The sequence below is a fragment of the Clostridium grantii DSM 8605 genome (genome assembly GCF_900129965.1).
In the GTDB taxonomy this organism is placed as follows: domain Bacteria; phylum Bacillota; class Clostridia; order Clostridiales; family Clostridiaceae; genus Clostridium_AF; species Clostridium_AF grantii.
The window spans coordinates 1-50,182 of the sequence record NZ_FQXM01000027.1; the positions used below are offsets into that span (position 1 = coordinate 1).

The following is a 50,182-nucleotide window of genomic DNA, read 5'->3' on the forward strand; positions in this document are numbered from 1 at the left end:
ATAGTACAAGCACAAGATAATTATGATACTCTGAAAAAAGCTTACGATGAATACCAAAATTCATTAAAGGTAGAAGCAGAAGAAAATGCTGAAACTTCAGCTACCACCACTAGTACAAGTGCCACAGCTGAAGCTCCAACTGAGAAACAGTTAGAAACAGCCTTAAAAGCTATAGATTCAGCAAAAGTAGATTTAGCTAATTATAAAAATGGCTTTATTTTAAGCATAAAAACCTCTTTAGCTGAAAGTAAAACTGCTTTAAATTCTGTAAATAATAATATAAATACATTAGATAATACAAATTCATTATCTGAGGATAAAACAAAGATTGCTTATGTGGTTCAAATAAATGATCAAATAAATAGCTGTGAAGATAGTTTGAAACAATTAAGGGACAATTTAGATAGTGCAAATCAAAAAATAGAAAGTTGTACTATAAAAGCAGAATGTACTGGAACTATAAATACTTTATCAGAAGTAAACAAAGGAGATATATTGCAAGCAGCAACACAGGTAGCAACAATTCTACCTAATGAATCAAACCATAAAGTTATGTTATATATTACAAATAAAGATATTGCTAATATAAAATTAAATCAAGAAATAAAATATAATTTTTTAGCTTTACCTTATAAAGAATACGGGTATGTAACAGGAAAGATTGTAAAAATCAGTGCTGATGCCACTATGGATAACGAATCAGGAAATAGCTACTATATAGCAGAAGGTTTAGTGGATAAAAATATTCTAGAAAACCATAAAAATGAAAAGTCTGAATTGAAAACTGGAATGTTATGTAATGCTGAGGTGATAACTAGAGATGAAAAACTATTGTATTATTTGCTTGAAAAGATAAATTTAAAAGACTAATAAGTATTGAGAATGCAGATAGATTTTAGAAATTGAAATTTATCTGTATTTTTATGTAAAAGTACTATTTATGAGTATTTTTTAAGGCTAAAGAAAATAATAAAAAAGAGAAAAAAATTGATACAAACTATTGATTTTTAAAAGTAATATTTGTATAATTATTTAGTCAAAAGTTTAGTAGTCGTAAACTTTGAGTTTAGTGTTACCTTATTTTAAATGTTCTTGGAGGTATAGTATAATGAATCAAAACAGTACACCGCTTTTTACAGCGCTTAAGAATTATAATAAATTAAAAGTTTTACCTTTTGATGTTCCAGGACATAAAAGAGGTAAAGGAATTCCAGAATTCAGTGAATTTTTAGGAAAAAAAGTTTTAGAAGTAGATGTTAATTCTATGAAAGAACTTGATAATATAGGTAATCCAATAGGAGTTATAAAGGAAGCAGAGCAATTGTTAGCAGAAGCTTATTCAGCTGACCATGGTTTCTTTTTAGTGAATGGGACTACTAGTGGAGTACAGTGTATGATAATGAGTGTTTGCCACCCTGGAGATAAAATCATAATGCCAAGAAATGCTCATAAATCTGCAACAAATGGACTTATATTAAGTGGAGCTCTACCCGTTTATATTCAACCAGAAACAAGCAAAAAATTAGGAATAGCAATGGGGATTACATTAGAAAGTGTTAAAAAAGCTGTAGAGTTAAATCACGATGTAAAAGCAATCTTTATAATAAATCCAACTTATTATGGTGCTGTATCTGAATTAAAAGCAATAATAGATTTTGCACATGAAAGAGAAATAAGAGTTTTAGTTGACGAAGCTCATGGAGCTCACTTTAATTTTCATCCTGAATTTCCAAGTGAAGCTATGACTTTAGGAGCTGATATGGCAGCGGTTAGTTTACATAAAACAGGTGGAAGCTTGACTCAAAGTTCAGCTTTGTTGTTAAATGAAGGTTTAGTGGATAGACATAAAGTTAAGACAATTTTAAATTTAACTCAATCCACAAGTGCTTCTTATCTTTTAATGTCTAGTTTAGATGTGGCAAGAAAGAATTTGGCTATAAATGGAGAAGAAATCTTTTCAGAGTTATTAATACACTTAAGAGAAGCAAGAGAAGAAATAAATAAAACTAAAGGTTTGTATGCTTTTGGAAAAGAATTAATTGGAACACCAGGAGTTTATGATTTTGATGAAACAAAACTAGGCATTAATGTTGCAGGAATAGGTCTAACAGGTTTTGAAGTATATGATATACTTAGAGAAGAGTATGAAATTCAAGTAGAACTTGCTGATGTATATAATATTATGGCTATAGTTAGTATTGGAGATAGTAAATATTCAATAAACACTTTAGTAGAAGCTTTAAAAGATATTAGTAAAAAATACGATAAAGGGAATCCTTTAGAGTATGGTGGTCATAGTTTGAAAAATCCGGATATTGTAGTTTCACCTAGGAATGCTTTTTATGCTAGAAAGAAAAGTGTTTTATTAGAGGAAGCTGATGGACAAATCAGTGGCGAATCTATAATGGCATATCCACCAGGAATTCCAATAGTAACGCCAGGTGAAAGAATTACAAGAGATATGATTGACTATATAAATTTCTTGAAAGATCAACATAGTATGTTGACAGATATAGAGGATTCAAAGGCTAATTATATAAAAGTATTAGGAATTTAAATGACTAATTAGTTCACAGTAGTTTTTAAAAGCATAGAAAATTAAAAATATACAATAAAATATTAGGAGGGTAACAAAATGGAATTTTGGTATACAGAAGAACAAACAGAAAATGTAAGATTATCAATGAAGATAAAGGAACAATTGTATTCTAGAAAAAGTCCTTTTCAGCAAATAGACGTATTTCAAACTGAAGAGTTTGGTAAATTGCTTACTATTGATGGATTAGTTATGGTAACAGAAAAAGATGAATTTGTTTATCATGATATGATAACTCACGTAGCTATGGCTACAAATCCAGAAATAAAAAGAGTGTTAGTTATTGGTGGCGGAGATGGTGGTACTGTAAGAGAGCTAACAAGATATAGTACTATAGAAAAAATAGATATGGTAGAAATTGATGAAGTTGTTGTAATAGCTTGCAGAGAACACCTTCAACAAACAGCATGCAAACTTGATGATCCAAGAGTAAGTTTATACTTTGAAGATGGACTTAAGTTTGTAGAAAACAAAAAGGATGTTTATGATTTAATACTTGTAGATTCAACTGATCCTATTGGACCAGGGGAAGGCTTATTCACTAATGAGTTCTACACAAATTGTTTCAATTGTTTATCTGAAAATGGAATACTTATCAATCAAAATGAGAGTCCATTCTATGAGCATAATGCAAGAGAAATGAAAAGAGCAAATACTAAAATCAAAAATATATTCCCAATATGCAGACCATATCAATATTGCATACCAACATATCCATCAGGTTTCTGGTTATTTGGATTTGCTTCAAAGAAATTAGATCCTATTAAAGACTTAGATGCAGACAGATGGAATAGCTTAGGATTAAAGACTAAATACTACAATACAGATTTACACGTGGGAGCGTTTGCTCTTCCTAGCTATGTTAAGGAAATGTTAGATAGCGAGTAATATAAATGAATAAAGAGTAATAATTTTGGGGATGCTTTTTTTAGAAGGCATCCTTATTGTTGTAGGGCATAATTGAGAAAAATTGCGAACTAACTCGTAGGGGGCGGTTTCCATGCCGCCCCGATATACCTATAAATTACATATATAATATTGATAAAAAATACAAAATACAGAAAGTAGTATAATATTTTCATTACGATTTTACTGTAATTGTAATTTTATTGGGAAACAGCAGGCGGGCATGGAAACCCGCCCCTACAAATAATCACTTCGCCTTCTAACTCTATTCTACATTAAAATGGGAAAATGAGCACAAAACAGTTTGCGCACAAATGTGCAAAAAAATCAAATGGCATAGACAAATGTTATACACGATGATATAATTTACTCATCTAGTGGGAAACGTTTACCCTAGAAAACGTAATCATAAAAAATTATATAAAATGGGGGTTGTCAAATGTTAGTTACTTTATTCCAAGAATTTGTAAGCAAATTTTTAGGTCAACCAGCACTTTTGCTTGGTACAGTAGCATTTATCGGTTATTTGCTATTAGGCAGGAAGCCTTATGAAGCAGCAGCAGGATTTATTAAAACTTTTGTAGGTTTTAAAATTTTACAAGTAGGTACTGGTGGATTGGTTAGTACATTTAAACCAATAATTACTTCGTTGAGTACTAAATTTGGTATTGAAGCATTTGTTATTGATCCATATTTTGGTCAAACATCTGCAACAGAAGTGTTGAACTCAGTAGACTCTCTTCAATATGTAGGATATGTAATGTTAATAGCTTTTGCTTGGAATATTTTCTTAGTTGCTTTTAGAAAAATTTCTAAGATCAGAACATTATTTATTACAGGTCACATTATGTATCAACAATCAGCAGTATTATTATGGGCTTTATATTGGGTATTAGAAGGTACAGGACAACCTGTTACAATGTTTACAGTTATAGTAACTGGATTCTTAATGGGAACTTACTGGTCTGTAATGTCTAACTTAATTATCGAAGCAACTCAAGAAGTAACAGATGGAGCAGGATTTACAGTTGGTCATCAACAAATGTTTGGTGCTTGGGTAGCTTATAAATTAGCAGGAAAAATAGGTAATAAAGATGAATCAGTTGATAATATTAATTTCCCGGGTTGGTTATCAATATTCAATGATAACATAGTTGCTAATGTTATATTAATGACAGCGTTTGTAGGAACTATAATGATTATCCTTGGAAAAGGAGCTTTCATAGCAAGTGAAGCAGTTCCAGGTGGATATAACCCAAATAACTATTGGTTTGGAACATATATATTTGAAACATGTGCAATGTTTGCAGTTTATATCACAGTTCTTTTAACAGGCGTTAGAATGTTCGTAGCTGAATTATCAGAATCTTTCCAAGGTATATCTGATAAATTACTTCAAGGTTCAGTTCCAGCAGTTGACTGTGCAGTAACATTTGGTTTCTCGCCAAACTCTCCAACTTTCGGATTTATATTTGGATTCTTTGGTCAATTATTAGCTATATTCGTACTTATAGCTATGAAATCTCCAGTATTAATAATTGCAGGATTTATATGCTTGTTCTTTGATAATGGTACATTAGCTGTATTTGCTAACAAAAATGGTGGTCGTAGAGCTGCAGCAATTATCCCATTCTTAGCTGGTTTAATTCAAGTTTTCGGATCAGCATTAGTATTAACAGTATTAAAAGGAGACCCAAATGTTATCGGTTGGATGGGAATGTTTGACTGGGCAACATTATTTATGGGAACTACTTTATTAACTAAAGCATTAGGTATCATTGTACCAATCGCTTTAATACCATTATTAATGATAATCCCTCAATTACAATACAAACGTCATAAGGAAACTTATTTCACAACAATGAGAGATAAATAATATAAATTTACAAATCCCAATTTTAAATTGGGATTTGTTTTATACACAAACATTAAGTAAGTTAATATTTGAAATGCTTTTTGTATAATTTATTAAAAATAATATTTTTCATAAAACAAGACAAATGTGCAAAATCAGTAATGCATATTGACATATGTTCACTATTGAGATATTCTAAGTATATAAAAGGGTAATATTGAGGAGGATAATTAAATGTTAGATGGATTTAAATTAACAAGCGATTTTATACAGATGGTAGATGAAGTTAGTAACTGGGAAGAAGCAATAATTAAATCAGCAAAGCCATTACTAAAAGAAGGATTTATTGAGCAATCTTATGTAGATGCTATGATAGACTCTGTTAAAGAATTTGGTCCATATATTGTTATAGCACCTAATATTGCAATGCCACACGCTAGACCAGAAAAGGGAGCGAATAAAGCTGGTTTTAGTTTAATGAAATTAGAGAAACCTGTTTATTTTTCAGAACAAGAAGAACATAAAGCACAATTATTAATTACATTAGCTTGTGCAGATTCAAATACGCATATTGAAATGATAGAATTTATTGTTACAGTTTTATCTGATGAAGAAAAATATAATGCAGTTCTAGAAGCGAAAACAATTGATGAAATTTTAAATATATTTGTGTAATAGATTATTCAAATTTAAACTAAAAATTAAAACTAAAAACTAAAAACAAATTTAGGAGGTAATAAGAATGAGTACTATTAGTGAAATCACAAGAGAAAAATGGATTTTAAATACATTCCCAGAATGGGGAACTTGGCTAAATGAAGAAATAGAAGAAGAAGTTGTTAAACCAGGAACATTTGCTATGTGGTGGTTAGGCTGTACAGGAGTTTGGATTAAATCTGAAGGAAATGCTAATATCTTAATTGACCTTTGGGTTAAAACAGGTAAGAAATCTGCTAAAAATAAAATGATGACAGATCAACACCAACATCAACGTATGATAGGATGTTTAAAATTACAACCAAACTTGAGAAACGTTCCTTGTGTTATAGATCCATTTGCTATAAAAGAATTAGATGCAGTTTTATCTACTCATGATCATGGTGATCATATTGATGAAAACGTAGCGGCAGCAGTATTACAAAATTGTGCGGACGCAGTTCCTTTTATAGGACCACAAGCTTGTGTTGATCTTTGGATCAAATGGGGAGTTCCTGCTGAAAGATGTATAGTAGTTAAACCAGGAGATACTGTAAAAATTAAAGATACTGAAATTGTAGCTCTTGATTCTTTTGATAGAACTGAATTAGTAACTGCTCCAAAAGGTGTTATATTAAAAGATAAAATGCCTCAAGATATGGATAAATTAGCTGTTAACTACTTAATTAAAACACCAGGTGGTAACATATATCACAGTGGAGATTCACATTACTCAAACTATTTTGCTAAACATGGTAATGATCATAAAATAGATGTTGCATTAGGTTCTTATGGCGAGAATCCAAGAGGAATGACTGACAAAATTACTTCAGTTGATATTTTAAGAATGGCAGAATGTTTAAATACAGAAGTTATTATTCCTTTCCATCATGATATATGGACAAATTTCCAAGCAGACCCAATGGAAATCATGATGTTATGGAACATGAAAAAGAATAGATTACAATATAAATTCAAACCATATATATGGGAAGTGGGATCAAAATTCATTTATCCACAAGATAAAGATAGATTAGAATACCATCACCCAAGAGGATTTGAGGACGCTTTTGCTATTGAGCCAGACCTTCCTTTCAAATCAATGTTATAATAGAAGAAATAATCCACAAACTAGATAGGAATAAAAAGTAATTCATTTAATTCCTAAGGATTATTAAAATCCAAAACAAAATATGGGAGGTATTATTATGTTAAAAGTATTAGCAGCATGTGGAAATGGAATGGGATCAAGTCTTATTATAAAAATGAGAATTGAAAAAGTACTTAAAGAATTAAATATAGAAGCAAAGGTTCATCATGCTTCAGTTGGTCAAGGAAAAAGTGAAGTAAATAACTTTGATTTAGTTATTGTTTCTCAACAACTAGTTAAAGAATTTAAACCAACTGGAGATACAAAAGTAGTAGGTTTAGTAAATTTATTATCAGAAGCAGAAATAAAACAAAAAGTATCTGAAGCGTTAGGCTTATAATAAAAAAACGGTTATTATTACTTAATTGTAAAAAATAACCGTTTCTTACTATGAAATATGACTTTGTATAGAAAGTTTTAGATTTTGATGCTTTAAAGGTTTAACTATATTTTAAAAGGTATTGGAGATAAATAATATGGTAAATTTAAAAAATAATCCTATCGGAATTTATGAAAAGGCTATGCCAAATAATTTTAGCTGGAAGGAAAAAATTGAAGCAGCTAAAAAAGCAGGATTTAATTTTATTGAAATGTCAGTAGATGAGAGTGATGAAAGATTAGCTCGATTGAATTGGTCTAAAGAAGAAAGAAATGAATTAAGAGATATATTGCAGAAAAATGATTTTTACATAAATTCTATGTGCTTAAGTGGACATAGAAAATATCCTTTTGGAAGTAAAAATGTAGAAACAAGGGAAAAGGCTTATGAATTAATGAATAAAGCTATAGACCTTGCTTTGGATTTAGGAATAAAGAATATTCAATTAGCTGGTTATGATGTTTATTATGAAGATGCAGATGAAGAAACAAAAAAAATGTTTATTGAAGGTTTACAATATTCAGCTAAAAAAGCAGCAAGTGCAAGTGTGATGTTATCAATAGAAATAATGGATACAGAGTTTATTGGAACTATAACAAGATGCTTAGAGTATATAGATTTAGTAAAATCACCTTGGTTAAAGATTTATCCAGACTTAGGAAACTTAACACAATGGTGTGAAGAACCTTCAATAGAATTAGAAAAAGGATTTGAACATATAGTTGCAGTTCATTTAAAAGATACTAAACCAGGAATATTTAAGTGTGTTCCTTTTGGAGAAGGTACTGTAGACTTTCCAAAATTATTAACAAAATTAACTGATTTGAATTATACAGGCCCTTTTTTAGTTGAAATGTGGGCAGATAATTCAAAAGATGAAACTATTGAGGAAACTGTTAAGAATATAAAAAGTGCAAAAACATGGTTGCAAAAAAGGATGGGTGAATAAATAGTATGTTAGAGAATTTGAAAAAACAAGTATTTGAAGCCAATTTAGAATTAGTAAAACAAGGATTAGTAATATACACTTGGGGAAATGTAAGTGGCATTGATAGAGAAAAAGGGTATGTAGTAATTAAGCCTAGTGGAGTTAGTTATGATGAAATGAAAGCAGAGGATATGGTGGTAGTAGATTTAGAGGGGAATATAGTTGAAGGTAGTATGAATCCATCTTCTGATACGCCAACTCATTTAGCTTTATACAAAGAATTTTCAGATATTGGCGGGGTAGTACATACTCATTCTGAATGGGCTACATCTTGGGCTCAGGCTGGAAGAGAAATACCTTGTTATGGAACTACTCATGCAGATTATTTTTATGGAAGTGTTCCTTGCACAAGAAAATTAACTGATGAAGAGATAAAAGGTCAGTACGAATTAGAAACTGGAAATGTGATTATAGAAACTATGAAGGCAAAGCAATATAAACCTTTAGAAATGCCAGCAATAATAATATTTAATCATGGACCATTCTCTTGGGGAAAAACTCCAAAAGAAGCTGTTCATAATGCAAAAGTCCTAGAAGAAGTTTCTAAGATGGCGCATAGAACAGAAGCTATAAATAAAGATATTGTGTCTATAGATAAAATATTGTTGGATAAGCATTATTTAAGAAAGCATGGCGCAAATGCTTACTATGGTCAAAAAAAATAATAATAAAAGAAAAGCTAGTAGATATAATAAATCTACTAGCTTTTCTTTTATTAAAAAGTATTGTTAAAATGTATGAATTTCGTTGAAAAAATAAATAACTAGAATAAGTTTAAACACTAAGCACATATATATTTAAAAAGAAACACTTTTTTATCATTTTATAAATGGTATGGAGGAGGTATATCGTGGATTTTAGAAGTATTATTGAGAGAGATAGAGAAAATAATAAAAAAAACTATTTTGAGGGTACTTTTCTCAATTATTTAGAAAAAGTAAAAGAGAACCCTAAGGCAACTGAATTAGCACATGAAAGAATGTATCATATAATAACAAAAGACGGGTTTAGAGTATTGAAACCAGAAGATAACCCTAGAATAAGAAAAATATATGGAAATGAAATTATTAAAAGCTATAGTTTTTTTAAAGATGAATTTTTTGGCATTGATAAAGTAATTATGAAACTAGTGAACTATTTTCATTCAGCTGGAATGAAAGGTGAAGAAGCTAGACAAGTTTTATATTTAGTAGGACCAGTAGGAGCAGGTAAATCTTCCTTAGTTGAAAAATTGAAAAAGTCATTGGAAACTAGTGAGCCTATATATTCATTAAAAGGTTGCCCTATGAGAGAAGAACCTCTTCATTTGGTTCCAAAGCATTTAAGAGCAGAATTTGAAGAGTATTTAGGTGTTAAAATTGAAGGTGATTTATGTCCAGTATGTAGACATAGATTAAAAACAGAATTTAACGGAGAATATGAAAGTTTTCCTATTATAACTTCAGATTTTTCAATTAGGTCAAGAAAAGGTATAGGCGTAGTACCACCGGTAGATCCTAATAACCAAGACACAAGCGTACTTACAGGTAGTGTAGATATCTCTAAAATGGATTTATATGCAGAAGATGATCCTAGGATTCTTTCTTTAAATGGAGCATTTAATGTAGGAAATAGAGGAGTTATCGAATTTATAGAAGTATTTAAGAATGATGTGGAATACTTGCATACTATAATAACTGCTACTCAGGAAAAATCTATACCTTCACCTGGTAAAAATTCTATGATTTATTTTGATGGAGTAATTGTTGCACATTCAAATGAAGCAGAATGGAATAAGTTTAAATCAGATCATACAAATGAAGCAATTCTTGATAGGATAGTTAAGATAGAGGTTCCTTATTGTTTAGAATTGAGCGAGGAAATGAAAATATATAAGAAAATATTAAATAGAAGTAATTTCAAAGCTCATATGGCACCTCATACAATAGAAATTGCATCAATGTTTGCGATACTTTCTAGATTATTGCCATCTACAAAAGTAGATCCTTTAACTAAATTGAAAATTTATAATGGGGAAGAAATTGTTGAAAAAGGTACAACTAAAAAAATGAATATTATGGAATTGAAAGAGGAAGTTTCTTCATTGAGAGAAGGAATGTCTGGCATATCCACAAGATTTATTATTAAGGCTATTGATGACGCTCTTTCAGTATCAGAATATGATTGTATTAATCCTTTAAGTGTAATGGAAACTCTTATAAAATCTGTAAAAGAAGTTGATATTCAAGAGGATACTAAAAAGCAATATTTAGCATTTATTCAGGATACAATTAGAAAAGAATATAATAAAATTCTTGAGAAGGAAATTACAAAAGCCTTTATTCAAAGCTTTAGAGAACAAGCTGAAAGTTTGTTTGACAATTACTTGGATAATGCTGAAGCTTTTGTGAATAAATCTAAGTTAAAAGACAGAGCTACTGGTGAAGAACTTGAACCAGATCTTAAGTTTATGAGATCCATTGAAGAACAAATTGGAGTGCCAGAAAATTCAGCTAAGGGATTTAGAACAGATGTAACTTCATATATGTTTTATTTAATAAGAAATGGAGCTAAATTAGATTATACTGCTTATGAACCATTAAAAGAAGCTATAGAAGGTAAATTAACTTCATCAGTAAAAGAACTATCAAGAATTGTAACTAAATCAAGAGTTAGAGATAAAGAACAATCTAAAAAATATAGCATTATGGTGGAGGAAATGAAAGCTAATGGATATTGTGACCATTGCTGTGACGTAATTTTGAAATATGCAGCTAATAATCTATGGAAGGATTGATTCTATGGCAATATTTAGAGAGTTTAATCCAATAGATCATGATAGAGCGGTAGAAGACAGAAGGCGTCATAAAGAATTGGTAAAAGACACAATAAAAAAAAATCTAGCGGATATTTTGTCAGAGGAAAGTATTATTGGAGAAAGTAAAAATAGAAAAATAAAAATTCCTATAAAAGGACTTAAAGAATATCAGTTTATATATGGCAAAAATAGTTCAGGTGTAGGTAGTGGAGATGGAGAACAAAAAAGAGGAGATAAGGTAGGGTCAGATAAAGAAGGCAAAGAAGGTCAAGGAGATTCAGGTGCTGGCAATGGTGAAGGTGACGATATTTATGAAACAGAAGTTACTATTGAAGATATTATGAACTATTTGTTTGAAGATTTAGAGTTGCCTAATATGAATAAAAAGAAATTTTCGGAAATAGAAACAAATAATTCTCATAAAAAAGCGGGATATCAAATGAAAGGTATCCCTCCGAGATTAGCAAAGAAAAGAACTATGATGGAAAAAATCAAAAGAAAACAGGGATATATAAGGGCGCTTAAAGAACAGGAAATAGATGAACAGGTTGACAGATTTCCTTTTAAAGAAGAAGATTTAAGATATCATAGGATAAAGAAAACAACTAAAAAAGAATGTAATGCTTTAATAGCTTGCATAATGGATGTATCAGGCTCTATGACACAGAATAAAAAATATTTAGCTAGGTCTTTTTTCTTTCTACTACACCAATTTGTAAAAATCAAGTATATGAACGTTGAAGTTATATTTATTTCTCATACCACAACTGGTAAGGAAGTTAACGAACATGACTTTTTTTACAAAGCAGAGTCAGGAGGAACCTATATTTCTAGCGGGTACTATAAAACATTAGAAGTAATTCAAGAACGATATGATCCTAATGTGTGGAATATATATGCTTTTCATGTAAGTGATGGAGATAACTGGGCGGATGATAATGAAAGAGCGGTTGTAGCAGCTAATAGTTTATGTGATATTTCAAATTTATTTGGTTACGTTGAAATAGGAAAACAAAGTTATTATAATACCATAAAAGATAAATTGACCAAAGAAGTAAATCGAAAAAATTTCACTACAGCAGCAATAGAATACAAAGAAGAATTATGGCCAACACTGAAAAAAATATTAGAAAAAGATGTTTTTAGTGAATAAGGAGAACTGGTTGATTGAACCCAATTGAAATTTTGAATGAAAATATCACAAAGAAAGTGGGGTGATTTTTTGAGCTATACTGTAGATGAACTATTAGGGTGGAATGAAAAAATTGAGAAAATTGCTAATGCTATAGGGTTAAATTATTATCCTCAAGAGTTTGAGATAATAAGCTATACTGATATGCTGGCTTATGAAGTTTATGTAGGAATGCCATCGAAATATCCTCATTGGAGTTATGGAAAAGCTTATGAAAGATTAAAAACTCTTTATAAATATAATTTAACAGGACTACCTTATGAAATGGTCATAAACTCTGACCCTTGTTTAGCTTATTTGATGAAGGATAATACATTACTACTTCAAATTTTAACAATGGCCCATGTTTATGGGCATAATGATTTTTTTAAGAATAATAGAATGTTTACCAAAGGTACAAGTGCAGAATATTCTTTAGAAATGTTTAAAAACAATACTAGAAGTATAAGAAATTATATTAATGACCCTAGTATAGGTTATGGAGAAGTTGAAAAAATGCTAGATGCAGCACATGCTATTAAATTTCAAACTTGGAAAGTGGTGGGGGAAAAAAGGATTAGCCATGAGGAAATAATTCAATCTAGAATTGATGCTTATAAAAAAAATAGAGATGAATATGATATTTTAAAGCCTCATGAAGAACCAGAGCCTCCAAAGATAGATAAAGTACCTATAGAGCCAGAGGATGATTTGATTTATTTTATATGTAAGTATGGAGAACTACAACATTGGCAGAACAATACTCTAGAAATTGTTAGAAAGGAAACTCAGTATTTTATTCCTCAAATAGAAACTAAGATTATGAATGAAGGTTGGGCAAGTTATTGGCACTATAATATATTAAAAGAATTGAAGCTACCTCAAAATTTGAATTTTGAGTTTCTTAAAAGGCACAATGATGTTATAGCGCCTGCTATGGGAAGATTAAATCCCTATTATTTGGGATTTAGAATGTTTGAATATTTGGAAAAAACATATGGTAGAGAAAAAATATTTGAAGTTAGGCTTTTAGAGAGGGACTCTTCATTTATTAGAAGATACCTAACTAAAGAATTATGTGAAGATTTAAATTTATTCCAATACGGAAAGCATGGAAGAGATTATTTAGTTGATGAAGTGCCGGATGATATGGGATGGAAAGAGATAAGAAATACTTTAAGTAATTCCTGTGGAATGGGAGGAATACCTCATATTAGAGTATTGGATATGTCAAATCATGATAAAACACTAACTTTAGAACATGTATATGACGGAAGGGAATTAGATACGTCATATGCAGAAAGTACTTTAAAATATATTGTGGATTTGTGGAAACATAAAGTTATATTAAAAACAAAAAGATTAAATAAAGAAGTTAATATAATATGTGATAAGAATAAAGAGATTATAATTAGATAGAAAAAAGGCTGTCTCAAAATAAAAAACTGAGACAGCCTTTTTCTTTTTTATTATACAAGCACTTTATACAAATTATAGTCATAGGATAATATATAATAATAATTTGGAGGAATTAAAGTGGTATACGTTTTAATTTTAGCTGGGGGAAGAGGAACTAGGCTATATCCATTGTCTAGGGAAAAAAAACCAAAGCAGTTTTTAAACGTAATAGATGATAATTCATTTTTAAGGAAAACTGTTGATAGAGTTAAATCAATAGTTCCTATGGATAACATTTACATTGTTACAAATGAGATTTATAAAGAAAATATTTTGAGTGAAATAAGTGAACTTAGAGAAGAAAATATATTTATTGAACCTGCTAATAAAGAGACCGCTACCTGCATAGGATTATCTGCTGTGAAATTATTGAAAAAAGATAAGGATGCTACAATGCTAGTACTTCCATCTGACCATTATATAAAAAATGAAAAATTATTTGGAGATACAATATTAGAAGCCATAGAAGTTGCTCAAAGAAAAAGAGGGTTAGTTACTTTAGGTATTGAGCCAACTAGACCTGAAACAGGCTATGGATATATTAAAATGGGTGAATGTATTATAGCTAAAATGCCTACTTTTAAAGTTGATAGATTTACTGAAAAACCTAACATAGAAGTGGCAAAAGATTTTTTGATAACAGATTCTTATTTGTGGAATAGTGGTATGTTTGTGTGGAGAGCTGATGTATTTTTAAGAGAAATGGAAAAATATTTACCTAAAACCTATAGAAACTTGATGGAAATTTATAAAGTTATTGATACTGATGAGGAAGAAAAAGTTTTAAAACAACAATATGAATTGATAGATGGAATTTCCGTGGATTTTGGAATACTTCAAAAAACTAGAAAAGCTTATGTTATAAAGTGTAGCTTTGACTGGGATGATATTGGTAGTTTTTTAGCTTTAGGTAGATTTTTGAATAATTATAGAGGAAATAATGTTAAAGGAAATGCATTTTTAGAACAAAGCGATAATTGTTATGTTTTTGGGGATAAAAAATTAATAATCGGCTTTGGGATAAATGATCTTATTATTATAGATACGGAAGATGTTGTTTTAGTAATGAAAAAAGAAAAAGATCAAGAAATAAAACATCTAGTAAATAGATTAAAAGAAGAAAGGATGGAAGAATATTTATAGGGACAACCATTATTAGTTAAAAATTATACTTTGTAAAATCTTTACTTTGATTATTGTTTAATATATAATAAGTTAATAGTTAAACTTAAATTCTATAATATAGCTTAGATGGATATTAAAACAATAACAGGAGGATGATACAATGATTAGTGAAAAATTATTTAATGAATTAAATAAGCAAATAACTTATGAATTATTTTCAGCTCATTTTTATTTAGCTATGGCAGCTTATGCAGCATCAGAAGATTTGCCGGGATTTGAAAATTTCTTTAAGGTTCAAGCTGAGGAAGAAAAATTTCATGCTATGAGATTTTTTGATTATATAAATGAAATGGGCGGTAGAGTAAAATTAGAAGCACTAGATACTCCAGAAAATGATTTTGAATCACTAAGAGATGTTTTTGAAAAAGGGTTAGATCATGAAAAATTTGTTACAAGTAGAATTTACTTATTAACAGATATTGCTACTGAAGAAAGAGAACATGCAACTATCAGCTTTTTAAAATGGTTTATAGATGAGCAAGTTGAAGAAGAAGCAAATTTCTCATTAATATTAAGCAAATTAAAGAGAGTAAAAGAAGATAGTAATGGAATATATATGATAGATGCTGAGTTAGCACAAAGGGTGTTTACTCCACCAGTAATTAAATAGAACAAAAAAAGTGGTAGATATACTCTACCACTTTTTTTGTTCCATTATTAATAAATATCAGAAAATTCTATATGAATAGTTTCTATTTTTGAATTTGAAGCATTTTGCTCAGTTTTTTCTTCACAAATATTTTCTGTTGCTTTAATGCTATCTTGAGGAAAAGTTATAAAAAAGTTGCACCCATAACCTTCTTTACTTTCTAAGCTTACTGAACCTCCATGAAGATGTATTAGGGATTCTACTAGGGATAATCCAATTCCAGAGCCCTGAGTATTTCTATATAATGATTCATCAACTTGAATAAATCTTTTGAAAATAGTGTTTTGTAATTCTTTGGATATACCGATCCCAGTATCTTTAATAGAAATAGTAAGATCATCGTTAGAATCCATAATTGTTACAAAAATACTTCCATTTGCATCAGTGAATTTAACTGCATTGGATAATAAATTAAGCATTACTCTTTCTATTTTGTCTGGATCACAAGAAATGGTTTTTTCTTCAATATTGGTATCAAAAACTAGATTTAAGTTTTTCTGTTCCACATAATCTACAACAGATAAAGTGATATCTTCAATTAATTTAACAATATCACAATTGATTTTATGTAAAGAAAGATAACCAGAATCAATTTTGCTGGTATCTATTATATTATTCACAAGTCGGATTAATCTATAAGAATTCTGTTTTATCATTTTAGAGTATTTTAAAATATTTTGATTAATATTTTTATCTTGCGCTAAGAGTAAATCCTGCATTTGTACTGCAGAAAGAATAACATTTAAGGGAGTCTTAAACTCGTGAGATATGTTTGTGAAAAATTCAGTTTTTAAATTGTCATAATGAAGTTTTTCTTCTAGTAATTTATATTTTTGAATTGAATTTTTTCTTTCACTTAAATCTCTTACCACTGTAATAATACTGTTATGACAAAGGTTTAATACATTGGAAGTTACTTCAACATCTATGAGTGTTTTATCTAAAGCTATAATTTTTCTTTGAATAGGAGGTGCGGACTTTTTTTGCGAGTACATTGTTGCTATTCTTTCATCAGTCAAACTGTGGTAGTCGGGAGTTAAAAAGTCTTTAATATTTTTACCAAGTATTTGTTTAAAAGAAGTTGCTTTAAGTAAGCTTAAACCACAGCTATTCATAAAAGTAATAACACCATATTTATGAATAAACACGGAATCAGGTAGTAGGTCTAAAAGTTTTTTATTCTTTTCTTCGGTTTCTCTTAAAGATAGTTCATATTTTTTTCTTAATACTCGCTCGTAGTTAAGAGGAGAAGGTTTTTTATCAGAGCCTTTTTTACTATTTGATTGGGATAAATTTCTATAAGACATTATATTCTACCACCTAAAATAAATATAGTTAATGCAGGTTAAAATTAAATCAAATATATACTTATACATTATAGCATTATTATCCAATAAAGTACAATAATAACTTATTAAATGTTGAATCATATTTTTCTTTTTATATTCATATCTATAAATGAATACAAAAGGAGGAAGGAATATGGGAGTTAAAAGTAATATTGAAAAAAGCATTAAACAAACATTTCTAAAGAAAGCTGTGGATATTATTCATAAAAAACCAGAGGAAAATGTGGATAAATTATTTGAATTAATTAAAAAGGTTACTAAAGACAAAACACAATTGGATAATATAGATACAGCATATAATTACTATAAAACAGATGAAGCTACAAATAAATTAGTTCAGAATATATTGAAAAATACTGATAAAAAGTGTTTAGAAAAATTTTTTATAAATTTTTTAACTAATGCAAATTGGTTTGGGGCTATTGAGCGTGCTAAATATTTAGAAAATGAGGATACAAAAATTCCTTTTACTATATTGCTAAGTCCTACTATGGAATGTAATTTGAGATGCAATGGATGTTATGCAGAGAATATGCTTAATCATTCTAAAATTAATATTGAAGAAGTTGATAGAATAGTAAAAGAAGCTAGAGAACTAGGCATATACTATATAATTATTTTGGGTGGAGAACCATTTTTTTATAAAGAGTTATTAGGTATTTATGAAAAATATAATGATGTAATGTTTTCGCCATTTACAAATGGAACTTTAATAGATGAAATAACAGCTGATAGATTACAAAAGTGTGGAAATGTATTTCCTATGTTATCTGTGGAAGGCAGCGAAAAAGATACTGATGAGCGAAGAGGAAAAGGTGTTTATAAAAAAGTTATGAGAGCAATGGATATATTGAATGAGAAGGGGATTTTATTTGGGGTTTCTACTGCGGTTACTAGTACAAATATTAATTCTGTTTTATCGGATGAGTTTGTTGAAAAACTTATTAACAAAGGGTCTAAAATGAATTGGTATTTCCTTTTTATGCCTGTAGGCGGGGAAACTTCAGATTTTAGTATGATGTTAACAGCAGAGCAAAGAGCTTATTTGGGAAAAAGAACCAAAGAAATCAGGGAAACTAAACCTTATTTCACAATTGATTTCTTTAATGATGCCCCTTATGTAGGGGGATGTATTGCAGGAAAGTATTATTGTCATATAAATGTAAATGAAGATGTAGAACCTTGTGTTTTTGCACATTTTTCTAATAAAAATATTAAAGGAGTTCCTTTAATAGAAGCATTTAGAGATCCTTTCTTTAAAGAAATTAGGCATAGACAACCATATGATAAAAATATGTTAAGACCCTGTATGATGATTGATAATCCACAGGTAGTTAAAGAAATTTGTGAAAAAGTGGGAGCAAAGCCTACAAATAAAGGCGGAGTTAAGATGCTTAAGGATAAAGATTTTAATAAAAAATTAGATAATATAGCTAATGAGTGGAAACCTTATGCAGATAGAGAATGGAAAAAAGTATTTAATGAAAAAGGAAATGATAAATTGTCTAAAGGGTAAGAGAATCCACATAGCCTTTTTTGAGAGTAAATATAATAATGTAGAATATCCACCGTTTTAATGGTACCGGCTTATGCCGGTACTTTTTAGTTTTTGCAAGGATTACTTTTAAATAGTAGAATTAATTTTACAATGTTCGGTTATATATAGATGTGAAAATATTTACTGTGAGATTTTGTGATTTAATTAACTTAGAAGTATTGTTATATAATAGTAGGCTAATGTCAACAGGCGATAGTATTAAATATGCAAAGTGAAATGCTGAAAATTATAATGGTATAGGGTATAATAAAACAAAGTGACTAAGTGGAGACATGCTAAATTGCAAAATTTATTTGAAATTGATTTTGAAGAGATAATTAATTATTCTAGGGCAAAAGATATGGGAGAATGCTTTGAGACAGAAACATTTTTGAGTCTATATGTATCAGGTGTGAGAATAGGAAATTAATTTAAAAAGGTTGATTAAATAAAATGGTAGGTGAGGATTAAGATTATTATGAGTGAGAATACATTCTTTAAAACATATGATATTAGTAATGTTGAAGTAAAAGAATCCCATATTAGATCGAAAAGATATGGAGTAAATAAAAAAAGCAATAACATTTCAACAATAATCAGTGAGAAAAAATTAGAAAGAATTTTAGAAAGTAATAAAGAACTATTAAAAATATGTAAACCCTTTATAGAAGATCTATATAATTATGTAAAAGGTACTGGATTTTTTATAGAACTCTTTGATAAAAATGGAATTATTTTAAGTATTATTGGAGATCAAGATATAATAGATAAATCTACTGAAATGAATATGATTATAGGAACGGATATGAGTGAAAAAAAAGTAGGCACCAATGCCATATCTTTGGCATTAGAAATAGATAAACCAGTACAATTACTTGGAACTGCACATTATTTAGAAATATTTCATCAATTTACTTGTTCTTGCGGAGTTATTCATAATGAGAAAGATGAAATTATTGCTTGTATCAATCTTACAGGTTGGTCTTACAGAGTGCATAAACATACTCTTGCATTAGTAGTGGCAGCTGTAAGATCAATAGAAAATGATATAAAAGTTAATAAACAGCAAAAAGAAATAATAGAAGCTTATAAATATACAAATACTATTATTAACTCCTTGGATATGGGTGTCATAACAGTTGATTTCAATGGGGGTATTAAGCATATAAATTATGAAGCCTGTAAAATGATAGAAATATATATAGAAGATGCAATAGGAAGGGATATTTTTCAGTTATTTGAGCAGGGAGATATATTAAAAGATTCTTTATTTAAACAAAAGACCATTTCTGATACAGAAATATGTACAAACTCAAAAGGGAAGATTAAAAAATTTCTAGCAACTACCTATCAGATATATGATGATGAAAATAATATTTCAGGTAATGTAATTCTATTAAAGGATATAAAGAAAGTTCTTAAATTTGTAAAGCAGTATGTGGGCATGGATGCTAAATATAATTTTAATATGATAATTGGTAATAGTACTCAAATGATTAAGGTAAAGGAATATGCTAAAAAGGTGTCTAGTAGTCCATCTACTATCTTGATTCAAGGGGAAAGTGGTACAGGAAAAGAGTTATTAGCACAAGCTATTCATAATGAAAGCAATAGAAAACATAGAAGCTTTGTTGCTCTGAACTGTGGTGCAATTCCAAATAGTTTAATTGAAAGTGAACTTTTTGGATTTGTTGAGGGAGCATTTACTGGAGCACAAAAAGGTGGATATTCAGGAAAATTAGCTTTAGCTGATAAAGGAACCTTATTTTTAGATGAAATTGGAGAAATGCCAATCCATATGCAAGTTCATCTATTAAGATTTCTGCAGGAAGGTAAAATAACTAGAATTGGAGATAAAAAAAATATAGACTTGGATGTAAAAATAATTGCTGCTACAAACAAAAATCTAAAAGAGGAAGTTGAAAAAGGAAGATTTAGAGAGGATTTATATTATAGATTAAATGTTATACCTATTTACATTGCTCCATTAAGAGAAAGAAACGGTGATATAGAGTTATTAATAGAGTATTTTCTGAAATCTAAAGCAATAAAATTAGGGAAAGATATGCCAGAACTAAGTAACGAAATGTATTCAAAGCTTATTTCTTATACGTGGCCTGGTAATATAAGAGAGTTAGAAAATTGTATAGAAAACATAGTTAATTTTGATGGACAAATGTCATTTGACCTTGAATTAAATAATAATAGAGAAAATATTAAAAAGATTAATAATCAGACAGGTGATTTTCAGTTTGATAAAAATATGACACTGGGTGAATGGGAAGAGAAAGCTATAATAAATACTTTAATTAATTGCCATTATAACTATACAAAAGCTGCTAAAATTTTAGGAATAACTAGAGCAACTTTATATTCTAAGGTAAAAAAATATAATATAAATATAGTTTAATTATTATACAGTGTTTAAAAATTAAACACTGTATAATAATTAACTGTTTAAAAATTAAACAGTTGGATTTTTTTTGTTAGATATTTACCTGGTAAAACAGCCTTAATGCATATATCCACTATTGGCATGATTATTGCTGAACATATATATAGATAGTTAAAAAATAAACAATTTAAAATTAGGAGGATGTTATGCTAGAATCAAGAAGAATGTATTTGCCCGCATTAGCTTTATTAGGACCAGGATGTGTAAAAGAAATTGGTGCTGAAATAAAAAAAATGGGTTTAAAAAAGGCGCTTGTAGTTACTGATAAGGTATTATTAGAGATAGGTGTAGTTGATAAAGCTTTAGAAAGTTTAGTTCAAAATGAAATTGATTACACTGTTTATTCAAATGTAAAACCAAATCCAACAATTGCAAATGTAAATGAAGGCTTTGAATTACTAAAAGCTAACTCTTGTGATTTTTTACTTTCAATTGGGGGAGGGTCGCCTCAAGATTGTGCAAAAGCTATATCAATTTTAGCAACTAATCCAGGTGATATAAAAGAGTATGAAGGCGTTAATAAAACAGCTAATAAGGGGTTGCCAATAATTGCTGTAAATACAACTGCTGGAACAGCTAGTGAAGCTACAATTAATTATGTCATAACTGATGAACAAAGAAAAGTAAAAATGGTTATAGTAGATAGTAATAGTTTGGCAACTATAGCAGTAAATGATCCAGAGCTTATGATTAAAATGCCTAAGGCTTTAACTGCTGCAACAGGTATGGATGCACTAACACATGCTATTGAAGGATATACTACTAAAGGTGCTTCAATTTTAACAGATACTTTAAATTTGGAAGCTATTAAAATAATTTCATCTAGCTTAAGAGAAGCAGTAAATAATGGTGAAAATTTAGAAGCTAGAAGCAAGATGGCATATGGACAGTACATGACAGGGATGGCTTTTAGTAACTGTGGATTAGGAATTGTTCATTCAATGGCTCATCAACTAGGGGGCACTTATGATTTGCCTCATGGAGTATGTAATGCAATATTACTTCCTTATATAGTAGAATATAATGCTGCTACAATTGGTGATAAATTAAAAAACATAGCAATTGCAATGGGTGAAAATGTAGAAGGATTATCAATTGAAGAAGCTAATAAAATAGCTATAAGTGCAATTAAAAAATTATCTGAAGATGTAGGAATACCATCAGGATTAGCTGAATTAGGAGTAAATGAAGAAAAATTAAGTCATATGGCTGATTTAGCAATGATTGATGCTTGTACGCCAGGAAATCCTAAAAACCCTACAAAAGAAGATATGGTTAGTATTTATAAGAAAGCTTTATAAAATCCAAGTCAATTTCAAATACAATAATTGAAAAATAAAAGCTACAAGTATAGTTGAAAAACTTTTTTGTAGTTTTTGTTTTTGAAAATGTACTATAATTATAAATTCTTAAAAAATATTTTTGATAATTAAAGCAAGATAGATATTGATTTTATTTATATAATTTGATACTATATAAATAGAAAAGGTTTTCTATGGGTAAAGCTTATGTGAATTTAATTTGTATTTGTACAAAATCCACATGATTTCGAGAGTTTTGGGCATGTATAAGTTATAATCGAATTAGCTTATCTATATAAATGAGGAGGGTTAATAATGGCAATATTAGTTTGTGGTGGTGCAGGTTATATTGGAAGTCACATGGTGGCTGAATTATTAGAGAATAAGGAAGAAGTTGTTATTCTAGATAATCTTCAAAAAGGACATGAGGATGCAATATTAGGTGGTAAACTTTATGTTGGAGATTTAAGGGATGAAAAAATTTTAGATAAAGTTTTCACAGAAAATAATATAGAAGCAGTAATTGATTTTGCTGCAGATTCATTAGTAGGTGAAAGTGTAGAGAATCCTATAAAATATTTCGAGAATAACGTAGGGTCTACTTTGAGTTTGTTAAAAGCCATGAATAAACATGGAGTTAAAAAAATTGTATTTTCTTCAACAGCAGCTACTTATGGTGAACCGGAAAATATTCCGATTTTAGAAGGGGATAGAACTTTTCCAACAAATCCATATGGAGAATCAAAGCTAACAGTTGAAAAAGTACTTAAATGGTGTGATGCTGCCTACGATATAAAGTATGCAGTACTAAGATATTTTAATGCAGCTGGTGCTCATGTAAGCGGAAAAATAGGAGAAGATCATAGACCAGAATCACATTTGATACCTATAATTCTTCAAGTAGCTCTTGGTAAAAGAGAAAAAATCATGATTTACGGAGATGATTATAATACTGAAGATGGTTCATGCGTAAGAGATTATATACATGTTACAGATTTAGCATCTGCACATTTATTAGCATTAAAGAAACTTATTTCAGGAAGTGAAAGCAAGACTTATAATCTTGGGAATGGAACAGGTTTCTCTGTTAAAGAAGTTATTGAAGTAACAAAAAAAGTGACAGGCAGAGAAATTAAAGCTGAAATTTCAGGTAGAAGAGCAGGAGATCCAGCTACATTAATAGCATCTTCCGATAAAGCAAAAGAAGAACTTGGATGGGAGCCTAGATATAATTCTTTAGAAACTATTATTGAAACAGCATGGGCTTGGCATATGAATCATCCAGAAGGATACAAAAAATAACAAGTGAGTAGGTTGAAAAAATGGCGGTTACCATTAATGATGTAGCAAAAAAAGCAGGAGTTTCTATAACCACAGTTTCAAGAGTTTTAAATAATAATTATCCTGTTAAAAAGGAAACTAGAATTATAGTGGAAAAAGTTATAGAAGAGTTGAATTACAAACCAAATGCAATGGCTAGAAGTCTTATAACCAAAAAAACTTCTATGATAGGAGTGGTAGTTCCGGGGATAACAAATTTATTCTTTCCAACTATTGTAGAAGCATTTGAAAATGAAGTTAGAAATTCTGGTTATTCAATTTCTTTGTGCAATACTTTTGGAGATCCAGAAGAAGAAAAAATGTTAATGGAAAATTTGATTTCCAGGCAAATAGATGGAATGCTGATTATTGACCCTACTTATGAAAATTTAAAAAATAAAACATTAGATTCAATAAGCCAGGAAGTTCCTACTATAATTATCAATGGTTCTGGTGAAGGCGCAGAAAGTAATTTTATATCCTATGATGAAAGAGTCGGTACTAAAGAAGCTTTAGAATATTTATTAAAGTTAAATCATAAAAATATTGTTTTTATTAGGGGTGCTAGAAGTTATTCTTATGATATAAAGCAAAAGGTTTATGATAAAATTATTGAAGACAATAATATAGAATATAGTAATATACTATCTGTAAGTGATGGAAATAGTATAAAAGTAGTGGAAATTGTTGAAGAAGAGGTTACTAAAATTTTTGAAAATGAAATAAAACCTACAGCTTTCTTTGCTTGTAACGAATTAATGGCCTTAGGAGCAATTAATGCTTGTAATAATTTGGGGTTGAAAATACCAGATGATATTTCAATAATAAGTTGTGATAATACGATTTTATCTAAAATAACCAGTCCTAAACTTACTACAATTGATTTGAAAATAAAGGATATAGGACAAAAGGCAGCAACAAATTTAATTCATATTATAGAAACGCAGTTTAAAGGAAAAAGAAAAATTAATTTAGACACTGAGCTTATTATTAGAGATAGTTGCAAAGAAATATAAAAATTATTTAGAAAAGTGGAGGTAATTAAAGTGGAATTAAAGAACTTAATAGATGAGTTTATTGAAATTTATGGAGAGGGGGAATATAGAAAATTTTTCTCTCCAGGAAGAGTTAATTTAATTGGAGAGCATATTGATTACAATGGAGGATACGTTTTCCCATGTGCTTTAGAATATGGCACATATGCAATTGTTAGAGAAAGACAAGATAATATTTTGAATTTGGCCTCAACTAATTTTGATTTAAAAGTAACATCAAATATTGATAACATAGAGTATTTAGAGGAGGATGACTGGGGAAATTACGCAAAAGGTATTGTTAAAATAATGAAGGATAAAGGCTACAATGTTGGTGGACTAGATATTTTAGTTAGTGGTAATATCCCAAATGGAGCAGGATTATCTTCATCAGCATCTTTAGAATTATTAGTTGCTGTTATTGTAAATGAAATATTCAATAACGGAGAAATAGATAGAGTTGAGTTGGTTAAAATTGGTCAAAATTGTGAAAATAATTTTGTGGGCGTCAATTGTGGGATAATGGACCAATTTGCAATTGGAATGGGTAAAGAGAAAAAAGGAATTCTTTTAGATTGTAACACATTACAATATAAATATGCAGATGTTAACTTAAAAGAATATACTCTTGTAATAATGAATTCAAATAAAAGAAGAGCTTTAAATGAATCAAAATACAATGAAAGAAGAGCGGAATGTGAAGAAGCTTTAAGTATTTTGAAGAAATATAAAAACATAGAAAACCTTTGCGATTTGTCAACTGAAGATTTTGTGGAATTACAACATTTTATTGAAAATGAAACAGTTAGAAAAAGAGCAAAACATGCTGTTTTCGAAAACGATAGAGTAAAGGAATCCTTTGAGTACTTAAATAAAGGCAAAGTTGAAGCTTTTGGTGAATTATTAACTCAATCCCATAATTCTTTGAGAGATTTATATGAGGTTACAGGAAAAGAACTTGATACAATAGTTGCAGAATCTTTGAAAGTAGAAGGATGTATTGGTTCAAGAATGACTGGAGCAGGATTTGGTGGTTGTGCAATTGCTTTAGTTTTAACTTCAAAAGTAGAAGAATTTACTGATATAGTTAAGAAAAATTACACTGAATTAATTGGTTATGCACCAGATTTCTATTTTAGTGGAATTGGTGATGGAACACATGAGATGATATAAAAAAAGCTTCCGAGGAATCGGAAGCCTTTTTTTTACTATCAGTTGTTATAAGGTTTTCTATAAAAGATCAATAGTTGTTTTGTAAGCAATTTCTGTAAGGTTACTAGTAGTTTTCCAATTGAATAATTCGGCTCTTTTTAAACCTTCAGTAATATAATTTGCCCTAATATCAGGATTGTTTATCATTGTAACCATGGAACTTTCTAATTGAGAAATACTATAAGGGTCAATAAGTATTCCAGCATTACCAACCACTTCAGGAATTGATGATAGATTTGAGCTTATGACAGCAGTCCCGCAGGACATAGATTCTAGCGGTGGTAATCCAAAGCCCTCGTATAATGAAGGGTAAATGAAAGTAGTAGCGGCATTATACAAATAAGGTAAATCCTCAGAGTGGATATAACCCGTAAAAATAACATTATCATTATGTTTAAATTCTTCATATAGTTGTTTACCTATATCTCTTCTTTCCCCTCCTATTACCAAGCAATACTCATCGTTGAAAGATTTATAAATATTTAAAAAAGCCAAAATAAGTTGGCGGACATTTTTTCTTTCACTAAAGCCCCCAAGATAGAGTAGGAATGGTTTTGAAATTTTATATTTTGTACTTACATAATCTTTGCATAAAGTTTTGTTTAGCGGTTTATATTTTTTATCTGAAGCTAAAGGAGTTACAAAAATTTTATTTGAATCTATATTAAAAAACTTTATTATGTCTTTTTTAGAACATTCCGAAACCGTTAGTATACTATTTGTCAAATCCATAAGTTGAGGCATTTCTTGAAAAAACTTTTTTATATATCCCTTTCCAACAGTTTCCGGCATTATATAAGGAATTAAATCATGTATAGTAATTATTTTTTTGCATGAAATTTTTTCGGATAATCCAATACCGTTTTGAGGAACATGATATAAATCTATATTGGAACGGTTTATATCAGTGGGAATAAAGCTTTCGTTGAAAAATTTTTGTGACTTACTAGATGTAAGAACCAAGTCAACATTATTTTTTATATAATTATTTAATTTATCTTTTGACCAATATAATTTATATTGGTTTTCATTTGAATTAATAAGGTTTAAAACTAAATTTTCAGTATAAGTACCTATGCCTGTACCGGAATACCAATTAATACCTCGTGCATCTAATGCTATTTTCATTTAATCCTCTCCTTGAAAAACCCTATAATATAAAATATTAATGAAACTGTGATTTGGTGAATACATTAATGATAATCACATAGTAAATTTATTCTTCATATAATAAAATGTACTAATTTATTGGAGGCTTAAAAATTGGATGCTGAGGAACTAAAAAAACTCATACAAGAAAAATATGATTTGAGTATAGTATCCATTGAGGAATTTAAGAATATTTATAAAATAATTACTTTTAATGGAGAATACTGCTTAAAAAAAATTAAATACAATTATAATCACTTCAAATTTATACTAGAAGCCATAAAGCATCTTCAGACAAATAATTTTCAATATATTCCACCAATTTTAAAAACTAAGGAAGATAAATATTATATAAATGTAAATCAGTGTTATTGCTATTTGTGTCCATGGATAAGTTCTCATAAAAGCGATTATAGAAAAGAGGATGAATTAAAACTGGTAAGCAGAAAATTAGCAGAACTTCATTTGAAAAGTAGGGGGTTTTTACAAACAAAGGAAATGGAACCTAGAGTAGGATGGTTTAAATGGATAGAAACCTTTGAAATTAGAGAACAGGAAATTTTGGATTTTAAGAAACGTATATATAGCAAAGAAAATATAAATAGGTTTGATAAATTATATTTGTCAATTATGGAAGAGGAATTATTACAAGCTGAAAATTCTATAAAACAATTAAAAAATAGCTCTTATTTAAAGATAATGAAAGAAGAAATTAAGTATAATGGCTTTTGTCATCATGATTTTGCATATCACAATGTTCTTATTGGTGAGGATGAAAATATTTATATTATAGATTTTGATTATTGTATATTGGACTCTCATCTTCATGATTTATCTTCTCTTATTATAAGAAAAATGAAAGAGAGTAATTGGGAAATAAATAATTGTAAAAATATAATCAAGGAATATAATTCTGTCTATGAAATCCAGGAAAAAGAATTAGCTATAATGGCTGCATTTATAGAGTTTCCACAGGATTATTGGCAAAGAGGAATACAATATTATTGGGAAAAAAAAGGTTGGGGAGAAGACTTTTTTATAAAAAAACTTAATAAATACATTGAAGATAGAAAAGAAAAAAATTATTTTATTGAGGAATTAAGAAATATAAGGTTGAATGAAATTATTTAGGAGGTGTATTTATGGGGGAAGAAAAAAATGATAAAAAAATTAATGATGTTAAAAAAGATTTAGATTTAGATGAGTATGATAAATCAGTAGAGGAACTAAAGGATTATATTAAAAGAATAAAAAAAATAAATAAAAAAAAGAAGAAACTCAAGAAATTAGAAAAAGAAAAAAGATATTTAACTAAAAAATACAGTAAAGAATTGAAATAGAGGTGAACTCATGAAAAACTATACAGAATCTCTGGCAATTTTTTTAAGTGAAAAAAATGTTAAATTTGAAATAAAGGAAAAGAATAAAACTATAGTATTTAGTGATGATTTGATTCAACAACTTTTCTTAATTACTGAATTTCATTATAAGTGTCAGGGGTATAAACCTAAAATTTGGAATAGAATGATTGATGATAGAGGAACATTAGTACAAGATTTTAGTAATAAAGTAAAAATAGTAAAAAGAGATATTTTAAGATTAAAGAATAGAGATTTGGAAAATAAATTCGAAGAATTTTTACTTTCCAATAGTGAAGAAAACATTTCTAAAGCTGATAAAATGTTGAACATAGTAGAACATAAAGGTTATAAACAAATGATAAAAAGAAGCATGGATAGAAATGAGATTTGTTTAAAAGAGGTCTATTTCACAAATATATGGAATGATAATGGCATTGTAATATATGATTTAAAAAAATCAGCTTTAGATGTTTATGAAAATGATGCGATTTATCTTCTTTCAAAATTAAAAAGGAAAGGATATAAATTTGATTGGGATATTATGATAAATAAATATTGTAAAAACCAAAATATGGATTATTTTAGTGAAAATTATATAAATAATATGGTTAATTTTCCTTATGATTATATAAAATCAGCCTTAAAATATTTTTGGATATCAAAAAGATATAAGGAAGTATTTTCGCAAGAGAAAGCTAATAAATATATTAATAAGATTTATAATACTAAATAAAAGAGGTGTATTAATGCTTCCCTTTGTTAAAGTTAAGAACAAATCCGACTTGATAAAGTATGATTTAGATATTAATATTTTCAAAAAATATGATTTTAAAGTTTTAGATATAATTCCAGTTAGAAAAATATATATATTAGAAACTGATAAAGGGTATAAAGTTTTTAAAAGATTAAACTATTCATTGGAAAACTATAATTTCATCTTAAAGGGGTTAGAGTATATAAAATCTAATGGATTTCGTAGAGTTATAAGTATTGATTCTACTATTGATGGAAAACCATATTTAGAGTGGAAAGGTGAATTGTATTGTGTAATGGATATGGTTGATGGAAGGGAAAGTCAGTTTAGTAATCCTATAGATGTTGAAATGGATATTGAAGGAATTGCCAATCTTCATTTGGCCTCAGAAGGATTCAAATTTTATAATACAAAGCGAAATATTTGTGGAAATATGATTCATCATTATAGAATAATGGAAAATCAAATGAAAATATTTTACGGTATTGCAGATATGGGAAAAAATAATGAATTTGATATTATGTTTAAAAGTATTTTTAGTGAAATAATTGCTCAAATAAATAAAAGCATTCGCATATTAGAAAAATCTTGTTATTATAAATTATGTAGTAGAGAAGACAAGATCGTACTTTGTCATCATGATTTAGCCCATCATAATATATTGATAAAAGATGACAAAGCTTATTTTATTGATTTTGATTATGCGGTAATTGATTTAAAGGTACATGATTTATGTAATTTTATAAACAAAATTGAGAAGAATTCTTATTATGATTTTAAGGATTGTAAACAAATAATAAAAAACTATGATTCTATAAATTCTTTAGATGAAATGGAACTAAGTGTACTTTATGGATTTTTGACTTTTCCTAAAGACATATATGATATATTGAGAAATTATTACACACGAGCTAAGGAATGGGATTATGAAACATTTTTGAATAGATTACAGTTGAAAATAGATTTACATGAATCTAAAGAAGAATTTTTAGAGTTATTTAATAAAGAATATCTAGGTTAAGAATAACCTAGATATTCTTTTAAATATATATTTTATTTTTGTTAAGAATGATATATAATATTAATAAGTAGGAATATGTGCAAAATGAATAGATAAATCAACAAAAGTGCAAAATATCTTAATATTAATAAATTTTAGAAAATGGAGAGATAATATGGATAAAGAAGATAAGCTTTCTTTACTAGCTGAGGTAGCTAGTATGTACTATGAACAAGATTTAACACAGTCCCAAATAGCGCAAAGAACTTTTACTTCAAGATCAAGGATTTCAAGGTTATTAACTCTTGCTAAAGAAAAAGGTATTGTTGAGATAAAAATACATTATCCAACAGATAGAGTAAGGCATATTGAAACAGCACTTAAAGAAAAATTCGGATTAAAAAAAGCAATTGTTTTAAAAGGTGGAGATAGAACTTACCAGGAGATTGTAGAAGGAGTAGGACAGTTAGCTGCAAATTATTTAGATGAAGTTATTTCAGATGATATGATTCTTGGAATATCATGGGGTAAAGCTGTTTATAATACGGTTAAGGCATTAAAACCAGAAGAAAAACATAAAATTGAAGTAGTTCAAATCATGGGAACAGCTGGTACAGAAGATCCGGTTATTGATGCACCGGAACTGATAAGAACATTGGCCAATAAGTATAATGGTAAATTTCATACTTTATATGCACCTTTATACGTGGAAGATGATTATGTAAGAAATTCATTAATGAATGAAAATACTATTAAAGAAACTTTGCAATTAGCTAGAAAATCTGATATTATTCTAACAGGAATAGGGTGTTTTGAACCAAATGTTCCTAATAATCTATGGCAAGGGTATACACTTAATAATTTGTGGGAAGGATACTTAACTAAAAAAGAAAGAAAAACACTTAAAAATCAAGGTATAGCAGGAACTATATCCGCACATTTTTATGATGTAAATGGTAGAATTCTTAATGAGGTTATGAATAATAAGATTATTGGTCTAGATTTAGATGAGCTAGATAAAATTGATACAATAATTGGTGTTGCAGGTGGATTTTTTAAAGCAGAAGCTATTTTGGGTGCTATAAGAGGCAAATTTATTAATGTCTTAGTTACAGATGAAGCTACAGCATTAAAAGTTTTAGAAATGGCAGATGAAATCTAAAACTAATATTATAATAGGAGAAAGAAATGAGCAATTTAAAAGAATTTTTGTTGAATAAAAAAACTATAAGATGTAAACTTAATGTATCTTCTTGGGAAGAAGCGGTTAAAATATGTACAGATATGCTTGTAGAAGTTGATGCTATAAATTTAAGCTATTATGACAATATAATAGATTTTACAAAAGATATAGGACCATATTATGTTATAGCACCAGGACTTGCTATGCCACATAGTAGACCAGGAACAAGCGTTAAAGAAAATTGTTTTAGCTTGATAACATTAGAAAAACCTATAAAATTTGGAAGTGAGAAAAATGATCCTGTAGATATAATTATTGTTTTTGCTGCTACAGAAAAGGAAACACATACTGAATCTATTAGGCAAGTAGTTAAATTATTTTCTAAACCAGAGACTTTTAAAGAAATGAGAAATGCTAATTCAATAGAAGAATTGGAAAAAATTATAATTAAATATAATGAGTAGAATTAAAAGCTTAAATTAATTTTAATAATTACAAATAAACAGTTGAAAAAAAACATAAATATAATATATAATTAAGGTGGATATATTATGTTTAAAAATCACAAGCTACGATTAAAATTATAAGGAGGATTTAAAATGTACGAAAAACAAGTTCAAGTAATTAATGAAACAGGATTACACGCAAGACCAGCATCTCTTTTTATTGCAGAGGCAATGAAATTTAAAAGTAATATTACTTTAATTAAAGAAGGTAAAACAGCTAATGGTAAAAGTATGTTGAACGTTTTATCTTTAGGAATGAACAAAGGCACAATTATAACTATAAAAGCTGAAGGTGATGATGAGCAGTTAGCTGTAGAAAAATTAGCTGATTTCATTACAAATTTAAAAGACTGATAAGTACATAAATTCAAATTCAATTTAACTTTTGAATTTTGAAAACTTATTGTGTATCTATAAGATTTCTTTATTAAAATTAATTGTGGCAGTACTGCTATAGAATAAAGCTTTTTACTTAAATTAAGAAATTAAAATAGTTTTAAATACAATATAGTTAAAAAAAAAAAAGACTGGGAAACTAGTCTTTTTTTACGTCAAAATATAAATAATTAATGGTATGAGTTACAAACATAAGGTTAAACTAATTTATATAGCTAAAAGAAGATGAAATATATTGAGTGGATAAAGAAAAAATATAAATGTATAAATATTAAAATGCAAGATAAAAATTGAAACATTCAATTTTTATCTTGCATTTATACTTGATAAAATGACATAAAAACAAATGAAATGATAATAAATAATCTCCCGAATACTAGTTAAATGGTAGATGACATTAGAACGTCAATAATGAGTAATTGGTAATGCAAATGTAGAAAATGCATAATTAGAACAAAAAGATTGTATTTTTATAAATAAAAGCGTTGATATAACGAATTTATATGCAATCATATAAATAAGTATTTAATTCTTTTGTGTGTTATGATAGAATATATAATATGCTAGGGGTAGCATGTTAGTAAATTTAGGAGGGGATTAAATGGATTTAGATTTTAAATATGACATATTTGATAAACTTGCACTAAAGATAGAGATAAATAATAAAATAGAAACAAGTTTATATGATAAATATAAGGTTAAAAGAGGATTAAGAAATGAGAATGGCACGGGTGTTTTAGTAGGACTCACTAAAGTTGGTAGTGTTAATGGATATAAAGTTCTGGATGGAAAAAAAGTATCTATGGAAGGAATTTTAGACTATAGAGGAATGAATGTCAAAGAAGTGGTAACCGGTTTTCAAAAGGACAAAAGACATGGTTTTGAAGAAACTAGCTATCTATTATTATTTGGGAAATTACCAAATAGAGAAGAATTGCAAGAATTCAAGATTATTCTTTCAAATTTTAGGCAAGTCCCTGATGCATTCATAGAAGATATGATTTTAAAGTTTCCTAGTAACGATATAATGAATAAACTTCAAAGAAGTATTCTAGCCTCCTATTCTATAGATCCAAACCCAGATGATATAAGTGTAAAAGCATTGATGGAACAAAGTTTAAAATTAATTGCTAGATTTCCTCTTTTTGTTGCATATGGATATCAAGCTAAAGCTCATTATTATGACAAGAAAAGTTTGTATTTGCATGCGGCACAACAAAATTTAGATACGGCTGAAAATATTTTATATTTGATTAGACCGGATAATAAATTTACGGAAAAAGAAGCTGAACTTTTGGATCTTTCCTTAGTTTTACACAGTGAACATGGTGGCGGAAATAATTCTACTTTTGCAACTCATGTGGTTTCTTCTAGTGGAACAGACACATATTCAGCTATATCAGCGGCTGTAGGGTGCTTAAAGGGCCCTAAACATGGAGGGGCAAATTTAAAAGTTTATGAAATGATAACTAATATTCGTGAAAATGTGTGCAATTGGAACAATAGAGAAGCATTAAAAGATTATCTTTATAAAATTTTGAGAAAAGAAGCTTTTGATGGAAAAGGTCTTATATACGGAATGGGTCATGCAATATATACTTTATCTGATCCAAGAGCTGTTTTGCTAAAGGAAAAGGCTTTAGAACTAGCAAAAGAAAAAAATAGGATTGCTGAATTTGACTTATATAAAAATATCGAGGAATTAACAAAAGAAATATTTAAAGAGCAAAGGGACGGAAAAGATATATGCGCTAATGTGGATTTATATTCTGGATTTGTTTATGAAATGTTGAATATTCCAAGAGAATTATATACACCTCTTTTTGCAACTGCGAGAATTTCTGGATGGTGCGCTCATAGGATTGAACAAATTATTAGTGAAACAAGAATAATTAGACCAGCTTATGAAAATGTAGCTATTGAACAAGATTATACAGAATTAAATAATCGATTTTAACTTGTTTTGTAGTTAAACAAAGAAGGATGTATCAGAAAAACCTGAGACAGCCTTCTTTTTAAATTGTGAAAAAGAAAGTTACAAGTATTGGCACTAATGTACTAAGAATTGCTCCATTAATAAAGGATATTACTGCAATTTCTGAATTGGTTGAATTAGAAATCAAAGGAAGGGTTGTATCCATAGAAGTGGCTCCTGCTGGAGCTATAGCAGTAAAAAAATTTAGTTTTGTGGCTAAAATAGGTATAGTAATCACAGCTATTAATTCTCTGAAAACATTTGTTAAAAAAGCAATTGTTCCTACTTCTGCATTGCATAAGTTAGTAAGTAATACTCCAGAAAGACTATACCAACCAAAACCAGAGGCAATTGCTAGGCCAGTATTTATAGGTAATTTAAGGATAAGGCTAGTAAAATAACCTCCTATCAAGCTGCCAAAGATAATACTCATTGGAATTAATACAATCTTAAATCCTAGTTTTTTTAAATCTTTAATTAAGGATTTATTACTTGCCACATCTATGCCTACTAGAAAAATAAGTACATATAGACTTATACTAGAAATAGCGTCTAAATGCAAAGCAATACTTTCGGGTAAGAAAAAATAACCAGTTATAGCACCAGAAATAATTGATATAATTATAATATATGTCATGCTTAGATATCTCCTTTGAAAAAAAGCTTTGTAATAAAATAAACTGTAATGATGCTGAATAAAGATGTAGATAAAGCGAAAAATAATGATGATAGTCCGATATTTTTTAAATTGAGTAAAATAGAATCTTTAATTCCTATTGAAGCACCCATAGAAAATAGTAAAAATGTTACTCCTATTAGTTGAAACTTAGAAAGTATGGATTTTTGTTTTTCATTAAATTTAAATAATAGACCTACTATAATGCCTAAAGTTAAAGCGATTAAAATTCCTAACATTTTTTTAGCTCCTTATACAATACTGAAATCAAGATATGGTTTTAATATGACAATAATCATTATACTATTTGTTTACTAAAATTAAAAGAAAAAGGGGCTATTAATTAATAATTATCTTGTATAAATATAAGAAAGGAAATTAAATTTATGGATAACACTTTTTTGGATTTCACAGAGCATTTATTAAATGATAAAAAGCCTTCTATCTACTTTGAAATAATTTTTAGTGATACAAAATTAAGTAATGAATACCCTTTTAAAATGCTAAATGATTTAAAAGAGGTTCCGCAGAATCTCAAGTATCATCCTGAAGGATCTGTCTGGAATCATACTATGTTGGTTATAGATAGAGCAGCGGAGGTAAGAAAAGAAAGTAAGCATGAAAAATCTTTTATGTGGGCTGCTTTACTACATGATTTAGGTAAAAAACCTACAACTAGAATGAAGAAAGGTAGAATAGTATCTTATGACCATGATAAAGTGGGAAAGGATTTAGCAATAGAATTTTTAAAAGTATTAACAAAGGATGATGATTTAATAAAAAAAGTTGGAGCTTTAGTTAGATGGCATATGAGCGCCCTTTTTGTGGTGAAAGATTTACCCTTTGGAGATTTGCAAAGTTTGGTAAAGGAAGTACCTATCGATGAGATAGCTTTACTTACTATAAGTGATAGAATGGGTAGAGGGGATATGACAGAAGAAAAAGTAATGGAAGAGAATGAAAATATTAAGATATTTATAAAAAAGTGTAATGAAGTTAAGGAAAAGTTATAACTTAAATTATATATCAATTTACTAAGTAGTTTATATATAACTATTAGCAATATTTGTGATAAAATGATAAAAGAGCATCAAAACAAATATTATATCTTTGGAGGGTAATTTTTTGAAAACTAATTGGAGCAAATTGCAGAATGGAACAGATATTAGAGGGGTTGCTTTAGAAGGAATTCCAGGAGAAAAAATTAATTTAACTGAAGAAGTAGTAGAAAAAATAGGATATTCCTTTTCAGTATGGGTATCAAAGAAATTAAGCAAAAATCCTAGTGAGTTGAAATTTGCTGTTGGAAATGATTCTAGATTATCAGCAGATTCATTGAAAAAAGCATTGATTAAAGGATTAAGTGCTGATGGAAGTGAAGTTTTTGATTGTGGGTTAGCGTCTACACCAGCTATGTTTATGACTACTGTGGTAGAAGGATACTTGTACGATGCTTCAATTATGATTACTGCTAGTCATCTTCCTTTTAACAGAAATGGGCTTAAGTTTTTCACAAATGATGGAGGATTAGAGCATGATGATATAGAAGATATTCTTCATATAGCAGAAGATAGTGAGTATATTAGAAGAGATAAAGAGGCTGAAGCAAAGGAAATAGATTTTATATCTGTTTATTCAGATATATTTGTTAAAAAAATAAGAGAAGAAGTTAATTCTAAAGAAAACTGGGATGAACCTTTAAAAGGATTGAAAATAATTGTAGATGCAGGAAATGGAGCTGGTGGATTTTTTGCAGAAAAAGTATTGAAACCATTAGGAGCGGATACAGAAGGAAGTCAATTTTTAGATCCGGATGGAAGATTTCCAAACCATATTCCTAATCCCGAAAAAAAGGAAGCTATGGAAGCTATCCAAAATGCTGTATTAGAAAGCAAAGCTGATTTTGGAATAATTTTTGATACAGATGTAGATAGAGCTGCTGTTGTTGATAGATATGGAAATGCTATAAATAGAAACAGTCTTATTGCTTTAATTTCTGCAATAATTTTAGAGGAACATCCAGGTTCAACTATTGTAACAGATTCTGTTACTTCTAATGGCTTAAAAAAATTTATTGAAGAAGATTTAAACGGGGTTCATCATAGATTTAAAAGAGGATATAAGAATGTTATTAATGAATCCATAAGATTAAATGAGCAGGGTGTAGAGTCTCATCTAGCTATAGAAACTTCTGGACATGGTGCTATAAAAGAAAACTACTTTTTAGATGATGGTGCATATTTAACGGCAAAGATTCTTATAAAAATGGCTAAAATGAAGTTAGAAGAAAATAAAGATGTGACAGAATTAATTCAAAGCTTAGAAACTCCTTTGATTTCAAATGAATACAGAATTACAATTAAAACTGAAGATTTTGCTACATATGGCAAAGCTATACTTGAGGATTTAAATAAATATGCTGAAGCAAAAGAGGGCTGGGTAGTTGTTCCTAATAATTTTGAAGGGGTTAGAGTTGATTTAAGTAAGGATGCTGGTGATGGTTGGTTCTTGGTTAGAATGTCATTACATGACCCAGTAATTCCAATCAATATTGAATCTAATTCTGAAGAAGGAATCAAGATAGCTGAAAAAACTATGAAAGAATTTATGAGTAGTTATGATTTGTTAGATTTAAGTTGTTTTAAATAATTGAATTGAGATAATATCAAAAAAACAGGTAACTTATAATAAAGTTACCTGTTTTTTTGATTGACAAAAAATAGATTATTGGAAAAATAATTCAATTTATGATATATTTATAGCATGAAAAGTGTGAAAATTTAAAATTTTATAAAATTTTTACCGTATAAAATGAAGTTAATAATTATTATTTAGGGCTTTGTATAATAAAAGCAACATGGTCCTGAATATGATTTATTATAATATAAAGTTTTGTTTGTTAAATAACAAATTATTAAGGGGTGATTTTTTTGAAGGAGAAATGTTGCTGCTCAAAAGAGAAAGATGACAGAATAGAAAAAATTAGAACAATGGTTCAAAGCTTTAAAGATGTAAAAGGTCCTCTAATCCCTGTAATGCATGAAGTTCAAAAAATGTATGGTTACTTGGAAGAAGAAGCATTGGAAGTGATTTCAGAAGAACTTAAAGTGCCTATGGCAGAGATTTATGGAGTTGCCACTTTTTATTCGCAGTTTTCCTTAGAACCTAAAGGTGACCATACTATTAAAGTTTGTCTTGGTACAGCTTGTTATGTAAAAGGTTCTCAAAATATTCTGGATAAATTTTCGGATTTATTAAATGTGGAAGTTGGTAAAACCACTGAAGATGGAAAATTTACTTTAGAAGCAGCTAGATGCTTAGGTTCTTGTGGCCTTGCACCTATTATTATGGTAGATGATAAGGTTTACGGTGGATTGCATCCTAATGATGTTATTAGAATACTAGAAGAGTATAAATAATGGGGGCGATATTTTGAAAAAGTTAACAGTAGAGGACTTAAATAAAATAAAAGAAAATAATTTAGATAGAGTGGAAAAAAGTAAGAATAGAAAAACTACAAGGATTGTGGTAGGAATGTCCACATGTGGAATAGCAGCGGGAGCGGATGGAGTTTATAGTGCAATGAAGGATAAGCTTGAAGCATTGGGTCTAGAAGATGTGATACTTGTTAAAGTGGGTTGTATAGGAGTGTGTAAACTTGAACCTATTGTGGAAGTAATAAGACCTGGTGAAGATAAAATTACTTATGTTAAAATGACTCCTCATAAAGCTAGAATGGTTATTAAAGAGCATATTCTAAAAGGCAATGTAGTAGAAGATTGTACTATTCATGTAGTAGGTAATACCATACTAAATGATTATACTGTAGTAAATTTCTAGGGAGAAAAGGAGAATAATAATGGAATTTTATACATCACAGATTTTGATTAGTAATTGTGGCTCTTGTAATACTTCAGATTCAAAAAAATTATCTAAAGTATTTAAGCAACAATTAAGGCAGCACAAATTAGAAAATGAAGTAGAAGTATTAAATATATCTTGTGTTGGATTATGTGAACTAGCACCTGTAGTTATAATTTATCCAGAAGGAACAGTATATACCCGTGTAACAACTAAAGATATAAAAGAAGTTATTGAAGAACATATAATGAAAGAAAGAGTTCTTGAAAGATTGGTTTATAAGGGCGAAGGATATAATGGCAGGGTAAAATCATTAATGGACTTAGAAATATTTAAAAAGCAAAATAGAATTGCTTTAAAAAATTGTGGAATTATTGACCCTGAGAATATTGATGAATATATAGCACTTGATGGATACAAAGCTTTAGCAAAAGTTCTTTTTAAAATGACAAAAGAGGAAGTAGTTAAAGTAGTTAAAGAATCAGGGCTTAGAGGTCGTGGTGGCGGTGGTTTTTCAACGGGATTAAAATGGGGTTTAACTGCTGAGCAAGATAATGATGAAAAATATGTTATTTGTAATGCAGATGAAGGAGACCCAGGTGCTTTTATGGATCGTTCTGCTTTGGAAGGTGATCCTCATGCGGTACTAGAAGCAATGGCTATAGCAGGCTATGCTATGGGAGCAACAAAAGGTTTTATTTATGTAAGAGCAGAATATCCTTTAGCTGTAGAAAGATTAGAAATAGCCATTAATCAAGCAAAAGAGTATGGATTGATTGGGAAAAATATATTTGGAACAGATTTTGAATTTGATATTGAAATTAGATTAGGTGCAGGGGCTTTTGTTTGCGGGGAAGAGACAGCGCTTATGCAATCTATAGAAGGAAAAAGAGGAATGCCAGTAACTAAACCACCATTTCCTTCTGTTAGTGGTTTATGGGGGAAACCTACATGCATAAATAACGTAGAAACTTTAATGAATATATGTCCAATTATATTAAATGGAGCTGAGTGGTTCAGGGGTATTGGTACAGAAAAAAGTCCAGGGACCAAAGTTTTTGCTTTGGGAGGTAAAATAAGAAATGCAGGTTTAGTAGAAATACCAATGGGAATGCCTTTGAATGAAGTTATTTTTGATGTGGGTGGAGGAATACCTAATGGAAAAGCATTTAAAGCGGTTCAAACAGGAGGACCATCAGGAGGATGTATTCCATCAACACATATAAACACACCTATTGAATATGATACTTTAATTGCCTTAGGATCAATGATGGGTTCAGGGGGGATGATTGTATTAGACGAAGATAATTGTATGGTAGACGTTGCTAGATTCTTTTTAGATTTTACCAAAGATGAATCTTGTGGTAAATGTACATCCTGTAGAATAGGGACCAAGAGGCTTTTAGAAACATTAGAAAAAATAACCTCTGGTAATGGAGAAAAAAGCGATGTTAAGAAATTAGAAAAATTATCTAAGCAAGTTAAACTAACATCTTTATGTGGGCTTGGGCAAACTGCACCTAATCCAATTTTATCAACTATGAGATATTTTATGGATGAATATGAAGCTCATGTTGAGGATAAAAAATGTCCAGCAAAAGTTTGTAAACCATTATTTAAATTCCAAATATTAGAGGATAAATGTAAAACTTGTGGAATGTGTGTTAGAAATTGTAATGTAGGGGCTATAAGCGGCAAAGTTGGAGAACTACATGTGATTGATTCAGAAAAATGTATTAAGTGTGGCTTCTGTGTTGAAGTTTGTCCTTTTGATGCAATTATAACAATTTAAAGTATAAGGGGTGAGATAATGGATACTGTTAATATAATTATAGATGGCATAAAATTAGAAGTACCAAAGGAACAAACAGTTTTAGAATCAGCTAAAATTGCTGGAATTCATATTCCAACTTTATGTTTTTTAAAAGATATAAATGAAGTTTCTAGTTGCAGGGCTTGTCTTGTAGAAGCAGGACCACGACTATTACCATCTTGTACTTTAAAGGTATCAGAAGGTATGGAAATTAAAACCAATACTCCAAAAGTTAGAGAAGCAAGAAGAACGGTTGTAGAACTTTTGCTTTCTAATCATAAAAGAGATTGTACTACTTGTAATAGAAGCGGTAAATGTGAACTTCAAAGTTTAGCAGAAGATTTGAATATCAGGAGTATAGAGTATGAAGGTGAAATGTGTAAAACTCCATTAGATATTTCGTCAACGTCTCTTGTAAGAGATGCTGAAAAATGCATTCTTTGTGGAAGATGTATTAGTGCTTGCAATACTGTGCAAACAGTTGGAGCAATACATTTTTCAGGAAGAGGTTTTGAAACAAAGGTAGCACCTTCTTATAATAGACCATTAGGAGACAGTATATGTATCAATTGTGGTCAATGTATAAATGCTTGCCCAACTGGAGCTCTTCATGAAAAAGAAAATATTAGAGATGTATGGGAAGCTATAATGGATGAGGATAAATATGTGGTTGTACAAACTGCGCCAGCAGTCAGAGTGGCATTAGGAGAAGAATTTGGAATGCCAATAGGTACTAGATCTACGGGAAAAATGGTAACAGCTTTAAGAAGAATGGGTTTTGATAAAGTATTTGATACAGATTTTGCGGCAGATTTAACAATAATGGAAGAAGGAACTGAATTACTGGGAAGAATAAATAATGGAGGCATACTCCCTTTAATGACCTCATGTTGCCCAGGATGGATTAAATTTGCAGAACATAATTTTTCTGATTTCTTAGATAATTTATCTACTTGTAAATCCCCACATGAAATGGAAGGTGCGCTTATAAAATCATATTTTGCAAAAAAAAGTGGTATTAATGCTAAAAATATTGTGGTGGTTTCCGTTATGCCTTGTGTGGCTAAAAAGTTTGAAAATCAAAGGAAAGAATTATCAAAGGATAAACTTCAAGATGTAGATATAGTAATTACTACTAGGGAATTGGCTCAAATGATTAAAGAATCATCTATGGATTTTGTTAATTTACAAGAAGATGAATTTGATAATCCATTAGGAGAATCAACAGGGGCAGCGGTGATTTTCGGAGTTACTGGAGGTGTTGCAGAAGCAGCTTTAAGAACTATATTTGAAATTACAGGAAGTGAAAAATTAGAAAAATTAGAGTTTAATGCAGTGCGTGGGGTTGAAGGAGTAAAAGAAAATACCATAGAACTACCTAATGGTGCAGTTATAAATACAGCAGTAATTTCTGGGCTTGGTAATGCGCGAAAAGTAATGGAGATGATAAGAAATAAGCAAAAAGAATATCACTTCATAGAAGTTATGGCATGTCCAGGAGGTTGCGTAACAGGTGGAGGACAGCCTATAGTAAATCCTAAAAAAATGGATAATGAAGAAGTTAGTAAATTAAGAGCTAGGGCAACCTATGATGAAGATGAAGCTAAAGTTTATAGAAAATCTCATGAAAATCCTCATATAACAGCTATTTATGAAGAATTTTTAGAAAAACCAAATTCTCATAAAGCTCATGAGTTACTTCACACTCATTATGTAGATAGAGGATTATTTAATAAAAAATAAAAAATAAGAGCCTTTATGGCTCTTTTCTTATGTAATAGATTAAGTTTCTGCAACAATCATTCCTGTATCTGAAAGATCATAATTTCCTAAACCTTTTAGTTCGCTAATAAAAGTTTCAGATTTTATTAGTTGGTAAAGCATTTGGAAAATAGGTAGGTTCATATCAGATTTTTTAATAACTAAATCATAATTTTCTTGTTGCATAGGAATAAAATCAATATTACTAACTTGTTTTGAAAGATTTTCAGAACCAATAGAAACATCTGCAGTGCCTCTACCAATAGCACTAGCAACAGAGAGATGAGATACCTCTTCATTATTATAGCCATTTATATCTGAACTTGAAATGCATAAGTTTCTTAGCTTTTCATCAAGAAGAACTCTAGAACCAGTTCCTTTTTCAACATTTATAAAGGAAATATCATTTCTTGTTAAATCTACCCAAGTATTTATGTTTTTAGGATTACCTTTTGCTATATAAAAACCTTGATAACGTTTGGCTAAATGAATTATTATGCAGGGAATACCAGGTAAAAATCTTCTTACATAAGGAACATTATAAGTGTTTGTATCGCTGTCCCAAAGGTGAGAAGAAACAATTTGTGCGGAGCCTTTATACAAAGATAAAAGACCATCAAAACTACCAACATAAGACCTAAGAACAGGAATACCATTGGAATTTTTCTGCAAGTGATTACTCATTAAATCTAGAATTGGATCTCTTCCGCATAGAACGATTGAATTTTGGTTGATTTTTTGAGTATTAAAGTTATAAAATTTATTTTGTGTATTTGATATTTCAGGTTGAAAGATTACATCATGCTTGTTATTTGAAGTTTCATTATTAATTTCAGGGATACTAGATTTTCCTGTACTCCCATTCATATAATAATCTAAATCCTTAGAATTAATTCTTAACTTTCTACCAACTTTATAAGCGGGGAGTTCTCCTCTTTTTATCAGTTCATATACGGTATTTTTAGCAATTTTTAATATTTGTGAAACTTCTTCAGCAGTAAGTGGGTTATTCTGGTTCATAATGAATCGCTCCTTTTTAGAATGGAGATAATTTATATAATTAAATCATATTATATCATTTTAAAATAGTAAGCACAAAATAATAACTATCAAATGTATTTTTTTATAAGAAAATTTAAAATGAAAAATTACTTAAAGTTATAAAAGAAAACTTTTTATTGCTATAGTAATTAAAAAAAAGATATTAAATTAGTAATAACAAAATGTAAACGATGATATTTTGATAAAACAATAATATGGTATTGACTGTTAATAGGACAGTGTTTATAATGATGTAAAAGATATTAATAAAACCTTTAGTTATGTTTGGCTATGTTTAGTTATGTATTGTTTGGTTTTAAGGCGATATTTGATAATTTGTGAGGGCATTAGTGAGTTATTTATAAACTATAAGCTATTTAAAAGGGGGTTTTAAAATGTTAAAGAAAACTGTGTCATTAGTTTTAGGGGTATTAATTATGTGTTTTGCTTTCACTGGTTGTTCATCAGCTAATACGGGGAATATCAGTGCGGGAAATGAAATTTCTAGTGAGAAAAACACTGAAGTAAGTGTAACAGAAGAACTAAATGTATTTGCAGCAGCTAGTTTAACGGAAAGCTTTACTGAAATTGCAGAAGCTTTTGAGCAAGAAAACAATGTTAAAGTTGTTTTAAACTTCGCAGGTAGCCAAGCTTTATATACTTCTATTGATCAAGGAGCAGAAGCGGATGTTTTTGCATCAGCAAATACTAAGTATATGAAACAATTAACTGAAAGCAAAATGGTTGGGGATAGCAATATTTTTGTGAAAAATGGTTTAGTAATAGGGGTTATGAAAGATTCTGAATTTAAGATTGAAAGTTTAAAAGATTTAACTCAAGAAGGATTAATACTTGTGGCGGCAGAAGATAGTGTTCCAGTTGGTAATTATTTTTATAAAGCATTAGATAATGCGTTGGAGGCAAAAACATTAGCAGAAGATGATAAAGAAAAAATATTAAATAATATAAAAAGTAAGGAAGTAGATGTGAAAAGTGTATTGAGCAAAGTGTTATTAAAGGAAGCAGATGCTTGTATAGTATATAAAACAGATGTTACTGAGGCAGCAAAGGAAAATGTAAATATAGTTGAGTCTAGTGATTTTGATTCAGTTATAGCAGAATATCCAATAGCGGTTATGGAAAATAGTAAAAATAAAGAACTAGCTAATAAATTTATAGAATTTGTTATGAATAGTGAAAAAGGCAAGGAAACTATGGAACAGTATGGATTTATATTACCGTAGAAACAAAGGATATCAAAAAAGTGTTCTAACAAATAATACAATTAATAATAGTAGAAAAAAAGCAAAAAAAACACAAATGGTAGAGATTATCTTTCTTATGGTAGTAGTAATGTATATATTAATATTACTATTACCTATTGTGTCTTTATCAAGCTTTGCAGGAATAAATAAAATTGTAAAATTGTTAGGAAATGAAGAGGCTATTTCTTCTATCAAATTAGGATTAAAAACCTCATCTTATTCATTGATACTTACTTTCTTATTTGGTACTTGTACAGTTTTTTTTATTACAAATATTAAAAATAAGGTTATTCTAAATATAATAGATATTATTATACAAATTCCAATAGTTATTCCTCCAGCAACAGCTGGTATTGGATTACTTCTTGCCTTTGGAAGAAATGGCCTTATAGGAAAGTTTCTCAGCTCTTTTGGTATTAGTATAGTGTTTACACCTATAGCAGTTGTTATAGCACAATTTTTTATATGTTCGGCTTTTTATATTCAAGTTTTAAGAGCGGCAGTAGATAATATTCCTTATGAAATTTATGAAGCGAGTTATGTTTTTGGAGCAAGTAGATTTCAAACTATTACAAAGATTATACTTCCAATGGAGAAAAGAGCAGTAATATCAGGGTTGTTATTATCTTGGGTTAGAGCAATGGGAGAGTTTGGTACAACTATTATGTTTGCTGGTAATATAGTTGGAAAAACAAGAACAGTTCCTTTGCAAATATATACTTTTTTGCAAAGCGATATAACCATGGCAGCTGCACTTGCAACAATTTTATATGTTTTATCTATTATATTGATGATAGCGGTAAAATTTTTCTTGAGAACGGAAGAATATTCATAAGAACTCAATTATAATTGAGCAAACCCCTTTCTTTTTTCTTTGTTTAACAGTATAATATTAATAATTTTACTTGGTTATAAATATGCAAAGGGTTGAATAATTTAAGAAAAGGGGCATGTATTTATGAGGAAAAAGGTGAAAATTGCTTTACTTGGCCTAGGAAATGTAGGTAGAGGGGTATGGAAGATACTTGAGACAAATAAAGAAGAAGTATCTGAAAGAAGCGGCTATGATATAGAGGTTGCTAAAATTTTAGTTAGAGATGTGGCTAAAAACAGAGGATTTGAAGTTCCAGAAGAACTTTTAACTTCAGATCCAGAAGAAGTATTTAATGATGATAGCATAAGAATCATTGTAGAAGTTATGGGGGGAGTAGACCCGGCTTATGATTATATGATGAGAGCTATAAGATCTAAAAAGCACGTGGTTACTGCCAATAAATTTGCTATTGCTACAGTTGGGGACGAACTAATAGCAGAAGCAAGAAAAAATGGAGTTATGCTTTATTATGAAGCAAGTGTTGCAGGCGGAATACCTATAATAAATGGATTAAATGAATCTTTAACAGCTAATAAAATAGAAGAAATTATCGGAATTATAAATGGAACTACTAATTATATTTTAACAAAAATGACTTATGAAAATTGTAGCTTTGAATCAGCACTTAAAGAAGCACAAGATATGGGATATGCAGAAGCAGATCCTACAGCTGATGTAGATGCTTATGATGCTTTATACAAAATTAGAATTCTTACATCATTAGGCTTTGGAGTTAATTATGATGTAGATAATATCTATAGAGAAGGTATAAGAAATATACAATCTGTTGATATAGAATATGCTAAGAAATTTGGATATGTAATTAAATTACTTGGTATTGCTAAAGAAAATAACGGCGGTTTAGAAATAAGAGTTCATCCAGCTATGATTCCAGAAAGACATCCACTTGCAAATGTTAATGACTCTTTTAATGCTATTTTTATAAAAGGAAATGCAATTGGAGATTTAATGATGTATGGTAGAGGGGCAGGAGATTTACCAACAGGAAGTTCAGTAGTAGCAGATATAATTTCTATTTTAAGAAAAGATATAGATAATTATACTGCACCAAGAGCAATTAATGTAAAAAAACCATTATTACTAAAAAGCATGGATGAAACAGAAACTGATTACTATATAAGATTAAAGATAAAAGATATTCCAGGGGTATTAGGGCAAGTTTCTACTATTCTAGGTCAACATGATGTGAGTATTTCTTCAATGATTCAAAAAGGCCAAGGGCATGAATGGGTTTCTTTAGTTTTTGTTACACATAAAACTTTAGAAGGAAAATTAAATACTGCCATGGAAGAGATTAAAAGTCTTTCGTTTGTTGAAGAAGTAAGTAATATCATAAGAGTAGAAAAGTTATAGGATAAAGGATGGGTAGAATTATGAATAATATATTATATAAAAGTACTAGAGGCGGAGAAGATAATATAACAGCAGCAGAAGCTATTCTGAGAGGAATTGCTACTGATGGAGGTCTCTTTGTACCTAAAGAGATTCCAACATTAAAATCTAGCTTTGAAGAACTTTCTAAAATGGATTATAGAGAAGTTGCTTATTCAGTTATGAAAGAGTTTTTTCAAGATTATTCAGAAGAAGAATTAAGATATTGCATAAACAATGCTTATGATAAAAAATTTGATTGTGAAGAAATTGCTCCTATTGTAAAAGCAGGAGATGAATATTATTTAGAACTTTATCATGGACCTACTTTAGCTTTCAAAGATATGGCTTTATCAATTTTGCCATACCTTATGACTACAGCAGCTAAGAAAAGAAAAATGGATAAAGAAATTGTAATCCTAACAGCAACTTCTGGAGACACTGGTAAAGCAGCATTAGAGGGTTTTTCTGATGTTGAAGGAACTAGGATAATAGTTTTCTTCCCACAAGAAGGCGTTAGTGAAGTACAAAGAATGCAAATGATAACTCACAAAGGTGATAACACTAGTGTAGTAGGCATAAAAGGAAATTTTGATGATGCTCAAACAGCTGTAAAAAATATTTTTACAAGCAAAGAGTTTAATGATTTATTAAATGATAATGGATTTGCTTTTTCTTCTGCAAATTCAATCAATATAGGAAGATTAGTTCCTCAAGTTGCATACTATGTTTATACTTATGCAACACTTCTTAAAAATGGAGAAATAAAAGAAGGGGAAAAAATCAATGTGGTAGTTCCAACAGGTAACTTTGGAAATATATTAGCTGCTTATTATGCAAAGCAAATGGGAACGCCTATTGATAAATTAATATGTGCGTCTAATGACAATAAAGTTCTTTATGATTTTATGAGCACTGGAGAATACGATAAAGAAAGAAAATTCTTTACAACAATATCTCCATCTATGGATATACTTATATCTAGTAATCTTGAAAGATTATTATATATAATAAGCGGAAACAGCAGTGAAACTGTAGCAACTCTTATGAATGATTTGAAAGAAAAGGGTTCTTACAAAATTACTGAGGAAATGAAAGAAAGCTTAAAAGATTTCTTTGGTGGATATGCTGATGAAGAAAAAACTTTAAACTCTGTTAAAAAAGTATTCCAAAAGAAAAATTATTTAATGGATACTCATACTGCTGTAGCTCATGCAGTTTATGAGGAATATTTGAAAGAAACAAAAGATACAAACAAAGCAGTTATAATTTCCACAGCTAGCCCATATAAATTCACAGCCCCAGTAATGAAAGCTGTGGATAAAAAATATGAAGGTGTGGATGATTTTGAATTGGTAAAAGAAATGGAAAAGCTAACATCTATAGCTATTCCAGAAGGAATAAAAGATTTAGAAAAAAGAGAAATTCTTCATACAAGAATATGTGCTAAAGAAGCTATTAATGAAGAAGTTATGGATATTTTGAATTTTAAATAATTAGAAAGCACCCTATTATGGGTGCTTTTGTGTATATAAAAGATATGGTTTATATCTTTTAATTTCAAAAAAATTAATTTAATTAAAAAAGTACTAAAAAACAATATTCTATATAAAAGTGATTTCACAATAATTTATATGAATATTAAGAAAATATTGAATTGAATATACAATAAAGTGCCTAAAAACGAGATATATTCATATATAAACTATTCATAAGTTGCTTTATAGATAGATAAATAGATAGCTTGTAAATTTTTTTTATTTTTTTTTTTTTTTTTTTTTGAACAGGTTTCGACAAACAAAATTAGAATATTATGGTATCATAGAGAAGACAAGCTGAATGCGCAGAGTTTGTTGCAAATAGAAAAACTCCCTTACGTCAACCTGACAAGTTAATCCGTAAGAGAGCCTATTCAATATGAAACCCTTATAAAAGGAAGCCATGGCTTTAGTATACTCCTTTTATTTAGGGTTGCATAGATAAATCTTACGAAAACTTAATCTATCCATGTACTAAATAGTGAAGCTTTAACACTCTTGTACTTGTATAGATTTGTAGTTGGAGTTGTTTATCTCTAAATAAAAATAAGGAGGTGAAATATGCTAAAGCAAAAATTGAATTTTGTAGCTTTAATTGTACTTGTACTAATTTTAGTCGGTATGAGTTCTACTGTACCAGCATCTGCTTTAAATAAGCAAGATAGAAAAATTGTTGTATTTAGTAACACAACGGATGAAAATCAAGTAGATGAAATTCTTAAAAAACATGATACAGAAAAAATTAAAAATTTACCAAGCATTAATGGGGTAGTAGTTAATCTTTCAAAAGACAATAAGTTAAGAGATCAAAAAGAAGTAAAATACATTGAAGATGACTTTGTTGTATCTATTAACAAAAAGACTACTAATATTCCAGAAATACCACCTAGCACAGTGTCTCAGATCATCCCTTGGGGAATTGAGTATATGGAGGCACCACAGTATTGGGGAGTTTCTAATACTGATAATGTAAAAATTGGTATAGTAGATACTGGAATTGATTTAGACCATCCAGATTTAGTGAAAAATATCAAAGGTGGCTTTAATGCCATTAGAAACAATAAATCTGCTAATGATGATAATGGTCATGGTACACATGTGGCGGGTATTATAGCCGCTTCAATGAATGAAATTGGAGTTGTAGGTATGGTGCCAGATGCTGATATTTATGCTATCAAAGCATTGGATAGTAATGGCGATGGTTATGTATCTGATATTATTGAAGGAATTGATTGGGCAATTAAAAATGATCTTGATATTCTAAATATGAGTATTTCTACAACAAATAATTCTGAAAGTCTGCATGACATTGTTAAAAAGGCAAATGATGCTGGAATAATTATGGTTGCCGCAGCAGGGAACAATTATGGAGGAGCTTCGGAGTTTCCAGCAACATATCCAGAGGTAGTATCAGTTGGTGCTATTGATGAGAATGGGTCAATTGCTGATTTTTCGGCTTTAGAAGGTGTAGATGTATATGCGCCTGGGGTTGATATTTATTCAACTTATCTTAGTAATGGGTATTTGAGTATGAGTGGTACTTCAATGGCGGCTCCACATTACACTGGAAAATTATGTGCTGAATTAATTGAATCAGAG

General features: G+C 29.2%; 45 protein-coding genes. 40 read left to right on the forward strand and 5 right to left on the reverse strand.

The genetic code is table 11. The features are described from left to right. The 14 genes from BUB83_RS17295 to BUB83_RS17360 form a co-directional block, all read left to right on the forward strand. Nucleotides 1–870 (forward strand): beta-barrel domain-containing protein (locus BUB83_RS17295; protein WP_159434112.1); only part of this gene is annotated, 870 nt, incomplete at its 5' end. Between the two features lie 238 nt (nucleotides 871–1,108). After that, nucleotides 1,109–2,557 carry an aminotransferase class I/II-fold pyridoxal phosphate-dependent enzyme gene (locus BUB83_RS17300; RefSeq protein ID WP_073340091.1) on the forward strand — a complete coding sequence of 483 codons (1,449 nt, stop codon included), beginning with the start codon at nucleotides 1,109–1,111 and terminating at the stop codon, nucleotides 2,555–2,557. A 78-nt stretch (nucleotides 2,558–2,635) separates the two neighbouring features. Beyond that, nucleotides 2,636–3,484, forward strand: a complete 849-nt coding sequence (gene speE, locus BUB83_RS17305; protein WP_073340094.1) for a polyamine aminopropyltransferase — start codon at nucleotides 2,636–2,638, stop codon at nucleotides 3,482–3,484. Nucleotides 3,485–3,941: 457 nt separating this feature from the next. Beyond that, on the forward strand, nucleotides 3,942–5,378 hold the full coding sequence (locus tag BUB83_RS17310; RefSeq protein WP_073340095.1) for a PTS sugar transporter subunit IIC: 1,437 nt from the start codon (nucleotides 3,942–3,944) through the stop codon (nucleotides 5,376–5,378). Nucleotides 5,379–5,591: 213 nt separating this feature from the next. Beyond that, a complete protein-coding gene (locus BUB83_RS17315; RefSeq protein ID WP_073340098.1) occupies nucleotides 5,592–6,032 on the forward strand; it encodes a PTS sugar transporter subunit IIA in 441 nt (146 codons plus the stop codon). A gap of 67 nt (nucleotides 6,033–6,099) precedes the next feature. Next, nucleotides 6,100–7,164 (forward strand): L-ascorbate 6-phosphate lactonase, encoded by a 1,065-nt coding sequence (gene ulaG / locus BUB83_RS17320; RefSeq protein ID WP_073340101.1) that lies wholly within the window; start codon nucleotides 6,100–6,102, stop codon nucleotides 7,162–7,164. A 97-nt stretch (nucleotides 7,165–7,261) separates the two neighbouring features. Next, complete coding sequence (locus BUB83_RS17325) at nucleotides 7,262–7,543, forward strand: PTS sugar transporter subunit IIB (RefSeq protein ID WP_073340103.1); 282 nt, start codon at nucleotides 7,262–7,264, stop codon at nucleotides 7,541–7,543. 136 nt (nucleotides 7,544–7,679) lie between these two features. Beyond that, nucleotides 7,680–8,531 carry an L-ribulose-5-phosphate 3-epimerase gene (locus tag BUB83_RS17330; RefSeq protein ID WP_073340106.1) on the forward strand — a complete coding sequence of 284 codons (852 nt, stop codon included), beginning with the start codon at nucleotides 7,680–7,682 and terminating at the stop codon, nucleotides 8,529–8,531. Nucleotides 8,532–8,536: 5 nt separating this feature from the next. Next, nucleotides 8,537–9,235 carry an L-ribulose-5-phosphate 4-epimerase gene (gene araD / locus BUB83_RS17335; RefSeq protein ID WP_073340108.1) on the forward strand — a complete coding sequence of 233 codons (699 nt, stop codon included), beginning with the start codon at nucleotides 8,537–8,539 and terminating at the stop codon, nucleotides 9,233–9,235. Nucleotides 9,236–9,399: 164 nt separating this feature from the next. Further along, nucleotides 9,400–11,346, forward strand: a complete 1,947-nt coding sequence (locus BUB83_RS17340; RefSeq protein ID WP_143160584.1) for a PrkA family serine protein kinase — start codon at nucleotides 9,400–9,402, stop codon at nucleotides 11,344–11,346. A 4-nt stretch (nucleotides 11,347–11,350) separates the two neighbouring features. Further along, on the forward strand, nucleotides 11,351–12,520 hold the full coding sequence (gene yhbH, locus BUB83_RS17345) for a sporulation protein YhbH (RefSeq protein ID WP_073340112.1): 1,170 nt from the start codon (nucleotides 11,351–11,353) through the stop codon (nucleotides 12,518–12,520). A 69-nt stretch (nucleotides 12,521–12,589) separates the two neighbouring features. Next, nucleotides 12,590–13,957 carry a SpoVR family protein gene (locus BUB83_RS17350; protein ID WP_073340195.1) on the forward strand — a complete coding sequence of 456 codons (1,368 nt, stop codon included), beginning with the start codon at nucleotides 12,590–12,592 and terminating at the stop codon, nucleotides 13,955–13,957. Nucleotides 13,958–14,074: 117 nt separating this feature from the next. Next, nucleotides 14,075–15,139, forward strand: coding sequence for a mannose-1-phosphate guanylyltransferase (locus BUB83_RS17355; protein WP_073340114.1), 1,065 nt, complete (start codon nucleotides 14,075–14,077; stop codon nucleotides 15,137–15,139). 142 nt (nucleotides 15,140–15,281) lie between these two features. Next, nucleotides 15,282–15,791: a ferritin gene (locus BUB83_RS17360; RefSeq protein ID WP_073340117.1), complete on the forward strand. Its 510-nt coding sequence runs from the start codon at nucleotides 15,282–15,284 to the stop codon at nucleotides 15,789–15,791. Nucleotides 15,792–15,838: 47 nt separating this feature from the next. Here the strand turns inward: BUB83_RS17360 and BUB83_RS17365 are convergent, their stop codons facing one another. Continuing rightward, complete coding sequence (locus BUB83_RS17365) at nucleotides 15,839–17,137, reverse strand: PAS domain-containing sensor histidine kinase (protein ID WP_073340119.1); 1,299 nt, start codon at nucleotides 17,135–17,137, stop codon at nucleotides 15,839–15,841. Nucleotides 17,138–17,312: 175 nt separating this feature from the next. On the opposite strand from BUB83_RS17365, the gene BUB83_RS17370 reads away from it, so the two are divergent. From BUB83_RS17370 to BUB83_RS17395, 7 genes are all read left to right on the forward strand, one after another. Beyond that, a complete protein-coding gene (locus BUB83_RS17370) occupies nucleotides 17,313–18,695 on the forward strand; it encodes a radical SAM/SPASM domain-containing protein (RefSeq protein ID WP_073340122.1) in 1,383 nt (460 codons plus the stop codon). A gap of 322 nt (nucleotides 18,696–19,017) precedes the next feature. Continuing rightward, nucleotides 19,018–19,146: a hypothetical protein gene (locus BUB83_RS22795; RefSeq protein ID WP_278336945.1), complete on the forward strand. Its 129-nt coding sequence runs from the start codon at nucleotides 19,018–19,020 to the stop codon at nucleotides 19,144–19,146. 48 nt (nucleotides 19,147–19,194) lie between these two features. Next, nucleotides 19,195–21,126, forward strand: a complete 1,932-nt coding sequence (locus tag BUB83_RS17375) for a sigma-54 interaction domain-containing protein (protein ID WP_073340124.1) — start codon at nucleotides 19,195–19,197, stop codon at nucleotides 21,124–21,126. A gap of 191 nt (nucleotides 21,127–21,317) precedes the next feature. After that, on the forward strand, nucleotides 21,318–22,472 hold the full coding sequence (locus BUB83_RS17380) for an iron-containing alcohol dehydrogenase (protein WP_073340127.1): 1,155 nt from the start codon (nucleotides 21,318–21,320) through the stop codon (nucleotides 22,470–22,472). 315 nt (nucleotides 22,473–22,787) lie between these two features. Then, on the forward strand, nucleotides 22,788–23,774 hold the full coding sequence (gene galE, locus BUB83_RS17385) for a UDP-glucose 4-epimerase GalE (RefSeq protein ID WP_073340129.1): 987 nt from the start codon (nucleotides 22,788–22,790) through the stop codon (nucleotides 23,772–23,774). A gap of 20 nt (nucleotides 23,775–23,794) precedes the next feature. Further along, nucleotides 23,795–24,808 carry a LacI family DNA-binding transcriptional regulator gene (locus BUB83_RS17390; protein ID WP_073340132.1) on the forward strand — a complete coding sequence of 338 codons (1,014 nt, stop codon included), beginning with the start codon at nucleotides 23,795–23,797 and terminating at the stop codon, nucleotides 24,806–24,808. Nucleotides 24,809–24,838: 30 nt separating this feature from the next. After that, a complete protein-coding gene (locus BUB83_RS17395) occupies nucleotides 24,839–25,999 on the forward strand; it encodes a galactokinase (RefSeq protein WP_084133652.1) in 1,161 nt (386 codons plus the stop codon). A gap of 57 nt (nucleotides 26,000–26,056) precedes the next feature. Here the strand turns inward: BUB83_RS17395 and BUB83_RS17400 are convergent, their stop codons facing one another. Next, entirely contained in the window at nucleotides 26,057–27,166 is a 1,110-nt protein-coding gene (locus BUB83_RS17400) for a glycosyltransferase family 4 protein (RefSeq protein ID WP_073340137.1), read from the reverse strand. A gap of 135 nt (nucleotides 27,167–27,301) precedes the next feature. Between BUB83_RS17400 and BUB83_RS17405 the strand changes: the two genes are divergently transcribed. The 8 genes from BUB83_RS17405 (at nucleotide 27,302) to BUB83_RS17440 (ending at nucleotide 34,344) form a co-directional block, all read left to right on the forward strand. After that, the gene (locus tag BUB83_RS17405) at nucleotides 27,302–28,318 is read left to right on the forward strand and encodes a CotS family spore coat protein (RefSeq protein WP_073340140.1); all 1,017 of its coding nucleotides are present in this window, start codon (nucleotides 27,302–27,304) and stop codon (nucleotides 28,316–28,318) included. 11 nt (nucleotides 28,319–28,329) lie between these two features. Next, a complete protein-coding gene (locus BUB83_RS17410) occupies nucleotides 28,330–28,527 on the forward strand; it encodes a hypothetical protein (protein ID WP_073340144.1) in 198 nt (65 codons plus the stop codon). A gap of 10 nt (nucleotides 28,528–28,537) precedes the next feature. Beyond that, a complete protein-coding gene (locus tag BUB83_RS17415; RefSeq protein WP_073340147.1) occupies nucleotides 28,538–29,281 on the forward strand; it encodes a hypothetical protein in 744 nt (247 codons plus the stop codon). A gap of 13 nt (nucleotides 29,282–29,294) precedes the next feature. Further along, nucleotides 29,295–30,323, forward strand: coding sequence for a CotS family spore coat protein (locus BUB83_RS17420; protein ID WP_073340149.1), 1,029 nt, complete (start codon nucleotides 29,295–29,297; stop codon nucleotides 30,321–30,323). 154 nt (nucleotides 30,324–30,477) lie between these two features. Beyond that, the gene (locus tag BUB83_RS17425; RefSeq protein ID WP_073340152.1) at nucleotides 30,478–31,464 is read left to right on the forward strand and encodes a sugar-binding transcriptional regulator; all 987 of its coding nucleotides are present in this window, start codon (nucleotides 30,478–30,480) and stop codon (nucleotides 31,462–31,464) included. A 26-nt stretch (nucleotides 31,465–31,490) separates the two neighbouring features. Further along, on the forward strand, nucleotides 31,491–31,949 hold the full coding sequence (locus BUB83_RS17430) for a PTS sugar transporter subunit IIA (protein ID WP_073340153.1): 459 nt from the start codon (nucleotides 31,491–31,493) through the stop codon (nucleotides 31,947–31,949). Between the two features lie 135 nt (nucleotides 31,950–32,084). After that, nucleotides 32,085–32,345, forward strand: a complete 261-nt coding sequence (locus BUB83_RS17435; protein WP_073340156.1) for an HPr family phosphocarrier protein — start codon at nucleotides 32,085–32,087, stop codon at nucleotides 32,343–32,345. Nucleotides 32,346–32,988: 643 nt separating this feature from the next. After that, the gene (locus BUB83_RS17440; protein ID WP_073340159.1) at nucleotides 32,989–34,344 is read left to right on the forward strand and encodes a citrate/2-methylcitrate synthase; all 1,356 of its coding nucleotides are present in this window, start codon (nucleotides 32,989–32,991) and stop codon (nucleotides 34,342–34,344) included. Nucleotides 34,345–34,402: 58 nt separating this feature from the next. Here BUB83_RS17440 and BUB83_RS17445 read toward each other — a convergent pair whose 3' ends face one another. After that, entirely contained in the window at nucleotides 34,403–34,999 is a 597-nt protein-coding gene (locus BUB83_RS17445; protein WP_073340161.1) for a LysO family transporter, read from the reverse strand. A 2-nt stretch (nucleotides 35,000–35,001) separates the two neighbouring features. Beyond that, nucleotides 35,002–35,277: a LysO family transporter gene (locus BUB83_RS17450; RefSeq protein ID WP_073340163.1), complete on the reverse strand. Its 276-nt coding sequence runs from the start codon at nucleotides 35,275–35,277 to the stop codon at nucleotides 35,002–35,004. 120 nt (nucleotides 35,278–35,397) lie between these two features. Here BUB83_RS17450 and BUB83_RS17455 point away from each other — a divergent pair, with 120 nt between their 5' ends. The 6 genes from BUB83_RS17455 (at nucleotide 35,398) to BUB83_RS17480 (ending at nucleotide 42,455) form a co-directional block, all read left to right on the forward strand. After that, nucleotides 35,398–36,051 carry an HDIG domain-containing metalloprotein gene (locus BUB83_RS17455; protein WP_084133653.1) on the forward strand — a complete coding sequence of 218 codons (654 nt, stop codon included), beginning with the start codon at nucleotides 35,398–35,400 and terminating at the stop codon, nucleotides 36,049–36,051. Nucleotides 36,052–36,163: 112 nt separating this feature from the next. Further along, nucleotides 36,164–37,687, forward strand: a complete 1,524-nt coding sequence (locus tag BUB83_RS17460; protein WP_073340168.1) for a phosphohexomutase domain-containing protein — start codon at nucleotides 36,164–36,166, stop codon at nucleotides 37,685–37,687. 281 nt (nucleotides 37,688–37,968) lie between these two features. Then, nucleotides 37,969–38,457, forward strand: a complete 489-nt coding sequence (gene nuoE, locus BUB83_RS17465) for an NADH-quinone oxidoreductase subunit NuoE (RefSeq protein ID WP_073340171.1) — start codon at nucleotides 37,969–37,971, stop codon at nucleotides 38,455–38,457. Between the two features lie 13 nt (nucleotides 38,458–38,470). After that, on the forward strand, nucleotides 38,471–38,878 hold the full coding sequence (locus tag BUB83_RS17470) for a (2Fe-2S) ferredoxin domain-containing protein (protein WP_073340174.1): 408 nt from the start codon (nucleotides 38,471–38,473) through the stop codon (nucleotides 38,876–38,878). Nucleotides 38,879–38,897: 19 nt separating this feature from the next. Further along, the gene (locus BUB83_RS17475; protein ID WP_073340177.1) at nucleotides 38,898–40,691 is read left to right on the forward strand and encodes an NADH-quinone oxidoreductase subunit NuoF; all 1,794 of its coding nucleotides are present in this window, start codon (nucleotides 38,898–38,900) and stop codon (nucleotides 40,689–40,691) included. An 18-nt stretch (nucleotides 40,692–40,709) separates the two neighbouring features. Continuing rightward, nucleotides 40,710–42,455, forward strand: a complete 1,746-nt coding sequence (locus BUB83_RS17480) for an NADH-dependent [FeFe] hydrogenase, group A6 (RefSeq protein ID WP_073340180.1) — start codon at nucleotides 40,710–40,712, stop codon at nucleotides 42,453–42,455. A gap of 39 nt (nucleotides 42,456–42,494) precedes the next feature. On the opposite strand, the gene BUB83_RS17485 is transcribed toward BUB83_RS17480, so the two are convergent. After that, a complete protein-coding gene (locus tag BUB83_RS17485) occupies nucleotides 42,495–43,493 on the reverse strand; it encodes a substrate-binding domain-containing protein (protein ID WP_073340183.1) in 999 nt (332 codons plus the stop codon). 416 nt (nucleotides 43,494–43,909) lie between these two features. Here BUB83_RS17485 and modA point away from each other — a divergent pair, with 416 nt between their 5' ends. The 5 genes from modA to BUB83_RS17510 all read left to right on the forward strand — a co-directional run. Beyond that, nucleotides 43,910–44,758: a molybdate ABC transporter substrate-binding protein gene (gene modA / locus BUB83_RS17490; protein WP_073340185.1), complete on the forward strand. Its 849-nt coding sequence runs from the start codon at nucleotides 43,910–43,912 to the stop codon at nucleotides 44,756–44,758. Then, on the forward strand, nucleotides 44,739–45,614 hold the full coding sequence (locus BUB83_RS17495) for an ABC transporter permease (RefSeq protein ID WP_242950704.1): 876 nt from the start codon (nucleotides 44,739–44,741) through the stop codon (nucleotides 45,612–45,614). The genes modA and BUB83_RS17495 overlap by 20 nt, the downstream gene beginning before the upstream one ends. A gap of 123 nt (nucleotides 45,615–45,737) precedes the next feature. Beyond that, nucleotides 45,738–47,027: a homoserine dehydrogenase gene (locus BUB83_RS17500; protein ID WP_073340188.1), complete on the forward strand. Its 1,290-nt coding sequence runs from the start codon at nucleotides 45,738–45,740 to the stop codon at nucleotides 47,025–47,027. A gap of 20 nt (nucleotides 47,028–47,047) precedes the next feature. After that, nucleotides 47,048–48,541, forward strand: a complete 1,494-nt coding sequence (gene thrC / locus BUB83_RS17505) for a threonine synthase (RefSeq protein ID WP_073340190.1) — start codon at nucleotides 47,048–47,050, stop codon at nucleotides 48,539–48,541. Between the two features lie 603 nt (nucleotides 48,542–49,144). After that, nucleotides 49,145–50,182 (forward strand): S8 family peptidase (locus BUB83_RS17510; protein WP_073340193.1); only part of this gene is annotated, 1,038 nt, incomplete at its 3' end.

Coding starts and splice junctions, on each gene's coding strand:
- BUB83_RS17445 (WP_073340161.1), bottom strand. CDS start 34,999: ATGACATATATTATAATTATATCAATTATTTCTGGTGCTATAACTGGT.
- BUB83_RS17450 (WP_073340163.1), bottom strand. CDS start 35,277: ATGTTAGGAATTTTAATCGCTTTAACTTTAGGCATTATAGTAGGTCTA.
- BUB83_RS17330 (WP_073340106.1), top strand. CDS start 7,680: ATGGTAAATTTAAAAAATAATCCTATCGGAATTTATGAAAAGGCTATG.
- BUB83_RS17315 (WP_073340098.1), top strand. CDS start 5,592: ATGTTAGATGGATTTAAATTAACAAGCGATTTTATACAGATGGTAGAT.
- BUB83_RS17360 (WP_073340117.1), top strand. CDS start 15,282: ATGATTAGTGAAAAATTATTTAATGAATTAAATAAGCAAATAACTTAT.
- BUB83_RS17435 (WP_073340156.1), top strand. CDS start 32,085: ATGTACGAAAAACAAGTTCAAGTAATTAATGAAACAGGATTACACGCA.
- BUB83_RS17375 (WP_073340124.1), top strand. CDS start 19,195: ATGAGTGAGAATACATTCTTTAAAACATATGATATTAGTAATGTTGAA.
- BUB83_RS17420 (WP_073340149.1), top strand. CDS start 29,295: ATGCTTCCCTTTGTTAAAGTTAAGAACAAATCCGACTTGATAAAGTAT.
- BUB83_RS17425 (WP_073340152.1), top strand. CDS start 30,478: ATGGATAAAGAAGATAAGCTTTCTTTACTAGCTGAGGTAGCTAGTATG.
- BUB83_RS17475 (WP_073340177.1), top strand. CDS start 38,898: ATGGAATTTTATACATCACAGATTTTGATTAGTAATTGTGGCTCTTGT.
- BUB83_RS17500 (WP_073340188.1), top strand. CDS start 45,738: ATGAGGAAAAAGGTGAAAATTGCTTTACTTGGCCTAGGAAATGTAGGT.
- BUB83_RS17400 (WP_073340137.1), bottom strand. CDS start 27,166: ATGAAAATAGCATTAGATGCACGAGGTATTAATTGGTATTCCGGTACA.
- BUB83_RS17310 (WP_073340095.1), top strand. CDS start 3,942: ATGTTAGTTACTTTATTCCAAGAATTTGTAAGCAAATTTTTAGGTCAA.
- BUB83_RS17430 (WP_073340153.1), top strand. CDS start 31,491: ATGAGCAATTTAAAAGAATTTTTGTTGAATAAAAAAACTATAAGATGT.
- ulaG (WP_073340101.1), top strand. CDS start 6,100: ATGAGTACTATTAGTGAAATCACAAGAGAAAAATGGATTTTAAATACA.
- BUB83_RS17340 (WP_143160584.1), top strand. CDS start 9,400: ATGGTATGGAGGAGGTATATCGTGGATTTTAGAAGTATTATTGAGAGA.
- BUB83_RS17370 (WP_073340122.1), top strand. CDS start 17,313: ATGGGAGTTAAAAGTAATATTGAAAAAAGCATTAAACAAACATTTCTA.
- BUB83_RS17415 (WP_073340147.1), top strand. CDS start 28,538: ATGAAAAACTATACAGAATCTCTGGCAATTTTTTTAAGTGAAAAAAAT.
- BUB83_RS17485 (WP_073340183.1), bottom strand. CDS start 43,493: ATGAACCAGAATAACCCACTTACTGCTGAAGAAGTTTCACAAATATTA.
- BUB83_RS17365 (WP_073340119.1), bottom strand. CDS start 17,137: ATGTCTTATAGAAATTTATCCCAATCAAATAGTAAAAAAGGCTCTGAT.
- speE (WP_073340094.1), top strand. CDS start 2,636: ATGGAATTTTGGTATACAGAAGAACAAACAGAAAATGTAAGATTATCA.
- BUB83_RS17390 (WP_073340132.1), top strand. CDS start 23,795: ATGGCGGTTACCATTAATGATGTAGCAAAAAAAGCAGGAGTTTCTATA.
- BUB83_RS17440 (WP_073340159.1), top strand. CDS start 32,989: ATGGATTTAGATTTTAAATATGACATATTTGATAAACTTGCACTAAAG.
- araD (WP_073340108.1), top strand. CDS start 8,537: ATGTTAGAGAATTTGAAAAAACAAGTATTTGAAGCCAATTTAGAATTA.
- galE (WP_073340129.1), top strand. CDS start 22,788: ATGGCAATATTAGTTTGTGGTGGTGCAGGTTATATTGGAAGTCACATG.
- BUB83_RS17480 (WP_073340180.1), top strand. CDS start 40,710: ATGGATACTGTTAATATAATTATAGATGGCATAAAATTAGAAGTACCA.
- BUB83_RS17495 (WP_242950704.1), top strand. CDS start 44,739: ATGGATTTATATTACCGTAGAAACAAAGGATATCAAAAAAGTGTTCTA.
- BUB83_RS17380 (WP_073340127.1), top strand. CDS start 21,318: ATGCTAGAATCAAGAAGAATGTATTTGCCCGCATTAGCTTTATTAGGA.
- BUB83_RS17325 (WP_073340103.1), top strand. CDS start 7,262: ATGTTAAAAGTATTAGCAGCATGTGGAAATGGAATGGGATCAAGTCTT.
- modA (WP_073340185.1), top strand. CDS start 43,910: ATGTTAAAGAAAACTGTGTCATTAGTTTTAGGGGTATTAATTATGTGT.
- yhbH (WP_073340112.1), top strand. CDS start 11,351: ATGGCAATATTTAGAGAGTTTAATCCAATAGATCATGATAGAGCGGTA.
- BUB83_RS17300 (WP_073340091.1), top strand. CDS start 1,109: ATGAATCAAAACAGTACACCGCTTTTTACAGCGCTTAAGAATTATAAT.
- thrC (WP_073340190.1), top strand. CDS start 47,048: ATGAATAATATATTATATAAAAGTACTAGAGGCGGAGAAGATAATATA.
- BUB83_RS17410 (WP_073340144.1), top strand. CDS start 28,330: ATGGGGGAAGAAAAAAATGATAAAAAAATTAATGATGTTAAAAAAGAT.